At 65.7% G+C, this 56,957-nt stretch carries 59 protein-coding genes (1 of these 59 running past the window's edge); 31 read left to right on the top strand and 28 right to left on the bottom strand.

Going from position 1 to position 56,957, the window contains the following annotated elements:
• Positions 1–1,489: HNH endonuclease signature motif containing protein (locus BH683_RS02900; protein ID WP_084834774.1), on the top strand; the 1,489-nt coding region annotated here is incomplete at its 5' end.
• Between the two features lie 3 nt (positions 1,490–1,492).
• Here the strand turns inward: BH683_RS02900 and BH683_RS02905 are convergent.
• Both BH683_RS02905 and BH683_RS02910 read right to left on the bottom strand, forming a co-directional pair.
• Positions 1,493–2,434 carry an alpha/beta fold hydrolase gene (locus BH683_RS02905; protein ID WP_246833160.1) on the bottom strand — a complete coding sequence of 314 codons (942 nt, stop codon included), beginning with the start codon at positions 2,432–2,434 and terminating at the stop codon, positions 1,493–1,495.
• 64 nt (positions 2,435–2,498) lie between these two features.
• Positions 2,499–3,113, bottom strand: a complete 615-nt coding sequence (locus BH683_RS02910) for a lysophospholipid acyltransferase family protein (RefSeq protein ID WP_084834776.1) — start codon at positions 3,111–3,113, stop codon at positions 2,499–2,501.
• A gap of 70 nt (positions 3,114–3,183) precedes the next feature.
• Here BH683_RS02910 and BH683_RS02915 point away from each other — a divergent pair, with 70 nt between their 5' ends.
• A complete protein-coding gene (locus BH683_RS02915; RefSeq protein WP_246833161.1) occupies positions 3,184–3,747 on the top strand; it encodes a TetR/AcrR family transcriptional regulator in 564 nt (187 codons plus the stop codon).
• A 24-nt stretch (positions 3,748–3,771) separates the two neighbouring features.
• Here the strand turns inward: BH683_RS02915 and BH683_RS02920 are convergent, their stop codons facing one another.
• Positions 3,772–4,374 carry a TetR/AcrR family transcriptional regulator gene (locus BH683_RS02920; protein ID WP_168186950.1) on the bottom strand — a complete coding sequence of 201 codons (603 nt, stop codon included), beginning with the start codon at positions 4,372–4,374 and terminating at the stop codon, positions 3,772–3,774.
• Positions 4,375–4,535: 161 nt separating this feature from the next.
• Here BH683_RS02920 and BH683_RS02925 point away from each other — a divergent pair, with 161 nt between their 5' ends.
• Positions 4,536–5,192 carry a response regulator transcription factor gene (locus tag BH683_RS02925; protein WP_084834779.1) on the top strand — a complete coding sequence of 219 codons (657 nt, stop codon included), beginning with the start codon at positions 4,536–4,538 and terminating at the stop codon, positions 5,190–5,192.
• Positions 5,193–5,202: 10 nt separating this feature from the next.
• On the opposite strand, the gene BH683_RS02930 is transcribed toward BH683_RS02925, so the two are convergent.
• Positions 5,203–5,583 carry a response regulator transcription factor gene (locus tag BH683_RS02930; RefSeq protein ID WP_348639207.1) on the bottom strand — a complete coding sequence of 127 codons (381 nt, stop codon included), beginning with the start codon at positions 5,581–5,583 and terminating at the stop codon, positions 5,203–5,205.
• Positions 5,584–5,671: 88 nt separating this feature from the next.
• On the opposite strand from BH683_RS02930, the gene BH683_RS02935 reads away from it, so the two are divergent.
• The 5 genes from BH683_RS02935 to BH683_RS02955 all read left to right on the top strand — a co-directional run bounded on the left by BH683_RS02935 (position 5,672) and on the right by BH683_RS02955 (position 11,428).
• A complete protein-coding gene (locus BH683_RS02935) occupies positions 5,672–7,504 on the top strand; it encodes an ATP-binding protein (RefSeq protein WP_348639208.1) in 1,833 nt (610 codons plus the stop codon).
• 152 nt (positions 7,505–7,656) lie between these two features.
• Positions 7,657–8,478, top strand: a complete 822-nt coding sequence (locus BH683_RS02940; RefSeq protein ID WP_084834781.1) for an alpha/beta hydrolase — start codon at positions 7,657–7,659, stop codon at positions 8,476–8,478.
• Positions 8,479–8,615: 137 nt separating this feature from the next.
• Positions 8,616–9,368 (top strand): alpha/beta hydrolase, encoded by a 753-nt coding sequence (locus BH683_RS02945; protein WP_084834782.1) that lies wholly within the window; start codon positions 8,616–8,618, stop codon positions 9,366–9,368.
• A gap of 39 nt (positions 9,369–9,407) precedes the next feature.
• Positions 9,408–9,806 (top strand): VOC family protein, encoded by a 399-nt coding sequence (locus BH683_RS02950; RefSeq protein WP_084834783.1) that lies wholly within the window; start codon positions 9,408–9,410, stop codon positions 9,804–9,806.
• Positions 9,803–11,428 (top strand): MFS transporter, encoded by a 1,626-nt coding sequence (locus tag BH683_RS02955; protein ID WP_084834784.1) that lies wholly within the window; start codon positions 9,803–9,805, stop codon positions 11,426–11,428. Before BH683_RS02950 ends, BH683_RS02955 begins: the two co-directional genes overlap by 4 nt.
• A 17-nt stretch (positions 11,429–11,445) precedes the next feature.
• Here the strand turns inward: BH683_RS02955 and BH683_RS02960 are convergent, their stop codons facing one another.
• Both BH683_RS02960 and BH683_RS02965 read right to left on the bottom strand, forming a co-directional pair.
• Positions 11,446–11,691: a DUF1272 domain-containing protein gene (locus BH683_RS02960; RefSeq protein ID WP_084834785.1), complete on the bottom strand. Its 246-nt coding sequence runs from the start codon at positions 11,689–11,691 to the stop codon at positions 11,446–11,448.
• 30 nt (positions 11,692–11,721) lie between these two features.
• Positions 11,722–12,687, bottom strand: a complete 966-nt coding sequence (locus BH683_RS02965; RefSeq protein ID WP_084834786.1) for an EamA family transporter — start codon at positions 12,685–12,687, stop codon at positions 11,722–11,724.
• A gap of 69 nt (positions 12,688–12,756) precedes the next feature.
• On the opposite strand from BH683_RS02965, the gene BH683_RS02970 reads away from it, so the two are divergent.
• Positions 12,757–13,605 (top strand): LysR family transcriptional regulator, encoded by an 849-nt coding sequence (locus BH683_RS02970; RefSeq protein ID WP_084834787.1) that lies wholly within the window; start codon positions 12,757–12,759, stop codon positions 13,603–13,605.
• Between the two features lie 2 nt (positions 13,606–13,607).
• Here the strand turns inward: BH683_RS02970 and BH683_RS02975 are convergent, their stop codons facing one another.
• The 4 genes from BH683_RS02975 to BH683_RS02990 all read right to left on the bottom strand — a co-directional run bounded on the left by BH683_RS02975 (position 13,608) and on the right by BH683_RS02990 (position 15,993).
• Positions 13,608–14,024, bottom strand: coding sequence for a PPOX class F420-dependent oxidoreductase (locus BH683_RS02975; RefSeq protein WP_084834831.1), 417 nt, complete (start codon positions 14,022–14,024; stop codon positions 13,608–13,610).
• Positions 14,025–14,139: 115 nt separating this feature from the next.
• Positions 14,140–14,622: a hypothetical protein gene (locus BH683_RS02980; protein ID WP_084834788.1), complete on the bottom strand. Its 483-nt coding sequence runs from the start codon at positions 14,620–14,622 to the stop codon at positions 14,140–14,142.
• Positions 14,623–14,776: 154 nt separating this feature from the next.
• The gene (locus tag BH683_RS02985; protein ID WP_143695960.1) at positions 14,777–15,196 is read right to left on the bottom strand and encodes a hypothetical protein; all 420 of its coding nucleotides are present in this window, start codon (positions 15,194–15,196) and stop codon (positions 14,777–14,779) included.
• A 23-nt stretch (positions 15,197–15,219) separates the two neighbouring features.
• Positions 15,220–15,993 carry an ABC transporter permease gene (locus tag BH683_RS02990; RefSeq protein WP_084834790.1) on the bottom strand — a complete coding sequence of 258 codons (774 nt, stop codon included), beginning with the start codon at positions 15,991–15,993 and terminating at the stop codon, positions 15,220–15,222.
• A gap of 218 nt (positions 15,994–16,211) precedes the next feature.
• On the opposite strand from BH683_RS02990, the gene BH683_RS02995 reads away from it, so the two are divergent.
• The 11 genes from BH683_RS02995 (at position 16,212) to BH683_RS28570 (ending at position 29,900) form a co-directional block, all read left to right on the top strand.
• Entirely contained in the window at positions 16,212–17,369 is a 1,158-nt protein-coding gene (locus tag BH683_RS02995; RefSeq protein ID WP_084834791.1) for an HNH endonuclease signature motif containing protein, read from the top strand.
• A gap of 211 nt (positions 17,370–17,580) precedes the next feature.
• Entirely contained in the window at positions 17,581–18,513 is a 933-nt protein-coding gene (locus BH683_RS03000; RefSeq protein WP_084834792.1) for an ABC transporter ATP-binding protein, read from the top strand.
• Positions 18,510–19,313 carry an ABC transporter permease gene (locus BH683_RS03005; protein WP_084834793.1) on the top strand — a complete coding sequence of 268 codons (804 nt, stop codon included), beginning with the start codon at positions 18,510–18,512 and terminating at the stop codon, positions 19,311–19,313. Before BH683_RS03000 ends, BH683_RS03005 begins: the two co-directional genes overlap by 4 nt.
• A 49-nt stretch (positions 19,314–19,362) precedes the next feature.
• The gene (locus tag BH683_RS03010) at positions 19,363–19,659 is read left to right on the top strand and encodes an antibiotic biosynthesis monooxygenase (protein WP_084834794.1); all 297 of its coding nucleotides are present in this window, start codon (positions 19,363–19,365) and stop codon (positions 19,657–19,659) included.
• 54 nt (positions 19,660–19,713) lie between these two features.
• Positions 19,714–20,364 carry a PaaI family thioesterase gene (locus BH683_RS03015; RefSeq protein ID WP_084834795.1) on the top strand — a complete coding sequence of 217 codons (651 nt, stop codon included), beginning with the start codon at positions 19,714–19,716 and terminating at the stop codon, positions 20,362–20,364.
• Between the two features lie 22 nt (positions 20,365–20,386).
• Positions 20,387–21,466, top strand: a complete 1,080-nt coding sequence (locus BH683_RS03020; protein ID WP_246833162.1) for a sensor histidine kinase — start codon at positions 20,387–20,389, stop codon at positions 21,464–21,466.
• The gene (locus tag BH683_RS03025) at positions 21,463–22,074 is read left to right on the top strand and encodes a response regulator transcription factor (protein WP_084834797.1); all 612 of its coding nucleotides are present in this window, start codon (positions 21,463–21,465) and stop codon (positions 22,072–22,074) included. Before BH683_RS03020 ends, BH683_RS03025 begins: the two co-directional genes overlap by 4 nt.
• A gap of 337 nt (positions 22,075–22,411) precedes the next feature.
• Positions 22,412–26,995 carry a glutamate synthase large subunit gene (gene gltB / locus BH683_RS03030; protein WP_084834798.1) on the top strand — a complete coding sequence of 1,528 codons (4,584 nt, stop codon included), beginning with the start codon at positions 22,412–22,414 and terminating at the stop codon, positions 26,993–26,995.
• On the top strand, positions 26,988–28,454 hold the full coding sequence (locus BH683_RS03035) for a glutamate synthase subunit beta (protein WP_084834799.1): 1,467 nt from the start codon (positions 26,988–26,990) through the stop codon (positions 28,452–28,454). The genes gltB and BH683_RS03035 overlap by 8 nt, the downstream gene beginning before the upstream one ends.
• A 111-nt stretch (positions 28,455–28,565) precedes the next feature.
• Positions 28,566–29,474 (top strand): cutinase family protein, encoded by a 909-nt coding sequence (locus BH683_RS03040; protein ID WP_084834832.1) that lies wholly within the window; start codon positions 28,566–28,568, stop codon positions 29,472–29,474.
• A gap of 258 nt (positions 29,475–29,732) precedes the next feature.
• Positions 29,733–29,900 (top strand): hypothetical protein, encoded by a 168-nt coding sequence (locus BH683_RS28570; protein ID WP_168176599.1) that lies wholly within the window; start codon positions 29,733–29,735, stop codon positions 29,898–29,900.
• Here BH683_RS28570 and BH683_RS03045 read toward each other — a convergent pair.
• The 3 genes from BH683_RS03045 to lysX are packed head-to-tail and all read right to left on the bottom strand — an operon-like array spanning position 29,890 to position 34,863.
• A complete protein-coding gene (locus BH683_RS03045) occupies positions 29,890–30,762 on the bottom strand; it encodes an alpha/beta hydrolase (RefSeq protein WP_246833163.1) in 873 nt (290 codons plus the stop codon). The genes BH683_RS28570 and BH683_RS03045 overlap by 11 nt on opposite strands.
• 25 nt (positions 30,763–30,787) lie before the next feature.
• A complete protein-coding gene (locus BH683_RS03050) occupies positions 30,788–31,528 on the bottom strand; it encodes a hypothetical protein (RefSeq protein WP_094647206.1) in 741 nt (246 codons plus the stop codon).
• A gap of 41 nt (positions 31,529–31,569) precedes the next feature.
• Positions 31,570–34,863: a bifunctional lysylphosphatidylglycerol synthetase/lysine--tRNA ligase LysX gene (lysX, locus tag BH683_RS03055; RefSeq protein ID WP_246833164.1), complete on the bottom strand. Its 3,294-nt coding sequence runs from the start codon at positions 34,861–34,863 to the stop codon at positions 31,570–31,572.
• A 119-nt stretch (positions 34,864–34,982) separates the two neighbouring features.
• Here lysX and BH683_RS03060 point away from each other — a divergent pair, with 119 nt between their 5' ends.
• Genes BH683_RS03060 through BH683_RS03070 form a run of 3 tightly spaced genes read left to right on the top strand, consistent with a single transcriptional unit; the run spans position 34,983 to position 37,333 of the window.
• Complete coding sequence (locus tag BH683_RS03060; protein ID WP_084834801.1) at positions 34,983–35,228, top strand: RNA-binding S4 domain-containing protein; 246 nt, start codon at positions 34,983–34,985, stop codon at positions 35,226–35,228.
• 54 nt (positions 35,229–35,282) lie between these two features.
• Positions 35,283–35,768 (top strand): ribonuclease E activity regulator RraA, encoded by a 486-nt coding sequence (gene rraA, locus BH683_RS03065; RefSeq protein ID WP_084834802.1) that lies wholly within the window; start codon positions 35,283–35,285, stop codon positions 35,766–35,768.
• 11 nt (positions 35,769–35,779) lie between these two features.
• Complete coding sequence (locus tag BH683_RS03070) at positions 35,780–37,333, top strand: succinic semialdehyde dehydrogenase (protein WP_084834803.1); 1,554 nt, start codon at positions 35,780–35,782, stop codon at positions 37,331–37,333.
• 33 nt (positions 37,334–37,366) lie between these two features.
• On the opposite strand, the gene BH683_RS28815 is transcribed toward BH683_RS03070, so the two are convergent.
• The 6 genes from BH683_RS28815 to BH683_RS03100 all read right to left on the bottom strand — a co-directional run bounded on the left by BH683_RS28815 (position 37,367) and on the right by BH683_RS03100 (position 41,431).
• A complete protein-coding gene (locus BH683_RS28815) occupies positions 37,367–37,981 on the bottom strand; it encodes a hypothetical protein (RefSeq protein WP_246833166.1) in 615 nt (204 codons plus the stop codon).
• Positions 37,982–38,048: 67 nt separating this feature from the next.
• Positions 38,049–38,975: a CopD family protein gene (locus BH683_RS03080; RefSeq protein ID WP_084834804.1), complete on the bottom strand. Its 927-nt coding sequence runs from the start codon at positions 38,973–38,975 to the stop codon at positions 38,049–38,051.
• A 3-nt stretch (positions 38,976–38,978) separates the two neighbouring features.
• A complete protein-coding gene (locus tag BH683_RS03085) occupies positions 38,979–39,491 on the bottom strand; it encodes a copper resistance CopC family protein (protein ID WP_084834805.1) in 513 nt (170 codons plus the stop codon).
• On the bottom strand, positions 39,488–40,186 hold the full coding sequence (locus BH683_RS03090; protein ID WP_084834806.1) for a YcnI family protein: 699 nt from the start codon (positions 40,184–40,186) through the stop codon (positions 39,488–39,490). Before BH683_RS03090 ends, BH683_RS03085 begins: the two co-directional genes overlap by 4 nt.
• 73 nt (positions 40,187–40,259) lie before the next feature.
• A complete protein-coding gene (locus BH683_RS03095; RefSeq protein WP_094647208.1) occupies positions 40,260–40,706 on the bottom strand; it encodes a hypothetical protein in 447 nt (148 codons plus the stop codon).
• Between the two features lie 32 nt (positions 40,707–40,738).
• The gene (locus BH683_RS03100) at positions 40,739–41,431 is read right to left on the bottom strand and encodes a DUF6474 family protein (RefSeq protein ID WP_084834808.1); all 693 of its coding nucleotides are present in this window, start codon (positions 41,429–41,431) and stop codon (positions 40,739–40,741) included.
• 139 nt (positions 41,432–41,570) lie between these two features.
• On the opposite strand from BH683_RS03100, the gene BH683_RS03105 reads away from it, so the two are divergent.
• Positions 41,571–43,247: a TM0106 family RecB-like putative nuclease gene (locus tag BH683_RS03105; RefSeq protein ID WP_084834835.1), complete on the top strand. Its 1,677-nt coding sequence runs from the start codon at positions 41,571–41,573 to the stop codon at positions 43,245–43,247.
• An 82-nt stretch (positions 43,248–43,329) separates the two neighbouring features.
• Here BH683_RS03105 and BH683_RS28310 read toward each other — a convergent pair whose 3' ends face one another.
• Positions 43,330–44,160 (bottom strand): hypothetical protein, encoded by an 831-nt coding sequence (locus BH683_RS28310; RefSeq protein ID WP_143695961.1) that lies wholly within the window; start codon positions 44,158–44,160, stop codon positions 43,330–43,332.
• A 269-nt stretch (positions 44,161–44,429) separates the two neighbouring features.
• On the opposite strand from BH683_RS28310, the gene BH683_RS03120 reads away from it, so the two are divergent.
• From BH683_RS03120 to BH683_RS03130, 3 genes are read left to right on the top strand one after another with little or no spacing between them, the layout of a single operon-like run.
• Positions 44,430–44,960, top strand: a complete 531-nt coding sequence (locus BH683_RS03120) for a helix-turn-helix transcriptional regulator (protein ID WP_084834811.1) — start codon at positions 44,430–44,432, stop codon at positions 44,958–44,960.
• A gap of 26 nt (positions 44,961–44,986) precedes the next feature.
• Positions 44,987–45,499 (top strand): hypothetical protein, encoded by a 513-nt coding sequence (locus BH683_RS03125; RefSeq protein WP_210405150.1) that lies wholly within the window; start codon positions 44,987–44,989, stop codon positions 45,497–45,499.
• A gap of 7 nt (positions 45,500–45,506) precedes the next feature.
• Positions 45,507–46,637, top strand: a complete 1,131-nt coding sequence (locus BH683_RS03130) for an MAB_1171c family putative transporter (protein WP_084834813.1) — start codon at positions 45,507–45,509, stop codon at positions 46,635–46,637.
• A 7-nt stretch (positions 46,638–46,644) separates the two neighbouring features.
• Here the strand turns inward: BH683_RS03130 and BH683_RS03135 are convergent, their stop codons facing one another.
• Positions 46,645–48,225 (bottom strand): FAD-dependent oxidoreductase, encoded by a 1,581-nt coding sequence (locus tag BH683_RS03135; protein ID WP_084834814.1) that lies wholly within the window; start codon positions 48,223–48,225, stop codon positions 46,645–46,647.
• Positions 48,225–49,169: a diiron oxygenase gene (locus BH683_RS03140; protein WP_084834815.1), complete on the bottom strand. Its 945-nt coding sequence runs from the start codon at positions 49,167–49,169 to the stop codon at positions 48,225–48,227. The genes BH683_RS03135 and BH683_RS03140 overlap by 1 nt, the downstream gene beginning before the upstream one ends.
• A gap of 149 nt (positions 49,170–49,318) precedes the next feature.
• Between BH683_RS03140 and BH683_RS03145 the strand changes: the two genes are divergently transcribed.
• A complete protein-coding gene (locus tag BH683_RS03145; protein WP_143695962.1) occupies positions 49,319–49,888 on the top strand; it encodes a hypothetical protein in 570 nt (189 codons plus the stop codon).
• A 30-nt stretch (positions 49,889–49,918) separates the two neighbouring features.
• Here BH683_RS03145 and BH683_RS03150 read toward each other — a convergent pair whose 3' ends face one another.
• The 6 genes from BH683_RS03150 to BH683_RS28575 all read right to left on the bottom strand — a co-directional run bounded on the left by BH683_RS03150 (position 49,919) and on the right by BH683_RS28575 (position 53,896).
• Positions 49,919–50,269, bottom strand: coding sequence for a DoxX family protein (locus BH683_RS03150; protein WP_084834817.1), 351 nt, complete (start codon positions 50,267–50,269; stop codon positions 49,919–49,921).
• An 80-nt stretch (positions 50,270–50,349) separates the two neighbouring features.
• Complete coding sequence (locus tag BH683_RS03155) at positions 50,350–51,111, bottom strand: SDR family oxidoreductase (protein WP_084834818.1); 762 nt, start codon at positions 51,109–51,111, stop codon at positions 50,350–50,352.
• Positions 51,112–51,168: 57 nt separating this feature from the next.
• Positions 51,169–51,921, bottom strand: a complete 753-nt coding sequence (locus BH683_RS03160; RefSeq protein WP_084834819.1) for a TMEM165/GDT1 family protein — start codon at positions 51,919–51,921, stop codon at positions 51,169–51,171.
• Between the two features lie 203 nt (positions 51,922–52,124).
• A complete protein-coding gene (locus BH683_RS03165) occupies positions 52,125–52,682 on the bottom strand; it encodes a peptidase (protein ID WP_084834820.1) in 558 nt (185 codons plus the stop codon).
• A gap of 226 nt (positions 52,683–52,908) precedes the next feature.
• On the bottom strand, positions 52,909–53,538 hold the full coding sequence (locus BH683_RS03170) for a superoxide dismutase (RefSeq protein WP_084834821.1): 630 nt from the start codon (positions 53,536–53,538) through the stop codon (positions 52,909–52,911).
• A 193-nt stretch (positions 53,539–53,731) separates the two neighbouring features.
• Positions 53,732–53,896 carry a hypothetical protein gene (locus tag BH683_RS28575; protein WP_168186951.1) on the bottom strand — a complete coding sequence of 55 codons (165 nt, stop codon included), beginning with the start codon at positions 53,894–53,896 and terminating at the stop codon, positions 53,732–53,734.
• Between the two features lie 220 nt (positions 53,897–54,116).
• On the opposite strand from BH683_RS28575, the gene BH683_RS03175 reads away from it, so the two are divergent.
• The 3 genes in view from BH683_RS03175 to BH683_RS03185 are tightly spaced (each overlapping or abutting the next) and all read left to right on the top strand, a layout consistent with a single transcriptional unit that may run on beyond the window.
• The gene (locus BH683_RS03175; protein WP_084834836.1) at positions 54,117–55,643 is read left to right on the top strand and encodes a DUF3375 domain-containing protein; all 1,527 of its coding nucleotides are present in this window, start codon (positions 54,117–54,119) and stop codon (positions 55,641–55,643) included.
• Positions 55,640–56,437: a DUF4194 domain-containing protein gene (locus tag BH683_RS03180; protein WP_246833165.1), complete on the top strand. Its 798-nt coding sequence runs from the start codon at positions 55,640–55,642 to the stop codon at positions 56,435–56,437. Before BH683_RS03175 ends, BH683_RS03180 begins: the two co-directional genes overlap by 4 nt.
• On the top strand, positions 56,434–56,957 hold the 5' end (the start) of the coding sequence (locus tag BH683_RS03185; protein WP_084834822.1) for an SbcC/MukB-like Walker B domain-containing protein. Its footprint extends 2,878 nt past the window's final position; the window shows 524 of its 3,402 coding nt (coding positions 1–524); its start codon is at positions 56,434–56,436; its stop codon lies off the right edge, out of view. Before BH683_RS03180 ends, BH683_RS03185 begins: the two co-directional genes overlap by 4 nt.

Consider the following 56,957-nt stretch of genomic DNA (forward strand, 5'->3'; position numbering starts at 1 on the left):
GATGACGCGGATGCGCCCGGGTGCTGCGAAGGCGCGGGTGGAGGCGATGGATGCGTTGACGCCGTCGGTGACTCCGAGTGGTGAGGTGATCGGTCCGCGGTTCCCGGAAACAGCGCAGTTGTTGGCCGCGGGTGTGATCGACCTCGATCATGTCGGGGTGGTGATCGAGGTGATGGCGGATATCCCGCACAAGATCGATGCCGAGCAGCGCGCGAACACCGAGGTCGCGTTGGCCGATCTGTGCCGCAAGTATCCGCCGGGGCAGGTCAAGACGATCGGTGAGCGGATCGTCGACTACTTGGATCCCGACGGCAAACTCGCTGACGATGTTGATCGCGCGAAGAAGCGGGGTGTCGATCTGGGTAAGCCGGCGACGGATTTCATGGCGAAGGTGGCCGGTCATCTGGATCCGACGACGACGGCGTTGATGGAAGTGATGTTGGGGGTGTGGGCGGCGCCGGGGATGAACAATCCCGATGATGAGTTGTCCCCGTCGGGGGCTGCCGATGACCCGGCACTGGATCCTGCGGTTCTGCAGGCCGCGGCGGACAATGATCTTCGTACGCAGTCGCAGCGTAATCATGACGCTCTCAAGGCGATGCTCATGTATCTGCTCGAGTCCGGACAGCTCGGCAAGACTCATCGCGGGTTGCCGGTGCAGTTGATCATCACCATGACCAAAGACCAACTCGACGAAGCACTTCGGGAGCAAGAAGCCGCCGCCGCCGAGGACGACGTACACGAGCCCGAACCAACGCCAGAGCCCGAACCCGAGCCTGAGCCAGCGCCTGAGCCCGAACCGGAATCTGAGCCGCAGCCTGAACCTGAGTCATCGCCGGAGCGTGCGTATCCGGATCCGCGGACGCAGTGGGAGGACCCGACGTGGTTGCCCTCGTTGACCGGTGGCCCGATGCGTCCGTACGGGAGGGGTGTTGTCTATACCGCGACGGGCACTGTGTTGCCGATCAGCGATGCCATCAAGCTGCTCGCGCGAAGCGACAAGACATTGGCGGTGTTCGCCAACCACAGCAACGAAGTGCTGTACCTCGGGCGGGCGAAACGGTTGGCCAGCGAAGCGCAACGCATTGCAATGTTCGCTGCGCACCGGGGTTGCTCGTTCGGTGGGTGTACGAACCCGGCGATGTGGGCTGAAGCTCATCACACCGCGGAGTGGATGCTGGGTGGGCTCACCGACATCACGCATTTGGCTCCGGCGTGCCCGCAGCACCACAAGCTGGTGGGGCCGGGCGAGCATCAGTGGCAGACGGTCATGATCACCGAAGGCCCCGACGCCGGACGCTGCGCGTGGATACCACCGGCGTTCCTGGATCCGGACCGAAAGCCCCGGGTCAACCGGGCCCACCACCCCGACGAGGCCTTGATCGAGGCCCGCCAGGCTATGCTCGCACGCCGCAAAGCCGAACTGGAACAACGTATTCGAGAACACGGCGGGCAACCGCCCGACCCACCTGACCCGCCCGGCGAATAGGCGTCAGTTGTCGTCGTAAAGATCGTCCAGTTCGTCGATGGTCTTGCCGGACGCGTCTGTGATGATGTCGAGGATCTTGCCGTAGACGGGCCGATCTGAGCTGACTATCGAGACGTGGTCCTCGTCCTGTGCGAGAACCAGATCACCGATTCCGTTCTGGCGCTCGACCTCGTCGATGTACCGCTCCGACAGAATCGGCGGCACAAGGGTGTCTGCGGTGCCGTGGATGGCGACGACCGGCATGGTCGGGTCGATGTTCTGCACCGGGTCCACCGACGCGTACCGGCCGGGGACCTGCTCAGGTGTGCCACCGAGAGCCGTGACGATCCTGTCGTTGCCGTGGTGCGCGGCGTAGACCATGTCGAGCGGACCTGCCAGGGACACCACCCGGGTGGGGCGGAACTTCGGATCGTGCCCGATCTCACTCTTGGACAGCTTGTTCCGCGTACCGGCCCACATGGCCAACTGCGCGCCCGCACTGTGCCCGACGACGAGCTCGTCGTCCGTGGTGATCTGCGGGTACTGCTTGTCCAGCTCCACCACGTAGTCGAGAGCATTGCCGACGTCGGTGAAGGTGTTAGGCCAGCCGCCGCCGGACCCGACCCGCCGGTATTCGACGTTGTAGACGGCCATCCCGCGCTTGGCCAGGTCGATCGCGTAGGGACGCATGGTCTGTGCGTCGAGCTGCGACTTCCACGATCCGCCATGGATCAGCACGACGAGGGGGACGGTGTCGACGGCTTGCTCGCCCGCAGGCAGATACAGGTCGCCCCAGTTCTGGGTGGAATCGCTGCCCTCGGACGTGTCGTAGGCGACGCGATGAACGGTGACTTCGCCCAGAGGTTGCGCCGAGGATGACGTCGTACTGGGTGTCTCGCTGCTCGTGCAGGCACACGCCGCCGCGATCACTCCGAGGAAAGCCACGGTGGTAGACACCGCTCTCATGGTCAGCATGGTCAATAGTCGATCCTGTCCGGGGCGCGGCAATGGACGTTTCACCGGGATGACGCTACCGGCGTGCGTAGGTATCGACATACCGTTGCCCGGACATCTCGCGGATCTCCATCATGAGCTGGTCGGTGCATATGCGAATGTTGCTGCTGCGTAGATCGGATGGCGGACCGATCGTAATTCGGGCACGTCGCCACGGGCGTAGTCGCGCGCTGTGCTGCAGGGCGATGGGGATCACCGGTGCGCCGGTCGCAGCAGCAACCCTGGCGACACCGGTCCGGCCACGATGTAGGTGCCCGTCTGGCGACCGCGTGCCTTCGGGGTGGATCGCCCAGACATCGCCCGACTCCAAGATCGCCGTCGCGGCGTCCAAGGCCGCGGCCGCAGCGTCGCCACCCGCGCGATCGACGGGCACCTGACCTGCGGCTGTGAAGAACCAACGCTGCAACGCACCGCGCACGCCGGGTCGGATGAAGTAATCGTGCTTGGCCAGGAAGGTCAGGCGTCTGTCGATCACGAGGCACAACAGGAACGAGTCGATGACGGCCAGGTGATTGGCGGCGATGATGACCGGACCCGACCGAGGAACGTGATGGAGACCGGAGACGAGCGGGCGGGCGATCAGTCGCAGCACGGGCCCCACCAGCAAGTACTTGAGTATTCGGTACCACATGGTCGGCAGGTCCCTTCGTCGATGACGGCAGTAGACAATGTCTACGAATGCGATGGTAGACAATGTCTACATGACCCAAGACGGTGGAACTCGAGCGCGGCTGGTTCAGGCAGGCGTGGACCTACTCGAAGACGGGGGACTGCCGGCTGTGGGGCTCAGGGCGATCACCCGGGCCGCGGGCGTCTCTCACGGCGCACCGAGGCGGTATTTTCCTACCCATCGCGCGCTGCTGGCTGCGATCGCAGAAGCAGGCTTTGCAGATTTGCGAGCCGAACTCGAACCGGCGCTGTCTGGTTCGGGGCCGGCTGATTCCACAGGGGCGCGCGCACGACTGCTCGAGATGGCGCGCCTCTACGTGGATTTCGCGCGCCGTCGCCCGGACATGTTCGCGCTGATCTTCCGGCACGATCTGCTCGAGGGCGCAGGAGAGAACCTCCGTGAAAAGACCGTTCCGGTTGTCGACGCACTGGCACGCCTGATCGGTGGACAGGAAGAGATGCACCGCGCGCTGGGGTTCTGGACGTCTGTGCACGGCATTGCGATGCTCACCTCGACCCGGGCTCTTGAGCTGTTCGATGCCGACGTGGATGCGCTGGTCGCCGCAGAGGTCGATTCGGTGGATGCCGCAACGTGATTGACGCCCGGACGCCGCGCAAACCTACATCGGGGAGGCGATTTTCTGGCCGAGCTCGGCGAGCACGCCGACGAACTCGTCCGCGGTGAACACGAGCGTTCCCCGGAGCCACCGGTCGAGCAGTTCGGTCGTTCCGGCCACCATGAGGATGGTCGAGGCACGGTCCCGCGGGTTGTCCGGGTCGGTGCCGAGCACCTCGGTCATGAGCAGCGGTGTCAGCTCATCGACGATCAGTCGTCGGCGTGCCTCCAGGGTGATGTTCCCCGACGCCGAGGTATAGAGATAGGCCGCGCGGGGATCGGCAGTCAGGGCTTTGACCAGTGACGATGCGACGTGTTCTATCCGCTGGTCGGTGGACAGGTCGGGCGGGAGTTGCTCTACGAGTGCGGTACCCAACGGCCGGAGAACGCCGTCGATGGCCTCGACAAGAATGGCATCCCGGTCGCGAAAGCTCTCGTAGAAGTACCGCTTCGACAGGCCCGCCCTGGCGCTGATCGAGTCGACGGTGATCGCGGTGGCACCCGATTCGGCAACCAGGTCGAGACAAGACTGGAGCAACTGCTCGCGGCGCCGGTCTCGACGCGTTTGCGCGGCGACACCCCGGTAGGGACGTACGACGGCGGCCATGAGGCCATATTGGCACGTAAAGGTTCTCAGTTGCATCTCTTGGCAAGGACGCGAGCGTTCGGTTCTGGGGACATCAGACTCGGGCTCGCTTCAGCGTCAGGCGGTTGTCGGGCCGAGCGCATTAGGATCAACCGAGCGCAGTGCCGACGGAAGGACATGTGGTGGACGGACTCCAGGTGGTGGTGGCGGACGATGATCTGCTGCTGCGGGAAGGCCTGGCGAGTCTGCTGAGCCAGTCGGGGCTCGACGTGATCGGACAAGCCGGCGATGGCGATGAGCTCATCGCGCTGGTCCGCAAGGCACCTCCGCAGCTGGCCGTCATCGACATCCGGATGCCCCCGACGCACAGCGCCGAGGGTCTGGACGCGGCAAAACTGATTCGGCGGGAGTTCCCCGATGTCGCAATGCTGCTGCTGTCCGCGCACGTCGAGGTCGACCACGCGCTGGAATTGCTCGACAGCGGCAAAGGCATCGGCTACCTCCTCAAGAGTCGGGTCACCGACATCGCCGACTTCGTCGACACCCTCTCTCGAGTGGCGAACGGTGCGTCGGTCATCGACCCGGCGCTCGTCCAGGAGCTGATCGCCGCAAAAAGGCGTGACGATCCACTGGCGGTGCTGAGTGCACGCGAGCGCGATGTGTTGACGCTGATGGCCGAAGGATTGTCGAACTCCGGTATCGCCAAGCGGCTCTGGATCACCGAGGGCACGGTCGAGAAGCATGTCCGCAGCATCCTCAACAAGCTGGACCTCAGTGAGACCTCCGAAGATCATCGGCGAGTGCGCGCGGTGATCCTGTATCTCGATGCGATGAGCTGACTCAGGGAGTTCAGGCGCCGTCCCCGTTTCGGGACATGATCTGCAAAATACGATCGGCTGAGAGCTCGAACTTCGGCAGGAACCCGATCGCTGAACTCGCCTCGACCATGTCCGCGAAATCCTCTTCGTCGTGCGTCGACACCAGGACCATCGTGAGCCGGGGATCGTCCTCGTGAAGTGCTTCCACCACGTCGAAACCGCTTTCGCCGCCGAGGTCGATGTCGACCAAGATCAGATCCGGGTGCGAGGAACGTGCTGCCTGCACCGCGGTGGCAAGCGTCGACGCCGTCCCCACCACCGTCATCCCGGCAGACTCCAGCACACTGCGTGCCGCGAGGCAGAATGCGCTGCTGTCGTCCACTATCAGACAGCGATGGTCGGGGGGCTTCACTCTTTCGAGAGTGTCAGAGAACGACCGGCGGGGCATGCCCGCTAGCGGTACTTCCGCCCGCCGACCGCATACGGATTACGATCGCCATGTGCCTGATCACGACGGTGGGACCTGGCGAGATCGGCTCGTCACCAGTGTATTGCGACCCAGCACCCCGCCCGTGGCGTGGGGAATCGCGGTGGGGGCCGCACTGATCGCGGTCGAGATGCTGATCGTGTTCATGCTGGAGAAGATCGCCCCGGACAGTGCGTTCGGTGCGGTGTTCCTGTTCGGTGTGTTGGTGGTGTCGGCAGGGTGGGGCTTCGGTATCGCCATCGCAACCTCCGTCGCGAGTGCTGCCGCCTATGCGTATGTACACGTCGCAGAGAACACCCAGAGTCTGCTGCCCGCCGTCATCGTGTTCACGAGTGTGGCTCTGCTCACCAATGTGCTCGTCGGCCAATCTCGGCTGCGCGCAGCGGAATCCGATCAGCGCCGGCGGGAAGCGGACATGATGGCCGCGTTTGCGCGATCCATGTTGCGTGAGCCGATGTCCACGGAGATGTTCAGCGGCGCGAGTGCTCGCCTGACCGAGGTGCTGGATCTCCCCGCTCCCTATGCGGTCCTCGGCCCTGCGGATGCTCCGGTGACACCGGAACAGCAGCGGATCAACCTGTTCGACGACGGCGTCGCCGCAGGGTCGCTGCTGGTGCCGGCAGTGCTGTCGGCCTCGGACACGCGGCGGGTGCGGAGAATCGTGCCCGCGCTGGAAGCGCTACTCGCGGCGGCGCGAGACCGGCACGAGTTGGGGGAGCAGACCGAATCCCTGGCACGCCAGCAGGCAGCGCTGCGCCGGGTCGCGACACTGGTCGCCCAGCGGGGTGAGCCCGACGTCGTCTATCCGGTCGCAGCTGCAGAGCTCGCCGATGGCCTCGGTGTCGAACATGTGTCGCTGGTACGTTTCGACGGAGACGATTCCTGCCTCGTACTCGCTGCTTGGGACGGTGATCCCGGGGGACATCACCTCACGGTAGGTGAGCGGCTACCCCTCGGCGGATACAACGCCAGCACCCTCGTTCACGCCACGGGGGAGAGCGTTGCCGTCGACTATTCGAACGCGACGGGTCCCATCGCCGAGCGGCTACGACGACGTGGTTTCGTCTCGGGTCTCGGTGTGCCGATCAAACTCGACGACTCCATCTGGGGGGCCGTGATCGTCGGCTCCTCCGATCGCCGCCCGGCCCACGACATCGAGGCGCGGGTGCTGGACTTCGCCGATCTCGTGGCAACCGCCGTGTACAACAGTGAAACCCGAGGTCAGCTGACCCGATCTCGGGCGCGCGTGGTCGCGGCGGCCGATCAGGCGCGCCGGATGATCGAACGTGACCTGCACGACGGGGCGCAGCAACGCATCGTCTCGCTGGGTATGGAACTGCGGGCCGCCCAGATGACTGTGCCACCCGGTGAGGAGGACCTCCGCGAACGGTTGGATCGCAGCGTCGAAACGCTGTCGCAGGTGCACACCGATCTCCAGGAACTGTCGCGCGGCATCCACCCCGCGATCCTGTCCCGCGGAGGCCTCGGCCCCGCGCTGAAGACCCTGGCCCGCCGCTCGCCGGTACCGGTGTCGCTCACCATCTCGATTCCGACCCGGCTACCCGACACGGTCGAGGTCGCTGCGTACTACGTGGTCGCAGAGGCGCTGACGAACACGGCGAAATACGCCCATGCCACGGAGATCACGATCGTCGCCACATCGGACGACGGCTTCCTGGACCTGACCGTCAGTGACGACGGGAATGGCGGCGCCGACTCCGCAAGCGGGTCGGGGCTCATCGGGCTGCACGATCGAATCGACACTGTCGGTGGCACGTTGACGATCACGAGCCCGCCCGGTGTCGGGACGACCCTGGTGGTCCGCATACCCGCTGCGTCCTCGTGACGCCGGCCCGTCGTGGGTCGTATACCGGCTAGCAGGTATGTCCACCCGCCGAAAGTCCTCCCCTGGTTTGGACGCCAGCAGCGACGACTTACGCCTCCGATAGGACGAATGTTGTTCTCACAAGAGCGAGACAACAACCGCAGGAGGACACCATGCCGTACATCACCACCACCGACGGAACCGAGATCTACTACACCGAGCAGGGCACCGGACAGCCTGTGCTGCTGAGCCACGGCTGGCCGCTCTCATCCGATGCCTGGCAGATCGAGCTCAAGTTGCTCGCCGACGCCGGCTACCGGGCGATCGCCCACGACCGTCGCGGACACGGCCGGTCGTCGAAGACCTACCAGGGCAACGACATGGACACCTACGCCAAGGATCTCGCGGAGCTGGTCGAAGCACTCGATCTGAACGACCTGGTCCTCATCGGGCATTCGACCGGTGGCGGCGAAGTGGTTCGCTATGCAGCACAGTACGGAAAGGGCCGCGTCGTCAAGGTGATCACCGCCGGCGCCGTTCCTCCGATCATGGTCAAGTCCGACACCAATCCCGAGGGCACGCCCATCGAGGTGTTCGACGGTATCCGCGAGGGCGTCCTCAATGATCGCTCGCAGTTCTACAAGGACCTGTCCGAATCCTTCTTCGGCGCGAACCGTGAGGGTTCGAACGTGTCGCAGGGAGCCAAGGACGACTTCTGGCGGCAGGGCATGCTCGTCAACCTCGCAGCAGCCTACGACTGCGTGAAGGCGTTCTCCGAGACCGACTTCACCGAAGACCTGAAGGCACTCGACGTCCCGATCTTCATCGCCCAGGGTGACGACGATCAGATCGTGCCCATCGTCGCGGCCGCGAAGAAGTCCATCGAGCTCGTCAAGAACGGCCGCCTCGAGGTCTACCCGGGCGCCCCGCACGGCATCTACGGCGACTACCAGAAGGCTCTGGACACAGACATTCTCAAGTTCATCGCCGAATAAGACACCGCACTCGAATCTCAGTCCCCACCGCCCACCCGTTTTCGCACCCTCCACCCGCAGTAACTGCCGGATCGTGCGAAAACGGGTGGGCGGTCGGGCACCAAACCCCGTTCATCACCCTGCACAAGGAGCTCGCCATGACCACCACACCCACCATCGTTCTCATCCACGGCGCATTCGCGGACGGCGCCAGCTGGGCGCCGGTCACCCGACGCCTGCTCGACAAAGGCCACACCGTGCTCGTCCCGCCGGTGCCGAACCGCAGCCTGATCGGTGATTCGGCCTACATCCGCTCGTTCGTCGAGCAGATCGAGGGCCCTGTACTCCTGGCCGGACATTCTTACGGCGGAGCAGTCATCACCGTCGCCGGGGTGGCAGAGAACGTCGTCGGACTCGTCTACGTTGCCGGTTACGCGCTGGAAGAAGGCGAGAGCCTCGGCGAATTGCAGGGTCGATTCCCCGACTCCGATCTCGCAGCCAATCTGGTCTACTCGCCGTTCCCGATCGAGGGAGCAGAACCCGGCACCGACGTATCGGTGAACATCAAGACCTTCCACGAGATCTTCGCCGCCGGAATCACCCAGGAAGAGGCAGAGGTGCTCGCAGTATCTCAGCGCCCCTTGGCCGCAGCCGCTTTCGGCGAGGCTGCGCCGGTCGCCGCATGGAAGACCAAGCCCGGCTGGGGCATCGTCAGCCGCGACGACCACACCATCAACCCGGATGTAGAGCGCTTCGGATACGAGCGTGCCGGCCTGCGCAAGGTCGTCGAGATCGACGCTCCGCACCTGGCGATGATCGCCAAGCCGGCCGAGGTCGTCGCGGTGATCGAAGAAGCCCTGTCCGAAGTGACCTCGCCTCAGGAAGCCCCGTCAGCGGGCGCCCAGTCCTGAAATACTGGACCTCGACAGCGGAACGGAAGGCTCGAAGCCATGACCGGAGCACTCGCCCTGGGGCCGATCGGCAACATCTTCTACTTCGTCGACCAGTTCGATGAAGCGGTCGACTGGTACACCACCCGCCTCGGGCGCGAGCCGGTGGTGCGGGGTGGTGCCCTGGTCGCCTTCGACATCGACGGCGTCAGGCTGACCATCCACAAGTCCGACGAGTTCAACTCACCGGGGCCGACGGGCGTTTCCGCGTACTGGACGGTCTCGGACGTCGACGCGATCGTTGCCGACTGGACCGCCCATGGCGCGGTGGCCCACCGGGGACCGAAAACCGTCTTCACCGGCGAGAGACTGTGCCAGCTGCTCGATCCGTTCGGTAATCTCTTTGCGATCCGGGAAGCGCCGAGGTCTGCGGCCCTCGAGTCAGGTGCGGCGTCATGACCACCGTCGCGTCGACCGGGAATCCGGCGTGGGCGCCACTGCGAAGCCGGATCTACCGGATGCTCTTCATCGCCCAGCTGGTGTCGAACATCGGCCTGTGGATGCAAACCGTCGGCGCGCAGTGGTTCCTGGTGGAGCACCACAGCAGTGCGGTCATCATCGCGCTCGTACAGACGGCGAGTCTGCTCCCCACTCTGTTCCTGGCGCTTCCGGCGGGCGGCCTGGCCGACCTGCTCGACCGGCGCCGGCTACTCATCGCGGTGAGCGTGTACACCGCGCTCGCAGCGGGTCTGCTGACGTTCCTGGCCTGGACAGACATCTTGACCCCGGTGATGCTGCTCGCGATGACCTTTCTCCTCGGATGCGGATCGGCGTTGTCCGCACCTGCCTGGCAGGCGATCCAGCCCGAATTGGTTCCGAAAGAACAGATCCCGGCCGCATCTGCCCTGGGCAGCGTGACGGTCAACGGCGCTCGCGCCGTCGGCCCGGCGATCGGTGGCGTACTGGTGGCAGCGGCGGGACCGGCTGCGGTCTTCGCAATCAATGCACTGACGTTCCTTGCGATCATTGGCGCATTGATCTGGTGGCGGCGACCAGCAGACAACAAGGCGGTCGACCGCGAACGGTTCGGGCGGTCGATGGTCACCGGAATGCACTACATCCAGTCAGCGCCGGTCGTTCGCCGGATCATGTTGCGCTCAGCGTTGTTCGCTTTCCCGGCCTCCGCGCTGTGGGCGCTGCTACCCCTGGCGTCGTCGGAGAACCTGCACTTCGGGGCGTCGGGTTACGGCCTGGTGCTCGGGCTACTCGGGGCCGGCGCGCTCATCGGGGTCGTCGTGTACCCCCGGGTGCGTAAGAAGTTGTCGGCGAACGGTGTTCTGGTCGGATCGGCCGTCGCCTATGCGGTCGGGGTCGTGGCGGTGGCCTACCTCCCGATCTGGGCGGTGTTGCCCCTGTTACTGGTTGCCGGAGCGGCTTGGATCGGAACCCTGACCACGCTGAATGCCTCCATCCAGCTGTCGCTCGCCCCGTGGGTCCGGGCTCGGGGTATGTCGATCTACCTGCTCGTGTTCATGGGTAGTCAGGCACTGGGATCGTTCATCTGGGGTGTGGTCGCCTCACACACCGGATTTGCTGTTGCACTGCTGATCTCGGCAGTGCTCTTGGCCCTGGCTGCGGCAAGTGTCAAGGTTCTACCGCTGCGGCCCGAGACCGGGACGCTGCCGCGTGGGGTGTCGACTGCCTGGCCGACGCCGATGGTCGTCTTCGGGCCCGAACCCGACGATGGCCCCGTCATCATCTCCAACACGTACCGCGTGCGGTCCGGCGAACTCGAACAATTCGAGCAGGACATGATGGCGGTGGGTAGAGCTCGACGCCGGACCGGCGCTTATTCATGGGGCCTGTACTGCCACGGCGGCGATCCGGATGTGCGGGTCGAGCAGTTCACGGTGCCGTCGTGGGGGGAATTCGAACACCAGCATCGCGAGAGGTGGACCGACTCCGACCACGATCTCATCACGGCCGCGCTCGCTCACACGGCCACCGGCGCCACCGAGGACGAGCAACAGTTGTTCGCCCTGCGGGCAAAGGTGCGCTCATCGTCGGACTCGACGAGGTAGGTTCGGCGAGGCCCGGATCAGCCCGACTGTTGACGGCAACTGGCGCTCGTCACCCGTGTCGTCGAAGCTGGGTTCCTTACCAGTAGAGCTGCGGGGCGGATCGGTCGAACGGACAGGTTGCCGCCGCAGTTGGGGCAGCGACGATCGGGGAATCCCGAGGCGCACGCCGGACACCACGTGCACTCGAAGGTGCAGATCCAGGCTTCGTCCTCTGGCCGCAGGTCGCGGTCGCAGCATTCGCAGTTCGGTCGGATCTCGAGCATCGGATTGCCTCCTCCGGTGTCCCGCCGAGTCTAACGGGTTGTCACGGCCGGGCGGGTCATCGACGAATCAGGTTGCGAGAGTGCAGCATCCGAGGGCAGCCGACGACCTCGCGATCTGGCGATGATCGCGATGTTGGTGCCCGAGATGAGCGCGATGCCGAGCCACTCGTGAAGGCCGAGGAACTGGCCGAGCACCACCATTCCCGCGATGGCGGCCCACACCGGGTTGAAGCTGGTGAAGATCGCGAACAGCCCGGTGGGCACCCGTCGAAGCGCCAGCAGGTCGACGGCATAGGGCACCGCTGATGCGAGCACGCCGGCGCCGATCGTGAACCAGAGCGTCGACCCCGTCAGCTTTCCGGCCGAGATGGTGAGTACGAGCACAGGAAGGTAGATCAGGGTGGCACCGGTGGTGGCCAAGGCGGCCCCGTCCAGACCCGGTAACCGCGTGCCGACGACACGGTTGAGCACGATGTACGACGCCCACCCCGCCGCCGCGATGAGGCCCAGCCCGACGCCGAGGTAGTCCGTGGACGGGCTGGGCCAGACGAGGATGTAGACCCCGGCGCCCGCGATCACCACGAAGATCAGATCGGCTCGCCGCCGCGAGGCGAACGTGGCCACCAGCAGCGGGCCGAGGAACTCCAGCGACACCGCCAGGCCCAGCCCGATGCGGTCGATGGCGAGGTAGAGGGTCAGATTCATGGTCGAGACGGTGATGGCGAGCAGCAGCACCGGCCACCACTGGGGCCACCGGACTGCTCGCACGTGAGGCCGGGCGATGGCGAGCAACACTGCTGCGGCCACGACCTGCCGCACTGCGACCACGGCCGCCGGACCGACCGCCGCGAAGGCATGTGCGCCGAGACCGGCCCCGATCTGATTGCTGAGTCCACCGGTCAGCATCAGCGCGACACCGCCCGCGGTGGCACGGGTATCGGACGGCGCTACGGCGGCGGCCCCCGAGACTGCGACCGCACCTGGATCGGTGCTCATGTCGCCCAGTCTTGCCTGCGTAGACCCACAGCAAAAATGCCTGACGCGCATGCGTTATACGCTTGGCGTATGGCAACGGATCTGCATCAGCTCCGAGCTTTCGTCGCGGTGGTCGACGAAGGCACCTTCACCGACGCGGCCATCACCCTGCAGCTCTCGCAGGCCGCGGTGTCGCGTGCTGTCGCGGGGTTCGAGTCATCGATCGGCGCGCGGCTCCTCCACCGAGGTCCGCGGGAGGCGACGCTCACCACTGCGGGTTCCAGAGTGCTCGTACACGCCCGGCGGGTGCTGGACGAGGTCGCGCGACTGGAGGAGTCGTTGTCGCGGCCCGCCGGAGAGTTCCGGATCGGCTATCACTTCGCCGTGCTCGGCGCTCACACCGTTGCCGTGCAACGGGATTGGTCGGCCCGACATCCCGGCAACCCGCTGGTGTTCGTGCAGTCCACGAGCGCGAGCGCCGGTCTCCACGAGGGGCTGGTGGAAGCGGCGGTGCTGCGGCGGGTGCCTTCGGTGCGCAGGATCGCCACCGAACTGATCGGCACCGAGAATCGCTATGCCGCGATCGCTGCAACGGACCCACTGGCTCGACGCCGGCGGCTGACCCTGAGAGATCTGGAAGACAGGATCATTGCGGTGGATCCGCTCGTGGGGACCACCTCGGGCGACTTGTTCGCAGGCAGGCCGGTAGAGGTTCGGACGACCCACAACATCGACGAGTGGATGACGGCGATCGCCGCGGGTCAGGCCATCGGTATGACGCCCGAGTCCACAGTGCACCAGTACCGTAGGCCCGGCATGGTGTACCGACGCGTCGTCGATGTAGAGCCGGTGTCGGTGTGGCTTGCCTGGCAGCGCGACGCGCCGCCGGACCGCATCGACGATCTGCTGGCGATGATGCGCAAGGCCTACGCGAGTTGAACCTACTGAAGGGTCCGCTTGTGGGGCGTGATCTGGTGGGGCTCGACGTCCATGTCGCCGGCGGCAAGGCCGAACGAGATGATCTTGGTCGGATGGATCCGGATCAGCGGCCCCTGATTGCCTCGCTCTGACCCGGACTCGACCTGCTCGCCCCTGCCGCGGATCTCCAGGCAGCGCACTCGCCAGGGATCTCTGGTGGCGATGTCGTCGACGACGAAGGCAACCGTCGGATTGGTCGCCAGATTCTTGTACTTCTGGCTGGCTGCCATGTTGAAGCCACCGATGTCGATGGTGCCGAGATCAATGTTGCACGTGAAACCAACCGGACTTGCCTGCAAGGTCCCGTTCGGCTGCATGGTTGCCAATCTGCCGAGATCTTGGCTGGTCAGGTACTCGATCTCGGCGTTCGTGAAAGTCATCGTGATCCTCATGTCGTCGGTCGGCTGCTGCGCCCAGTCTGCGACTTCACGTCGGCTTGAAGTCAACACCGCGGCCGGGAGCGCACAACGGGTGCACTCCCGGCCAGGCCTGGTGTCACTTGAGCGTGAAGGTGGCGTTGGCGTTGGGGAACGCCGACTGGATGCCGGGGATCAGGACATAGTTCGTCGATCCGTCGCCGTTGATACCCGAGCCGAAGGTGCTCGCCCCGTCCATCTGCGAATCGACGACCCGGTACGTCGCGATCGGACCGGTGGCCCCGATCTGGTATTCGACGTCCGTCTCGAGGATGTTCTGATTTCCGGCAACGGCCACAACGGTTTCACTCTCGCCAGGCGCCAAGGTGTCCTTCGGGGCATTCACCCAGCCGCCCGAAGAGGACTCATTCCCGGCGAGATACTGGGTCTGGTCGGTGTTGTTCGTGATCGTCATGGCGATGGACGGCTCACCCGGGTGGGTGACGGGGACTGTGCCGGCGTTGGCCGCGCCTGCTACTCCGAAGCCGATGGCGGCCGTCGCTGCGATACCCAGGCAGCCGGCGCCGATGCGGTTCAGGGTGCGTCGTGTGGTGGTGGTCATGTCATTCTCCCTGTCTGGCTGTTCTTTTCGTGATTCTCTCCGGCTTGTTGTCGGCGATGAATCAACTATGTGCCCTCGGGAGACGACGCGGTGTCGGGCCAACGGACCGTTGAGGGGATGAAACGGTTGTCCACCGATAGGTGGACGTGGCGCCTCACTCAGGACGGGATCCAGCGTGGGTTCGGCGAGCACGCACCACGGTCAGGGCGATCACCCCGAGACCCACGAGCAGCACGAAGGCATTGGCGGACGTCAGGGCGACGGTCTCGGTGGTCGTCGCCCCGTGGGTGTGGCCGAGGTGGAACAAGAAGTGCGGCAGGGAGAAGACCGTGTAGGCGGCGGCCGCCGGGATGACGAACGCAGCGCGCGGTCTGATCAGGGCGATGAGAAGCAGCAACGCGATGCCCAGGGTGGCACCGCCGAAGTCGCGGGCGTAGTGCTCGCTGTACGGCGGCGTGAGGTCGACGGTGGGGAAGTGCTCGTAGAAGGACGCCGGGAACACCTGATTCCAGACTCCGACGACGAACTCCACCACAAAGAGGATCAGCAGGCCGAGGCGGATGAGAAGGCTCATACCGGACAGACCGGCGACGAACCTCAAACGTGACGTACTCCGACAGAACTCGAAAGTCGCCCTCGCGCGACCAGCTCCGTGATAATCACCAGCGCGCAGGAGCTCACCGCGAGGATCGAGATCAGCACGAACAGCTGCATGACAGCGGCATCCGCCGGCGATGCACCACCGAGGACCATTCCGACGAACGCGCCGGGAATCGTCACCAGTCCTACCGTGCGGGTCTGGTCGAGCGCGGGTACGAGTGCGGTGGCGGCGGCGCCCCGGCAGACCTCCATCCGCGAGTGGTAGTCAGAGATGCCCAGTGACATCGCCGCCTCGACCTCTCCGCGGCGAGCCGAGAGTTCGTCGAAGGCGCGACGTCCCGCGAGCGATGTCGTGTTCATGGCGCCGCCGATCATGATTCCCGCACTGGGGATCACGGCGAGGCCGGTGGGCGGAAGTACTCCCGACGCAACCAGAACGGTGACGACGACGACCGACGCGAGAGCCACCGGAAGGAGAAGGGTCGCGGCTTCCCCCACCGTGGGGCGCCGGTTCACCACCCGGCCGGCAGAGGTCCACGCCGCGACAACAGACATGACGGCGACGAATCCCGCGGATGCCCACAGGTGTTCGACCAGCACGCCGAGGACGAGGGCAAGCAATCCGAGTTGGACGGCCGCTCGGACGGATGCCCACGCCACGGCCCGCTCATGACCTGTTCGGCCCAGGTAGGCGATGCCGGTGGCGGCAACGGCCAGCAACGCAACAGCGATGGCCAAAGCCGGACCGATCCGGATCACCGTGTCCGACAATTGCCCTCCCGACTCTGATCTCACTGATGGTGTCAGACTGCCTCGTAGAGGGTTGACTGACCACCGAGCGTGTCTGTCTCCGTTCGTCACAGTGGATGTCAGACCGCCTTGCTACACTGCCGCCAATAGTGCTTTGCATGGCGAAAGATGTTGCAGCACAGTGAAATAGATCTTGTCGAACACTTGTGCGAACGGGAAGATCGCGGTAGATTTTAGTCATGAACTTCCGGGGGCTGTTCGAACACCTATCAACGATGGCGGCGGATCCATTGTTGGTCGCACCGCTCGACGACTTGGCTTTGTCAAAGGAGACGGTATTCGCACTGCGGGCGAAAAACGTGTCGGACCAGCTTCTGTTCCGGTTCACCGGCGACCTCGACAAGCGTGGTGTGGCAAAGACATTGGGGGTGGACGCGACCGCTGAACTACTGCAGTCCGCCGGAGTGCCACCCGCAGTCGCCGGCCGCTACGTGCGAGTGGGTCGCGCCCTGGGATCCATCCCTTCGGTCGCCACCTACGCCATCGACGGGACACTGTCCGCTGAACACACGGACGCCATCGTCAAAGGCCTGGGTCACATCGACCGGCGCGACCCCGACCTCTCAGAATCTGATCGTTCTGACTGCGTACGCGGATTGCTCACAGAAGCCTGCGTGTCGACACCGGCGGCAGTGAGCAGGCGAGCCCACGAGATGGCCCTTGCCGATGAGGTGTCGTTCGGGACCGGCGACGACGGCCGTACCCACGTCACCCTCGACCTCGACAAAACCCTCGGCGAGAAACTGGCGACCGCGTTGCGTCCCCTGGCCAAGCCGGTCCCGGAACCCGACGGGTCACCCGACCCCCGCAGTACACCGAAACCGCGGGTGACGATGACCGTCTCCGCCGAGCAGCTCCTGGCCTTCCAGATGAACGGCATCGTGGGTGCGAAAGCCCCCACCGCGGCCGCGACGTTCGAGTGGACCGGGCCGGTGTCGTTGCCCACCGCCCAAATGACGGTGTGCGATTCGGTGATCACCAAGATCCTGCTCGACAACAATGCCGTACCGCTGGATGTCGGACGCGAATTCCGTACCGTCACACCATCAATCCGCAAAGCACTCACTGTGCGAGACCGCGGATGTGCCTTCCCGGGTTGCGGCTGCCCCGCCGGTTGGACGGACGCGCATCACATCAAGTTCTGGAGTCAAGGCGGCGAGACGAGCCTGACCAACACAGTCCTGCTGTGCCGACGGCACCACAACTACATCCACCACAAAGGCTGGACAGTGTTCATCGGACACGACGGACACCCCTGGTTCGTCGCGCCTGGCAAGACCGAACCAATCCGATCCCACGCCCGGCGCACCCTGACCAACGAACCACTCGCCGCCTGACAGGCCCACAAGTTCACGAGAAACTCCAGACGACGACGCAGTCCGAAGTTACTACCGCAGCACCGGATGACACCGGTGCGGCTGGAACATTGACAACTCAATAGTGTGATCCGTCCGTCGACGGGAGACAGCAGCGGCATGACATCTGTCATGCGGTTCTCGTGACATCGGCAGTGGGTGCGACAGCGCCGGTTGCAGCAGTGTTTCTCTCATGAACACAACCGCAATCGAATTGAGCGGACTGACCAAGACGTTCGCTTCGTCCAACGGGCCCGTCAGGGCCGTCGACGGCATCGACCTGCGCATCGGTGCCGGAGAAGTCGTCGCGTTCCTCGGCCCGAACGGCGCAGGCAAGACGAGCACGATCGACATGATGCTGGGCCTGTCCACACCCGATTCAGGGACGGTCCGGGTATTCGGCGCCGACCCCGTGACAGCCGCGGGGAACGGCCGGATCGCCGCGGTGATGCAGACCGGGGGACTGTTGCCCGACTTCACCGTTGCTGAGACCGTGCGCATCGTTGCCGGCACGTTCGGAGCCGCCGCTGCTGTCGACGGGGTCGTCGAGCGAGCCCGGCTGACGGACATTGCCGACCGCAAGGTCTCCAAATGCTCCGGCGGTGAACAACAACGACTCAAGTTCGCGTTGGCGCTCCTGCCCGATCCCGACCTCATCGTGCTCGACGAACCGACAGCGGGCATGGACGTCGAGTCGCGTCGGTCGTTCTGGGCGACGATGCGCGCCGACGCACAGAGCGGCCGAACGGTGGTGTTCGCAACCCACTACCTCGAGGAGGCGGACGCTTTCGCGGATCGGATAGTCATGGTCGCGAAAGGACGGATCGTCGCGGATGGTTCGACAGCGAGCATCCGGGCGCAGGCGAGCGGCCGTACGGTCTCGGCCATTCTCGATCGCGACGATCTCGCGGCGGTCCGCGCAGCGTTTCCGGCGTTGACCGACGTCACCGAGCGCGGTGGTCGCCACCATCTGCGTACGCCCGACTCCGATGCGCTCGCCCGCCACCTGCTCACCGCAACCGGGGCTCGTGACGTCGAGATCACCTCCCACAACCTGGAAGACGCCTTCGTCGCGCTGACCAGTGATCACCCGCAGCCCGCCACACCCGAGAGGATCAGCCGATGACCACCCTGACCACCACCCCGACCGCGCGTTCGAGGACCCGTGTGCTGCGCGGCTTCTCCACCACCTATGTCCGCCTCGACCTCCGGCGGGTGATGCGGAATCGGCGCGCGATGATCTTCACCCTGGCCGTGCCCACGCTGATGTACCTGATCTTCGGGGCCACCGCCGACTACGGCAGCGACAAGATCGGCAGCGCGAACACCGCGGCCTACGTGATGATCCACATGGCGATCTACGGCGCGATCCTCGCCACCACGACCACCGCCGCGTCGGTGGCCCTCGAACAGCAGGCCGGGTGGACGAGGACACTTCGGATGACCCCGATGACACCGGCGGCCTACGTGGTCTCCAAGGTGCTCGTCGCACTCACCGTCGCCGCGCTGCCGCTGATCCTGCTGTCGGCGGTCGGTGCCGCGACGGGAGCGAGCGCGCCCGTCGGTGACTGGGTCGCCGCGGTCCTGCTCGGGTGGCTCGGTTCGGCACTGTTCGCCGCATTCGGCCTTGCGGTCGGCAGTGCCCTGAGGTCTGACGCCGCCACCCAGGTACTCGGCGGAGTCCTGACGTTGCTGGCGTTCGCGGGCAACGTGTTCGTCCCGCTCAAGGGTGCGATGCTGACGTTCTCCATGGTCACGCCGATGTTCGGGGTGAGCCAATTGGCGAATTATCCGATCACCGGTGGCGTCACCGCGTACGGCGATCACATCTCGCTGCTGGTCTGCTTCGCCAACATCGCCGTCTGGGCAGCGATATTCGGATATGCGGCAATTCACTACTACCGCAAGAGCACGGCGCGCCAGTAGGTAACTTCGACAGTGACCACACGTCGCGACCACAGACCGGAGATTTCACATGTCCCTCACTGCCCTCCTCGAAGTGAAGTTCAAGCCCGAAGCCCTCGAAGAAGCGACGGCAGTGTTCAAGCGGGCTCTGAACGAGACACGGGCGTTCGACGGATGCGAATCGGTCGAGGTCCTCGTCGACGCGTCTGATCCGACTCGCTGGGTGATCCTCGAGCGGTGGGCGTCGGTGGAGCAGGACGCGAAGTACCGCGAGTTCCGGGCGGGTGAAGGTGCGATCACCGAACTGGGGCCGCTGCTCGCCGGCGCACCCAGCCTCACCTCGTACCACACGGACGACAGCATCTGAGCTCTGAAAGTCTGAGCCTGGACAACCAAAACAGAAACATGTTCTAGTCCTTGCATGTTGCATTTCGCGCAAGAGGATGTCGACGACGCCGAACTCGAACGGCTTCGTGGCCTGTACGGCTCGTTCACCGACGCCGTCCGGGATCTGGTGGACGCGACCATCCGCACGGAGGTCGACGAGGACACGCTCCGCGCCGTGCAAGGCGAGATCGAGGCCGCCACCGCCCGACTGAGGACGAAGCAGCTCGACGGGCCGTACGGGGTGCGGGTGACCCCGACGGGCAAGAGCATGGCGTGGGGCAATGCGGCGGTAGGGCTACGCAACGCCGCGGCCCCGCCGATGGTGATCAATCACGACGGGAAGGGCAGCTCGTGGGCAGAAGTCGACCTGGGTGCCGCCTACGAGGGCCCTCCCGGACTGGTTCATGGAGGGGTGGCTGCGCTGCTCCTCGACCACATCCTCGGAGAGACGGGCAGCTTCGGACGCCGGACCAATCTCACCGGGACGATCGAGATCAAGTTCCTGCGCGCCACCCCGCTCGGACCACTGCGGGTCGAGGCGCGGATCGACCGCGACGAGCAGTACAAGACATTCGTGGTCGGGAGCATCTCTGATGCCGAAGGAGTCACCGTGGAGGCTCGCGGGGTCTTCATCGTCCCGAAGTGGGCCCGCGGCAAAGGGAACCTCTGGGGCTCGGAGCAGTAATCGGCTCGACCCGTGGCGGGACGTGCGGTGGGGCTTTGCTGCAGTCTGGCTGCTGTTCCTGATCTATCCGGTTGCGTCGGTCGTGTCCTCGGACACCCTCAGCACCGCCGAGCGCATCTTTACGTTGACCGTGCTCGGATGTTTTGCGCTCGTCTATGTCCTCGCCTGCGTCTATGTCCTGTTTCGGCGTGGACTCCCCGAAACCGTTCGCACCCGGAACTCGATCGCCGTCTTCCTGCTGCTGATCGCTCTCGCCGGGGCCGCGATGGTGACGCTCGGCGAGAACATCTTCGCCCTCGCGCCGTACTTGATGGCGGTCTCGGCCTTCGCGTTCCCTCTGCCGATCGCGGTCGCAACCTGCGTGGTCCTTCTCGGGGCCGCGATACTCACGCCGGAGATCGTCGATGGCTGGTCCCTCGACACGAGCATCGTGGTGATGCTCCTGGTGGTGGGCCCGACGCTGCTCGCCGTCCGCGTCCTGCGCGCCCGCGAGGAGTTGCGGGAGCAATCGGCCGCCGCGTCGCGGAGACTGGACGAACAACTGGCCGTGGTCGCGGAGCGAGAACGAGTTGCGCGTGACGTCCACGACATCCTCGGCCACTCCCTCACGGTGATGACGGTGAAATCGGAGCTCGCCGGAAGGCTCGTCGATGTCGACCCCACTGCGGCGAAGGCCGAATTGGCTGATCTGCACCGGATCTCACGCGAGGCGCTGGCCGAGATCCGGGCGACGGTGGGAGGGTTGCGTTCCCCGGATCTGGCCACCGAACTGCTCTCGGCCCGCACCGCGCTCGTCGCGGCTCGGATCGAGCCATCACTGCCCTCAGACGTCGAGGTGGTGGATCCGGCCCACCGGATCTTGTTCGCCTGGACCCTGCGCGAGGCCGTCACCAACGTCGTCCGCCATTCGGGCGCGACGCAGGCGCGCGTCACGCTGGGGGAGAATCGGATCGAGGTCGCCGACAACGGCGTCGGTCTGCAGGGGCCGGCCGACGGGAACGGCCTGCGAGGGTTGCGCGAACGCGTTGAGGGTTCCGGTGGCACCCTGCGTATCGCCGGTGACGACGGAACCGGCACGACGATCGAGGTCGAGGTGTCATGAGCGAGATACGGCTACTGCTGGCCGACGATCAGGCGCTCGTTCGCGGAGCGCTGGCGGCGCTGCTGAATCTGGAGCCCGACCTGGCCGTGGTTGCCCAGGTCGGACGAGGCGACGACGTGCTCGAGGCGGCCCGAGCGGCCGCGGTCGACGTCTGCCTGCTCGACATCGAGATGCCCGGTGCCGACGGCATCGAGGTGGCGGCACTCGTGCACGCCGAACTCCCGGAGGTCAGGACCCTGATCGTCACCACGTTCGGCAGGCCTGGATATCTGCGCCGAGCCGTGGAGGCAGGCGCATCGGGCTTCGTCGTCAAGGACACCCCCGCCGCAGAACTCGCCGACGCAGTGCGCCGTGTCCACGCCGGTCTGCGGGTGATCGATCCCACGCTGGCGACCGAAAGTCTCACTGCCGGAAGCAATCCGCTTACCCAACGCGAACGCGACGTGCTCACCATCGCGCTGGCCGGAGCGCCGGTGAGCGAGATCGCGGGGCAGGTCCACCTCTCGGCGGGAACCGTACGCAACTACTTGTCCAGCGCCATCGGCAAGACCGGCGCGGAGACCCGGGCCCAAGCCGCCCGCATCGCCCAGCAGCGGGGCTGGCTCTGACGGCCGGGTCTCACGGGACCCGATCGGCACCCGTAAGTCGAGTTCTGTCGGCTCGCGTGGGAGCGGTGTCGAGGTCGCCGATTTCAATACGGCGAGGGTGGCGTGAGAAAATGAGTCGATGCTCATTGCCGGGGTGATCCTTCGTGCAATGATCTTCCGATCATCTGCGGTCAGCAACGGCGCTGGCCTGGAGTAAGAGGTGCAGCCCACCTGTGGAGTGTCAGCGCTGGTGGACGTGATTTAAGGCTTGCCTAACGGGGTAAGTCCCAGCTCACTTGCCGTATCCTCTGCTGAAACGGTGCGCCCCGCGTGGGCGCGATGTTAAGGGCGAATAAGTATGAAGCACGCTCCCGGCCCTATAGGGCTCTACGATCCGCAGAACGAGCACGACTCGTGCGGTGTTGCCTTTGTCGTCGACATGCATGGTCGACGCAGTCGCGACATCGTCGACAAGGCGATCTCGGCACTGGTGAACCTCGAACATCGAGGTGCTGCCGGAGCCGAGCCGAACACCGGCGACGGCGCCGGCATCATGATCCAGGTCCCGGACGCGTTCTTCCGCGCCGTGGTCGACTTCGATCTGCCCGCCGAGGGTTCGTACGCCACCGGTGTCGCGTTCCTTCCGCAGGGTTCCGGCGACGCCAAGACCGCGTGCGACGGCGTCGAGAAGATCGTGACGTCCGAGGGCCTCACCGTCCTGGGCTGGCGCGATGTCCCCATCGACGAGAGTTCGCTGGGCGCTCTGGCGCGCGACGCGATGCCCACGTTCCGCCAGATCTTCATCGCCGGTGCCGCCGGTGACGACCTCGAGCGTCGCTCGTACGTCGTGCGCAAGCGCGTCGAGACCGAACTCGGCAACAAGGGCGCCGGGCAGGATGGCCCGGGCCGCGAAACGGTCTACTTCCCAAGTCTTTCCGGACGTACCTTCGTCTACAAGGGCATGTTGACCACCCCGCAGCTGCGGGGCTTCTACGTGGACCTGCAGGACGACCGTGTCGAGAGCGCGCTGGGCCTGGTCCACTCGCGCTTCTCCACCAACACCTTCCCGAGCTGGCCGCTGGCCCACCCGTTCCGTCGCGTCGCCCACAACGGTGAGATCAACACCGCGACCGGCAACGAGAACTGGATGCGGGCGCGTGAGGCGCTCATCGACACCAGCGTGTTCGGCGAGGGCACCGGCGAGAAGATCTTCCCCGTCGTCACCCAAGGTGCTTCTGACACCGCACGCTTCGACGAGGTGCTGGAGTTGCTGCACCTCGGTGGACGCTCGCTGCCGCACGCCGTGCTCATGATGATCCCGGAGGCCTGGGAGCGGCACGAGTCGATGAAGCCGGAGCACCGGGCTTTCTACGAGTACCACTCGACGCTCATGGAGGCCTGGGACGGTCCCGCGTCGGTCTGCTTCACCGACGGCACCCTGATCGGCGCCGTCCTCGACCGAAACGGACTGCGCCCGAGCCGCATCTGGGTCACCAAGGACGGATTGGTCGTGATGGCGTCGGAGGTCGGTGTCCTCGACATCGATCACGGTGACGTGGTGCAGAAGTTGCGCTTGCAGCCCGGCCGGATGTTCCTCGTGGACACCGCCGCCGGTCGCATCGTCGACGACAACGAGATCAAGGACGAGCTCGCCGCCGAGCACCCGTATCAGGAGTGGCTCGACGAGGGCATGAAGCACCTCGACGACCTGCCCGGTGAGCCACACAGCCACATGGCGCATGATCGGGTGAAACTGCGTCAGCAGGTCTTCGGCTACACCACCGAGGAGATCAGCCTGCTGGTCGAGCCGATGGCCCGGACCGGCGCAGAGGCGATCGGCTCGATGGGCACCGACACCCCCATCGCGGTGCTCTCACAGCGACCCCGGATGCTGTTCGACTACTTCCAGCAGATGTTTGCCCAGGTCACCAACCCGCCGCTCGACGCCATTCGCGAAGAGGTCGTCACCAGCATCGGCGTCACGATCGGCCGCGAGGCCGACCTGCTGAACCCGGGTCCGGAGTCGTGCAAGCAGATCGTGCTGCCGCAGCCGATCCTCGACAACGACAACCTGGCCAAGCTCGTACGTCTGGGCGAGGACGAGCGTTTCGCCGACTACCGCAGCGTGCAGATCCGTGGCCTGTACCCGGTCGCCGACGGTGGCGCCGGATTGCGCAAGGCCCTCGACGACGTCCGCACGCAGGTCTCCGAAGCCATCGCCGCCGGCGCCCGGCTGGTGGTCCTGTCGGACCGCGAGTCCGACGAGACCCTCGCGCCGATCCCGTCGCTGCTGCTGACCTCGGCCGTTCACCATCACCTCGTCCGCGAGAAGACCCGCACCCAGGTCGGGCTCCTCGTCGAGGCCGGTGACGCCCGCGAGGTGCACCACATGGCCGCGCTCGTCGGTTTCGGCGCCGCCGCGATCAACCCCTACATGGCTCTCGAGACCATCGAGGACATGGCGCTGCGTGACGCCCTGGGCGGACTCGACTACAAGACCGCGCAGAAGAACTACATCAAGGCCGCGGGCAAGGGCGTGCTCAAGGTGATGTCGAAGATGGGCATCTCCACGCTGGCGTCCTACACCGGCGCGCAGCTGTTCCAGGTCATCGGCATCAACCAGGACACCGTCGACGAGTTCTTCACCGGGCTGCGGTCGCATCTCGGTGGCATCGGTCTCGATGAGATCGCCGCCGACGTGGCCGTCCGCCACGCCATGGCCTTCACCGGTCGACCCGAAGAGCGGGCGCATCGCGAGCTCGAGGTCGGCGGTGAATACCAGTGGCGTCGCGAGGGTGAATACCACCTGTTCAACCCGGACACCGTCTTCAAGTTGCAGCACTCCACCCGCACCGGTCAGTACTCGGTGTTCAAGGAGTACACGAAGCTCGTCGACGACCAGTCCAAGCGCATGGCGTCGCTGCGCGGGCTGTTCGACTTCAACTTCGACGACCGCGATCCGATCCCCATCGACAAGGTCGAGTCTGCGCGCGACATCGTCAAGCGGTTCTCCACCGGCGCGATGAGCTTCGGCTCCATCTCGGCGGAGGCTCACGAGACCCTCGCGATCGCGATGAACCGTCTCGGCGGTCGCTCGAACTCCGGTGAGGGCGGCGAGGACGTGCGCCGGTTCGAACACGACGAGAACGGCGACTGGCGGCGCAGTGCCATCAAGCAGGTCGCCTCGGGCCGCTTCGGCGTCAACTCGCACTACCTGACGAACTGCACCGATATCCAGATCAAGATGGCCCAGGGTGCGAAACCCGGTGAAGGCGGACAGCTCCCGCCGCACAAGGTGTACCCGTGGGTTGCCGAGGTCCGTGGTTCGACACCCGGTGTCGGACTGATCTCGCCGCCGCCGCACCACGACATCTACTCGATCGAGGATCTCGCACAGCTGATCCACGACCTGAAGAACGCGAACCCGGCAGCTCGGATTCACGTGAAACTTGTCTCCGAGGTCGGTGTCGGAACGGTTGCTGCCGGCGTCTCGAAGGCTCACGCCGACGTCGTGCTGATCTCCGGTCACGACGGCGGAACCGGTGCGACGCCGCTCACGAGCGAGAAGCATGCCGGCGGACCCTGGGAACTCGGTTTGGCCGAGACCCAGCAGACCCTGCTGCTCAACGGCCTGCGTGACCGGATCGTCGTGCAGGTCGACGGCCAGCTCAAGACCGGCCGCGACGTCGTCGTCGCCGCACTGCTCGGCGGTGAGGAGTTCGGTTTCGCCACCGCACCGCTGGTGGTCTCGGGTTGCATCATGATGCGGGTCTGCCACCTCGACACCTGCCCGGTGGGCGTCGCGACGCAGAACCCGGTGCTGCGTGAGCGGTTCACCGGCAAGCCCGAGTTCGTCGAGAACTTCTTCCTCTTCATCGCCGAAGAGGTCCGGGAGTTGCTGGCGCGACTCGGGTTCCGGACGCTGCAAGAGGCCGTCGGACAGGTGCAGATGCTCGACACCGCCAAGGCGCTGAATCACTGGAAGTCGGCGAAAGCGGGCAAGCTCGACCTGTCGGCCATTCTGACGCAGGCGGATTCGCCGTTCATGAACCAGGATCTGTACTGCTCCGGCAGTCAGGACCACGCCCTGGACAAGGCGCTCGACCAGCAGCTGATCGCCCAGGCGCGCGCCGCCATCGACAAGGGTGAGCGGGTCAGCTTCTCGTCCGACATCGCCAACGTCAACCGCACGGTCGGCACGATGCTCGGCCACGAGATCACCAAGAACTACGGTGCCAACGGCTTGCCGGACGGCACGGTGATCATCGACTTCAAGGGTTCTGCGGGCAACAGCTTCGGGGCGTTCGTTCCGAAGGGTGTGACGCTGCGTCTCAAGGGCGATGCCAACGACTTCGTCGGCAAGGGACTCTCGGGCGGGCGGATCGTGGTCAGCCCGGCCGACAACGCGCCCGCAGACTTTGTGGCAGAAGAGAACATCATCGCCGGCAACGTCATCGGATTCGGTGCCACCGGCGGTGAGATCCTCCTTCGCGGTGTCGTGGGCGAACGCTTCTGCGTGCGTAACTCCGGGGCGACCGCGGTTGTCGAAGGGGTTGGCGACCACGGGTGCGAGTACATGACCGGTGGACGTGTGGTGGTTCTCGGACCGACGGGCCGTAACTTCGCCGCCGGTATGTCCGGTGGCATCGCCTACGTGTACGACCCGGCGAACGTCCTGAAGGACAACCTGAACACGGAACTGGTGCAACCCGAAGAGCTGGAAGCAGAGGATCTCGAGTTCCTCGAAGCCATCGTCGGCAAGCACCGCAACGAGACCGGATCGCCGGTCGCAGAGAACATTCTGAGCGACTGGGACAGCAACTCCCAGAAGTTCGTCAAAGTGATGCCCCAGGACTACAAGCGGGTGTTGCAGGCTATCGCCTCGGCCGAGAACGACGGGCGCGATGTCGACGAGGCAGTGATGGAGGCCGCACGTGGCTGATCAAAGAGGCTTTATCAAGCACACCGAGCGGGAATTGCCCCAGCGGCGGCCGGTGCCCCTGCGGTTGATGGACTGGAAAGAGGTGTACGAGGATTTCGACCACGACACCCTCAAGACCCAGGCCAGTCGCTGCATGGACTGCGGAATCCCGTTCTGCCACAACGGTTGCCCGCTCGGCAACCTCATTCCCGAGTGGAATGACCTGGTGTACAAGGACCGCTGGGCCGACGGCATCGAACGCCTGCACGCGACCAACAACTTCCCGGAGTTCACCGGCCGCTTGTGCCCGGCGCCCTGCGAGGCGTCGTGCGTGCTCGGTATCAATCAGCCGGCGGTCACCATCAAGCAGGTCGAGGTCGAACTCATCGACAACGCCTTCGACGAGGGCTGGGTCAAGCCGGTGCTGCCGTCGGTCAAGACCGGCAAGTCGGTAGCCGTCATCGGTTCCGGGCCCGCGGGTCTGGCTGCGGCGCAACAGCTCACCCGGGCCGGCCACGACGTGACGGTCTTCGAGCGGGCCGACCGCATCGGTGGACTGCTGCGTTACGGGATTCCCGAGTTCAAGATGGAGAAGCGGCACATCGATCGCCGGCTCGAGCAGATGGAGGCCGAAGGCACGCAGTTCCGCCCCGGCGTCAATGTCGGTGTCGATCTCACGGTCGAGCGGTTGCGGGCCGACTTCGATTCGGTGATCCTCGCCAACGGGTCGACCCAGGGTCGCGACCTGCCCATCCCCGGGCGTGATCTCGACGGCATCCACCAGGCGATGGAGTTCTTGCCGTGGGCCAACCGCGTACAGCAGGGCGACGACATCCTCGACGCCGATGGCCAGCCGCCGATCAACGCCAAGGGCAAGCGGGTGATCATCATCGGCGGCGGCGACACCGGCGCCGACTGCCTCGGCACCTCGCTGCGGCAGGGCGCCGAGATCGTGCACCAGTTCGAGATCATGCCCAGGCCGCCGGACGAGCGCGCCGAGTCGACCCCGTGGCCGACGTACCCGCTGATGTTCCGGGTCTCCTCGGCCCACGAAGAGGGCGGCGAGCGGGTGTTCTCCGTGAACACTGAGGAATTTGTCGGCAACGACGGCAAGGTCACCGGGTTGCGCGCGCACGAGGTCAAGATGAACAACGGCCGGCCGGAGAAGATGGAGGGCAGCGACTTCGAACTCGAGGCCGACCTCGTCCTGCTCGCCATGGGCTTCATCGGACCCGAGCGTGCCGACTTCCTCGACAAGCTCGGCGTCGACTACAACGAGCGTGGAAACGTCAAGCGCAACGACAATTTCGAGACGACCGTGCCCGGCGTCTTCGTGGCCGGGGACGCCGGCCGTGGGCAGTCGCTGATCGTCTGGGCGATTGCTGAGGGAAGGGCGGCCGCCGCCGCTGCGGACCGCTTTCTCGCCGGTGAGACCTTGCTGCCCGCACCTATCGTCCCGACGCAGGCGCCGCAGCGGTAGGACTCGCGAAACCGAGTCCGAACTGCAATGATGAGTCCGGGTTCGGGGAGCTTACGAGTCAGATGACGGGTGGGGAACTGCCCGGCGCGATCTATGAACGAGGGAAAGTACATGCGCGTGCGGCGGTGGGTCAGTGCTCTGGCGGCAGGAATCTTGACGGCGGGTACCGTCAGCGTTCTCTCCGCACCGACGGCGGTTGCCGACCCGGCGGACTGCCCTGAGCTCTACGTTCTGGCCATCCCGGGAACCTGGGAGAACTCGGCCGACGGGCAGGTGCCCGGCATGTTGTCGTACCCGACCTCGGGGCTCGGATCGGAGACCAGGGTCCAACTGGTCGGTTACAACGCCACCGCGTTCCCGTGGGAGACCGGCGGCAGCATCTACGGCAAGTCGAAGGCCCAGGCCGTCGCCAACGCCGAGGGCTTGGCCATCACCATGACCAAACGGTGCCCCGCCACCAAGATCGCCGTGATCGGCTACAGCCAGGGCGCCGACGCAGCCGGCGACTTCGCCGCCGAAGTCGGTACCCGCCGCGGTGTCATCAAACCGAGCCAGTTCGCGGGCGCCGTGTTGATCTCGGATCCGCGCCGCACCAAACGGGACGCGCTCATCGGTCCGAAGCTCTCCGGTGAAGGCAACGGCGGACCTCGTCAGGGCGGGTTCGGCTGGGTCAGCGACCGCACGTTCACGATCTGCGAGCCCGGTGACCAGTACTGCAACATCCCGCGCGACTATTACGTCTCGCGGATCGCCGGGTACTTGGCGGAGACCAGTGACCCCAATCCCGATCAGCTCGGTCAGTACCAGGCCGAGGCCTGGGCGATCGTCAGCGAATTGGTGACCAGGGGTGGGCCCGGCGCGCTTGTCGACGAATTGAGCAACGAGAAGGCTCGCGCACAGATCGTTGCGTTCAACCGCTTCCTGCAATCCGGTTCGCATGGGGATTACGCCAACTTCCAGGTGGAGCCGGGCGTCACCGCGTTGCAGTGGGCACAGAACTATCTCGCAGGCCTCGCCTGACGCTCGCCCTGTGTGATTCCTGGGGCAGATGGGGTTTCCCCGCGTGTGCTCCCCGGGAAGATGCCAAGCCCGGCGTAACGTGGCTCACGTCACAGCGTTTGGAGACCAATATCGCGATGACCTGCGAAGAGTAACAACGCTTTTGGTCGTCACGACACACAGGGCGAGAGATGCTGATGTCTTGACTGGCGATGGACTGGCCGACGACATACAGTATCGACAAGAGTATCCACTGCATTAAACAGGATGTGATCCGTCGTGAAGCTGGCGAACCCCCGCACCCGCCGCCGAACCCAACTGCTCGGAATGACCCCACATATCTTCGGGTCCGATGGTTATATCGCGCACCGGCGTCTCGCTCGGCGGTTGCCCGAGAACGGCGAACGACTCGTCACCACGGCCGAACTCCGCAGCTTCAACCTCTGACCGCGAGGTAGGCACCGAAGTCGTCGATCAACTCGGCGGCGAGAGTCGGCTGCTGCACCACGAAGAAGTGGCGCGCAGGGCTCAACGGCCGGTACTCGGCCCCCAACAAGCGCGCGAACCGCTGCTGCTTCCAGTTCCAGAACACATGCACCGGTGTTCGTCGAGCGGGCAGCGCCGACACCACCAGTGCGGGAGTCGACAGCGGATGAGTGCGTCGCAGCCCGATCAGCTGTGAGTTCAGCACACCAAAGGCTGCCTGTTCGACCAGCAGCGCCCGGGGATAGCGGGATCCACCGTAGACTTCGGCGATCCAGAGCCGCTGCGTCTTCGTGAATCCACCCGGCGGACCGGGTCTGGTGGCGATGGCATGCCCGCGGACCCCGGCAGAGCGTGGCAGTCGCAAAGCCTTGATGAAACGTGCCGCAAGGTGGGCGAGGCCGTTGCTCCAACTCGGCGGAACAAGCTGCAACGGCAGCATCACGTACGAGCCGTCGAGCATGATCACGCCCGCGACCCGGTCCGGCCTACTCCTCGCGTAGGCCTCGGCGTAGAGCGAGGCCAGCGAATGTCCGGCCAGCAGGACGGGTTCGGTGATCCCGAGGGCATCGAGGACCGCATCGATTCGGTCGACCTCATCGGCGATCGACGGGATCTGGCCGGCCGGCAACGAATCGGACAGGCCGTATCCCGGCCGGTCGTACCGGATGACCGTCCAGCGATCGGACAGGATCTCGGTGACCTGATCGAAATCGAACCAGTTGCCGCCCAATGCCGCGAGAAACAGCAGCGGCGGCCCCTCCCCGTCGACCACGACATGGGTTCGGAGCCCCGCAATCGTGTGAAAGGTCCCGGGTGGCTGCACCTGCGCCAGTTTAGGCCGGGTGGCTCTACTCGCGCCCACCGACGAGGTCGCGCATCCGTTCGCGGCGGTTCACGTACTTCTCGTAGCGCTTCTCCGCACGTGCGATCTTCTTCGGCGAGTAGAAGCGCTTGGCCCAGAACGAGGTCGGATGGGCCAAGCGACACGCTCCGACGAATCCGAGCAGCGGCACCGGCAGCCCGATCAATCCGGTGGCCAGCTTGCCCTTGAGCAGGGTGATGACGGAATAGGTGATGTGGATGACGACGCTGCCGGCGGCCGCCAGGATGCCGAGTGCGTTCGATCCGGGCTCGTCGACGCCGATCGGTGAGGTTCCCACCAGCAGGGCCAGACCCACCACGGCCGCGATCATGACGGCGTCGATCGACTTACGGCCCTCCTCGGACCAATAGACGTCTTCGAGGTGGAGCCACAAGGCGAACTCGTCGAGGGCCAGCGCCGCGCCGATCCCGAACATGGCGGCGAGGACCTCGCGCCATGGTGAGTCGGGCTGGAAGCGGAACTCGAGCAGACCGGCCACCAGGATGAGCAAGATGCCCCACACCTGGTGGTGGATGTGCACGCCACCGATGTAGATGTCGTTGACGGCGCCACCCGCATCGGCGTCCTCGGTCGGCGGTGCTGCGCTGCGGGCCTTGATCTTCCGGGTGATCGCGCGGGTGATCCCGTAGGTGACGACGAACCCGATCAAGGCCACCAGCGCGGCGGACCGCCCCGTGTCGACGACGTGTTTGATGTACCAGTCCACCGACTAACCCGCCGGACCTGTCGGCGGGGGAAGCAGCGGGGTCACTTCGGCTTGGCGAGCGGGAACGCGAGGGTTTCCCGGATCGACTGCCCGGTGAGGAGCATGACGATCCGGTCGACACCGATACCCAGACCGCCGGTCGGGAACATCCCGTGCTCGAGGGCCTGCAGGAAGTCCTCGTCGAGCTCCATCGCCTCGGGATCGCCGCCTGCCGCCAGCAGTGACTGCTCGGTGAGGCGCTTGCGCTGCTCCACCGGGTCGGTCAACTCGGTGTATGCGGTACCCAGCTCGACTCCCCACGCCACCAGGTCCCAGCGCTCGGTGACTCCGGGTATGGTCCGGTGCTGCCGGGTCAACGGCGACACCGACGTCGGGAAGTCCTTGTAGAACGTCGGGAACGTCGTCTGGTCCTCGACGAGATGTTCGTACATCTCGAGCGCCACCTGGCCGGCGTCCCAGTCGTTGCGGTAGGGGATCTCATGCTTGTCGCAGAGCGCTTTGAGCGTATCGACGTCGGTGTACGGGGTGACGTCTTCGTCGATCGCCTCCGACACCGCGCCGTGCAGCGTCTTCACCGGCCATTCGCCGGAGATGTCGACCTTCTCGATCACCCCGTCCTTGCCCTCGATGTAGACCACCTGCTCGCCGTGTGCCGCGACGGCGGCGTTCTGGATCATCTCTCGGGTCAGATGCAGCATCCGGTCGTAATCGCTGTGCGCCTCATAGGCTTCCAGGCTGGTGAACTCCGGGTTGTGCTTGAAGTCCACGCCCTCGTTGCGGAAGTTGCGACCCATCTCGAAGACGCGCTCCAGGCCGCCGACGCACAGTCGCTTAAGGTAGAGCTCCGGCGCGATGCGGAGATAGAGGTCGAGGTCGTAGGCGTTGATGTGGGTGCGGAACGGCGCGGCGTTGGCCCCGCCGTGGATCTGCTGGAGGATCGGGGTCTCGACCTCCATGTAGTCGCGGCCGCCCAGGTAGTCCCGCATCGACTTCACGATCGCGCTGTGCACGCGCATCAGCTCGCGCGCCTTGGGGTTGATGGTCAGGTCCACGTACCGCTGGCGGACGCGGGCCTCGGGATCGGTGAGGCCACTCCACTTGTCGGGCAACGGATGTAGACACTTGCCGAGCATCCGCCAGTCCTTGGCCAGCAGCGACAGCTCACCTTTGCGGCTGCGGCCGACGACACCGCTGACCTCGATGAGATCGCCGAGGTCGACGGTGCTCGCGAGGTCCAGGGTCTCCGGCCTCAGTGCGCTCGCGTCGACGAGTACCTGCATGTCGCCACTCCAGTCGCGGACGTCGCAGAAGACGACCTTGCCGAAGTCGCGCATGCGGATGACACGGCCGGCGATCCGGCCGGTCGTGCCCTCAGGGGCGGCCACGGCCTCGGCGATGGTGTGGGTGGGCGGGTAGGCGGGCGGATAGGGGTCGACGCCTGCGGCGGTGAGCTGTTCGAGTTTCGCCAGCCGGACGCGTACCTGTTCGGGGCGCCGCGGACCACGGTGTTCGGCCTTCTCCATACCCGCGATCTCGGCGGCCACGGCATCGACGTCGACGCCCTCGGGGATCGACGACGCCTGACCCGTGAAGTCCCGGCCCTTGCCGAACTTGGGGAGTTTGACGAACCCCTCGTTGACGACTGCCGCCAGGCCGACACGAGGCACCGTCCGGGCATCCTCGAAGCAGAGGAAGCGCGGCACCCACTCGGGCTGATACTTGGCGTTCGATTTGTACAGCGACTCCATCTGCACGTACTTGGACGCGAAGGTCAGCGCGCCGTACATCGTGCGCATGATCGGGCCAGCGCCGATCTGGCCGCCCTCTTCGAACACGGCGCGGAAGGCGGCGAAGTTCATCGAGATGTACAGGATCCCGAACGCCTCGGCGTTCTCGGCGAACTCCGTCACCATGGTCTCGGTGAGCCCGTTGATCGAGTTGTGGTCGCGGCGCATCACGTCGAGCGAGGCCCCGGTGGTGCCCCACGGCACGAAGGAGAGCATGCCGACGACCTTCTCGTCGTCGGTACCGGCGTTCTGCACCGCTTCGACGAGGATCGACCGGCCGTCCTGCGGATCGCCGAGGCGACCGAGCGCCATGGAGAAGCCGCGCTCTTCGTCGGTGTCACGCCAGGCGTCGGCACGGCCGATCATCGCGGCCATCTGCTCTTCGCTCAGGTCTTCGTGACGGGCGATGCGCACGGTGATCCCGGCGCGCTTGGTACGGGCGACCGACTGCCGCACGGCTTTCATGTCCGGACCGTTGAGGTTGTATCCGCGGGTGTGGACGATCGCCTCGTCGCCGATGTTCAGCGTGGTGAATCCGGCCGCTTCCCAGACCTCGGCCCCGTGGATGCTGACGCCGATCGCACCCGGATGCCATCCGTATTGATCACAGACCTTGATGAACTCGGCAACCGCGTCGGGCCAGTACTTCTTGTCGCCGACGGGGTCTCCGCCGGCCATGGCGGTGCCGACCTCGACGCGATAGGTGATCGCCGCCATGCCGTTCGGCGCGAAGACGACCGCCTTGTCGTGCCGGGTGGAGAAGAAGGCCAGCGAATCGTCGCCGCTGTACCCCTCGATCAGCAAGCGGATGAGGCGTTCGTCCGCAGGCGTCATCGAGTTGCTGGAGCGCTGCGACCGGAACAGGATCAGCGCGGCCGCGATGAGCGCCAGGGCGCCGAGCAGGCCGAGGAAGGTCTCCAGCGCGGCGTAGGTGTGGTGGTTGTCGAAGTCGGTGGAGACGTCGATCGAGCCGAAGGTCACGACGTGGTTGATCGCGTAGGGCAACCGCTCGGACTGCTTCAGGTCGCGCGGCCAGATCTCGACCAGGCCCCAGCCGATCAGGGATGCCGCGACCAGGCCGGCGACGAGAACTCCGAGCGCACGCCAGATCGCGCCTCGGCGGACCTTCGTATAGAACTGCCGGTAGCTGGCGATGAGGTAGCCAAGGGCGAGCAACTGGATCGCGAGGCCGATGAAGATGTTGACCCGGACCACCGTGTCGACACCGTTCTCGGAGGCGAAGGGCTCGAAGAGATAGATGACGTTGGCCGTGCCGAACAGCAGGATGTAGACGACGGTGAGCCACCAGGCGATCCGCTTACGCGAGGCGAGCGCAAACGCCAACAGCGCCAGCACGAATGCCCACGCGAAACTGGTGTCGGGGGCGACGACAATGTAATTGTCGACGTACGTGCGAGGCACTTCGGTGAGCCGGCGGAATTGCACCGAGAGACTGCTGATGAGGGAAATGGCGGCGAGGACGCCGACCACCCAGCTCGTGTGCCGGGGTGCGTTCTTGAAAAATCCCGACGGGGCAGTTCTCCGCACCATGTGATGCTCGGTTGGCCTTGCCAGTTCCTGGCTTTCAGGTAAATCCACGCTCACAGGTGTTGCCTTTCCACGGCTGGTCCGACGTAACGTTAGCGTGGCGATGCGATGATTGAACGGTGAGCCGAGAAACAATTCCGATCCGCGACAACACCATCCGTCTGGGCCAGTTCTTGAAACTCGCAAATTTGATCGAATCCGGGTCGGAAGCCAAAGAAGTGATCGCCGACGGACTGGTGAGCGTCAACGGCGACACCGAGACCCGGCGGGGCCGGCAACTGGTGGTCGGGGACGTGGTGGAGATCGGTGGCACCGAGGCGGTCGTCGGGTCCGGAGACGAGCCGGAGCCGGACATCACCTGGTGACCGACACGAAGCCTTGTTACCGGCGGGTAAGTACGAGTCGTTAGGCTGTTGTCCATGACTGAGACGACCTTTGTCGCGACGGCCGATCTGGTGGATGAGATCGGCCCGGACGTACGCAGCTGCGATCTTCAATTCACCCAATACGGGGGCAGGCGTGAGTTCGCGGGCCGGGTCACGACCGTGCGCTGTCTGCAGGACAATGCCCTGCTCAAGGAGATTCTCGGCGAACCGGGCAACGGTGGGGTGCTGGTGATCGACGGCTCGGGATCGCTGCACACCGCCCTCGTCGGCGACGTGATCGCGGAGCTGGGCCGCTCCAACGGCTGGGCCGGGATCATCGTCAACGGCGCGATCCGCGACGCCAAGATCATCGGGACCCTCGACATCGGCGTGAAAGCGCTGGGTACCAATCCTCGCAAGTCCACCAAGTCCGGCGCAGGGGAGCGCGATGTGCCGGTCGAGCTCGGCGGCATCACCTTCACTCCCGGCGACCTGGCGTACAGCGACGACGACGGCATCGTCCTCGTCGCGTCTGAATAGGGGAAGAAACAATGGCGAAACCAGATGCAGCGACATTTGACCGGTTGCGCGAACTGATCGCAATCGACGACCTCGGATCCCGGCCGACGCGACCGGTGCTCGAGGCGTTCAGCGGCACCGAGATGACGACGGTTCCGGTGGGAACCGCCGACGACGTCGATGCCGCCTTCGAGATCGCACGTGCCGCACAGCGCACGTGGGCCCAGGTGTGGCCCCGTGAGCGGTCAGCGGTGCTCATCGAGTTCGCCGCCCTGGTGATGAAGAACCTCGACGCGCTGGCCGACATGGCGCAGGCCGAGACGGGCAAGGCACGAAGCTATGCCCAAGAAGAGGTGCTCGACGTCGCGATGACCGCGCGGCACTACGCCAAGACCGGACCGAAGCTGCTGGCGGCGGGCAAGGTCAAAGGCATGTTGCCGCTCGCGACCGATGCCCGGGTGCGTTACCAGCCCAAGGGTGTCGTCGGCGTGATCTCGCCGTGGAACTACCCGATGACCCTCGCGGTGTCGGATGGCCTGGCCGCCTTGATGGCCGGCAACGCCGTGGTCCTCAAGCCGGACAGCCAGACACCGTATTGCGCGCTGGCGATGGTGGAGCTGCTCTACAAAGCCGGTCTGCCCAGGGAACTCTTCGCAGTGGTCCCGGGTCCGGGCTCAGTGGTGGGACAAGCGATCGTTGCCAAAGCGGACTACCTGATGTTCACCGGCTCGTCGGCGACGGGAGCGCAGCTCGCCGAGCAGTGCGGTCGCAGGCTGATCGGTTTCTCCGCCGAACTCGGGGGCAAGAACCCGATGATCATCACCAAGACCGCCGACATCGACAACGCGGTCGAGGGGGCGGTGCGCGCCTGCTACTCCAACTCCGGGCAGCTGTGCATCTCCATCGAACGCATCTACGTGGAGAACCCCGTCGCCGAGGAGTTCTCGGCAAAGTTCGCCAAACGGGTTGCCTCGATGAAACTCGGCAGCGCGTACGACTTCACCACAGAAATGGGATCTCTCGCGTCGGCGGCCCAGGTCGACACCGTCGCCGCCCACGTCGCGGATGCCAAAGACAAAGGCGCGGTGGTGCTGGCGGGCGGTAACCGCCGGGATGACCTCGGCCCGTTCTTCTTCGAGCCGACCGTCCTCACCGGGGTCGCCGAGGGCATGGAGTGCTTCGCGGCCGAGACCTTCGGGCCGCTCGTAGCGATCTATCCGGTGGACACCGTGGCCGAAGCGGTGAAACGGGCCAACGACACCGAATACGGATTGAACGCCAGCGTCTTCGCGGGGTCGTCGGACGAGGGACGCAAGATCGCTGCGGAACTGCGGGCGGGCACGGTGAACCTGAACGAGGGATACGCCGCCGCGTGGGGTTCCACTGCCGCTCCGATGGGCGGGATGGGCATTTCCGGGGTCGGGCGCCGCCACGGCGCCGAGGGGTTGCTGAAGTACACCGAGCCGCAGACCGTCGCCGAACAGCGGGTCATCGGTCTCGGCGGCATCAAGGGTGTGCCGCGCGGGTTGTTCCTGCGCATCGTGCCGACCTTCATCAAATCGCTGAAGTTCCTGCCCGGGCGGTAGCGGCTACTCCAGGGTCCGGGCCTACCCCGAGGGTCAGCGCCTACCCCGGTGGCTCCGCCGGCGCACCAGATAGATCACCACAGCACAGATCAGCACCAGTCCGACGCTGAGAATCGGTATCTGCCGCGACGGCTCGGGTACCGGCGTGGGTGCGGTGCGCTTGAGGGCGGTGAACCGTGCAGCGTGCTCCTCGGCGCCTGTGGGGGTGGGGGTGACGGACCCGGGTGTCGAAGAGGTGGCCGGCGGCGGGGGCGCGGGCGCCACTGTCTGGGCGGGCGTCGACTTGGGCGGTGCGGTGTTACCCGGTTTGGCGGGGCCCTTCTTCGCCGGCGGCTTCCGTGGCGCGGATTTCGCGGCGGCAGACCGGGCGGCAGGCACCGAGTCGGTGGTGGGTCCGGACGCCTTCTTGGGTGGGGCCTTCTTCGCCGGAACTTTCTTGGCAGCAGCCTTTTTCGCGGGTGCCTTCTTTGCCGGTGCCTTCTTTGCGGGGGTCTCTTTGGCCGGCGCCTTCTTCGCGGCAGTGGCCTTCTTCACCGGCGCAGTCTTCTTGGCGGCCGCCTTTTTTGCGGGTGCCTTTTTCGCCGGTGGGGTCCCGGGCCTGTCAGAAGAAGGCTGGTCGGCGGAGGAATTCGGATCCAGGTCGGCCATGGAAGATTGCGCTCCTTCGCTCTCGGCTGCGTCCCTGTCAATCATGCCCGGTACCGACCGTGTCGGCTCAGTTGGGTGCGGTGGTTCCCAGGCCGGCGGCAAGGCCGATCACCACAGCCATCAGCGTCACTTCGACGAGCGCGCGCTGCAGGGACACCTCTTCGCCGATGCGGTGCGCGCGCGCCGCGGGCAACCAGGTGGTGCGCTGACGGAAGGCAACGACGATCAGGATCGCGAGGCCTGCGGATTTGGCCAACAGGACGCGGCCGTAGCCGGTGCCCGTCAGCTCACCGAGCGAGTCGAGTTCGAGAAACGCCGCCACGACGCCGGTGACGAACAGGACGAGGACGCACCACTGGGCGTATCCGGAGAACAGCGGCAAGCTCGTCGCCCAGCCCTTCCGGCCGCGCACGGTCAGGGCCAGCGCCGCCAACGCGCCGCACCACCACCCGGCCGCAAGAACGTGGACGGCGACGAGCACCGGACCGCCGGTCTGCTGACCGAGATGACCGGTGACGGGTCCGATCAGCAGTCCGAGGGCGGTCACCGCAGCGGCGGCCTCGGGAACCGCCATCGCCGGCCGGAACATCCAGACCACCGCGAACATTGCCACCAGCAGGGCGCATCCGGTGCCGATCAGGGCCGGTGTCGCCCCGCTCACCCGCACGAAGTCCGACAATCCGACCGCTCCGGGCGAGCGCCCGGTCCGCTCGGCGACCCCGAGCCAGGCGGCGACCAGCGCGGCCACGAACCAGACGCCGGCCACGATGGCGATCAACTGCAGCGCCCGCGGTTCGGTGGGTTCTCCGCCGAGCACCCGCAGGCTGGTCAGTCCCAGCACGGTGATGGCAGCGCAGATGGCCACCGCGCCGGCCGCGGCATCCATCTCGGGGCCGCCCGGGCGGGCGATCACCCAGCACAATGCGACTCCGAGCCAGGCCGCGGGCACGGCACCGATCAACCATCCACGATGCGTCGTGCCCGCAGCCCGCACGACCTACTTCCTGCGCTGCAGACGGAGAGCAACAGCCAGGCCGCCTCCGAACAAGATCACGGCGACGACGATGAACGGCCACACCGGGATGCCCGACGACGAGGATTCGTCGTCGTCGACGGAGGCGCCGGGAGTGCCTTGCCCGGCAGTCGTGAGGGTGAACGTGAGCTGACCCTCCACCGGATGTCCGTCCGCCGAGGTCACCCGATAGTTGATCAGGTACTCGCCCGCAGGCCCGAGCTCGCGCAACTGAGTGCTGACGGTGCGGCCCGTGACCGTGGGTTGGCCGTCCTGCCAATAGTTTCGATCCGGCCCCACCACGGTCAACGCCGGGAAGCTCTCTTGCAGCGGTTCGTTGAACGTGAGCGTCACCGTCGGAGGTCCCACGCTGACAGACGCCCCGTCGGCGGGGTCGGAGCCGACCAGCGCCGAGTGGGCCGACGCCGTCGGAGCGAACGCGAACGTCGTCAGCAATGCCAGTGCGATCGCGCCGATGGTCAGCGCCAACCGCCTCACGAGCGCTTGCGGGCCAGCGCGCCGACCGCCACGCCGATGCCCAAGGCGCCCAATACGATTCCGGTACCGGCGAGCCAGCGCGCGGTGTTGTCCGTGCCCGACTCCGACGACTCGGACGCGGTCTGGGTGTCCTCCTCATGGGTTGCGGTGTCGGCACCGTGTCCGTGTCCGTCGGCGGTCTTCGCGCCCAGTGTCACGGTCGGGGCAGGCTTGTCCGGCTCCGGTTGGCCTTCGACCGTCGGCTGGTCCCACGCCACCACTTCACCATCGGAATAGGTCTGCACGGCAGGCAATGTCATTGTTTCCTGCTCGGGCAGCGGTCCGCCGGAGAGCCGGAACTGAACGAACTCTCCCGGGTTGATGCCCGGGTTACCGGGTGCGGCCGTCCACGTCACGGAGGTGGCCTCCTCGGTGGCCGGATCCTTGGCGATCTCGGCGGTCCAGCCCGGCATCGGTTCGGTGCGTGCGGATTTGAGATTCGGCAAGGTCACCGCCACCTTCGTGGTGCTCGCGGTGTCCGACTCGTTGGGGACCCGGAAGGTGATGACGCCGTAGCCGCCCTGGGTGAGGTCGTCGCCGACCGCGGTGACATGTGCCGCTGCGACGCCGGCGCCGAGCAGGCTCAGACCACCGACCACGGTGGCGGCAGCGAGTGACGCGCCGAGGACGCGGGCGCGTCGTGAAAATGAAGACATGATTGTTCCTGACTTGATATCGCAATGATTCCACCGCGCACGAGAGGCGGGTGGTGTGGGGAGGATGAGGCGGTCAGGCCGCCGGCGGACCGCGGAGTCCGACTCCGCCGGGTGCGAAGACACCGACGAGGGGTCGCCGTTGCGGAGCTGTCGCCGCCACGAATCGGGTGAGGTCGGGGATCGGGCCGGCGACCGAGAAGTGCAGGGTCCGGATGACCGAGGTGATCACGGAGTGCAGCCTGCTCGACCCCGCGATCAATGCTGCACAGACGGGGATGGCGACGAGGTGCGTCGCAGCCATGGCCGCCGTCGACGAATGCCCGTGGGCCATCGGGTCCGCGGTCAGGGACAGGACGGTATGACCCGCCAACTGGGCGCCGGTGAGCAAGGCGCCGAATGCCACGATCGAACCGAGCCGGCGGGAGAGGGCACCCGCGGCGATGCCGATCACCACGAGCAACACGAGCCCGGCCGAACCGGGCAGATGGCCGGACGCCGCACCGTGGGCGGCGACCGCCAACGCCGGTGCGGTGAGAGTGACGGCCAGAGGGATCAGGGACGGACTCCCAGCCGGGCCAGGAGGTCGGCGTCGATGGCGGCCAGTTCACGGCTGATGGCTGCGTGCGCACTGCGCCGACGCGCCGCGGGCATGTGCTCGGCCGCCGCGACCGCGGTCGACAGATCCGACAACCGCTGCTCCATGATCGTGGTGAACGTTTTCGTCTCGGCGTCCGAATGCTTGGCGGTGAGGGTGTGCAGCGACTCGCTCGCGCCCGAGATTCGCGCGGACAGGGCCGCGCCGTGTCCGCTGTACCGGTTCAGTTCCGCGATGGGAACCCCGGCGCGGTCGGCCTGGACGCGGCTGATCTGTTCGCGGGCAGCCGTGCTCGCGCGGTAGGCGATGGGGACGAGAACCGGGGACAGCACTTTCGCGACCTGCAGGTATCGCTTGACGCGGGCGGTGGAGAGCACCTTGCCGTCGGCAACGGCCTTGGCGTTGGCCTGCGCGATCTTCAAGTTCGTCTCGTTGGTCTTCGACAGGACCTTCGCGGCGTTCTTGTCCAGTTGGGCCTGAGCCTTGAACGACTTCTTCGCGAGCTTGCGCTGCTGCTTGCGCTCGGCTTTGGCGTCCTTGCGGCCGGACTTGTCCTCGAGCCGGGCCTCCAGTTTGGCCTTGGCCTTGAGAGCTTTCGCCTGCGCCTTGCGCTGGGCTCGGCTTGTGCGACCGGAACTGAACAGACCCATGCGGTGCGACCCTCTCGCTTGTTTCGACCAAGCCCCGCCTGCGGCGGTGTGCGAATTGTCGTGCAGTTGCGGTACAAGCATTACATAGCGTGCTCACCGGAGTTGTAGGCCCGAGCGCACAAGACGGAGGATGGTGTCGATGGCAACACGATCATCGGTGCCATCTGGCCCGACACACACAACTCTGCTGACGCCTCGTGACCTGAGCGGTTGCGAACATCGTCTTGCCCTGGACTCCAGGTTTCCCGCCACGGTTGCCGTCCCCGACGACGCCGGGGTGGCCATGCGCAAAGAAGCGGCGGCCGACCACCGCAGCCGGGTCCGGGACATGCTCCACGCGCTGCACTCCGACGAACTCGCGGGGTGGGCCGACGCGTCCGCCGGCGGGCGGGCCTACCGGGTGCAGCAGACGATGGCGGCCATCTCCGCCGGTGCGCGCTGGATCTGGGGCGCCACCCTGCCCGACGACGTCGAGGGTGGTCGCCGCGGGTGGGCGGAGTTGCTGATCCGGGTGGACGACACCCGGGGTGCCGAGGCCCACGAGGGCGCGGCGTACGTCCCGGTGAGCGTCGTCAACCACAAGGCGTCCGATCCGGGCTCGGGCGCCATCACCAGTCCGGTGTGGGCCTGGCAGCCGATGATCGACGAGACGCGAAAGGTGCGCGGCAATTCCAGGGACACCACGCGGCTGGCCCAGCTCTACCGGATGTTGCAGTCGCTCGGTGTCGCCGGAGTCGGGTTGCTGCCCGCCGGGCCGGCGGGCGGCGTCATCGGCCTCGACATCGACTGCATGGTGGTCCTCGACCTCACCGATGCCCTGATCCGCTACGACGCCTTGCTGGTCAGACGGCAGGGGATCGCAAACGGCGAGGTGCCGACGGCGCCGTCGCGGATCGGCGAGTGCCGCAGCTGCGCCTGGTGGACGAAGTGCGGACCGGAACTCGAGGCGGCCAGGGACGTCAGCCTCGTCGTCAACGGAAATCTGACCCAGCTGCTCGCGACCGTCGACGTACGGACCATCGACGAGCTGGCCGGCTACGAAGGGCCTGCACCCGAAGGGTGGCCGGGCAAGCTCGACGACGCGATCCTCATGGCGCGTGCCCGCCTGGCAGACGTGTCGCTGATCCGCCGGATGCCCGAGGTCGACGTCGTGCGCGCCGACGTGGAGGTCGATGTCGACATGGAGAGCTACCAGGACGACGGGGCGTATCTGTGGGGCACCCTGCTCACCGACAACACCGACCCGTCGCGACCGGTGATCTATCGCCCGTTCGTCACGTGGACGCCGTTGCCGACCCGCGACGAGGCCCGCTCGTTCGCCGAGTTCTGGACGTGGCTGATCGGTGAACGGGACCGCAGTCTTGCGGAAGGCAAGACGTTTGCGGCCTACTGCTATTCACAACAGGCCGAGAACCGGTGGTTGCTCGGCTCGGCGGACCGGTTCGTCGGTGAGCCGGGGGTCCCGACCCGCGACGAGGTGCTCGCGTTCATCAATTCACCCCAGTGGGTGGACATCTACGAGGCCGTCAACCGCAACTTCCTCAGCCCGCAGGGCAAAGGCCTCAAGAAGGTCGCTCCCCACGCCGGTTTTCACTGGCGCGACGACGAGGCCGGGGGCGAGGCGTCGATGCAGTGGTACCGCCGTGCGGTGGGCCTGGACGGTGATCAGATCGATCACACCCAGCGAGCTCGATTGCTCGAGTACAACGAAGACGACGTCCAGGCCACGAAGGCCTTGCGTGAGTGGATGAGCGCAGGCGCCGCCGAACAGGTCCCGTTGGGCACCGATCTGCCCGGTCCCACTGTGCGGCCGTAGACCGGGCCCGCCGCAAACCCACGTTTTCCAGGCAAAAATCAGGTGCCGCAACACCGGGGTCTGCCTGGAGTCAGTGGGTTTGTCAGCCGCGGAGGGATCCGCGCAGGGATTCGAGGAACGAGCCGCTGCCGAGCAACGCCAGGGCGCCGAGGGCGAGCAACCCGGCAGGGGCCAGGTCGCGTGCGGTGTCCGCGCCGGAACATCCGCCCGCCGAGTCCGTTCCGAGTAGACAACTGGCCGAGGCGGGGACCAGGGCTCCCGCGTCTGTGGCGACAGGCGGCTGAGCCGGACTCGCAGGCGTCGCGGCGGGATTCTGTGGAGCCTGGGGCGCCGGCGGCAGTGCGGGCGACGCGGTGACCTCGGGGACCTCGACAGTCGGCACCGGGATGATGGCGCCGCCGCTTCCGCCGGAACCCGTCCCCCCTCCACCACCCCCTGCGAGGCCGGGGGCCCGCTCGGGAGCGGATTGCGCGGGGGACTGTGGCTGCGGCTTCCCGTTCGAAGGCTTCTTGGTCGACACGGTGCCGGGTAAACGTGTGCCGGTGGATCTGGCCGTCGGGGTCGGCGCGGTGGATTTCTGGTGGGTGCCGTCCGAGCCACCACCGATGATCGGCGGGACGTTGGCCGAGGTTGTCGACGTCGTGGTGGTCGAGTCGCCCGTGGTCGACGTGCTCGTGGTGGTTGTCGTCGACTCGGTTGTTGTCGTTGTTGTTGTTGTCGTCGTCGTCGTTTCTGTTGCGGTCTCACTGGGGCCGTCACAGTGGTGATGGTGGTAATTGCCGGGATGACAGTGCGCCTGCGCAGGAGACGAGGTGGTCAGGACCAGTGCGATGCCCCCGGTCACCAGGGCGGCTGCGGCCGCGGCTGCCGACCATCGCAGGACACGGCCCCGCGGCGCACGGTGCTTCGACATCGAACCTCCATGGGGTGAACAGCGCGTGACTCTTGAAATTTCGTGCTGTTCACGGTTTATTCAGGTGGGCCCGGTCAGCGTCGACCTGGAGTCCGAGAGCATTTGCATGCCATTGCGGGCAGCCTGCACCGCCTTGGCAGCAATATTTCGATAAGCTACCATATGGCAAACACGACGTGCGGAGTAGTGAATTTCTTACTTCTAGCCGGTCGCTGCGCAGCGACCGGCCCTCACTGGGAGGCACACCTGAGATGCGCGTGGAGCGTTGAATGTCTGACAATGTGAACCCGGTGGATCCCGACACCACCTTCGATCCGGGCCTGTTCGCACGGCGACTGGAAGAGCTGTTCCGCACCGTCCCCGGCCCGAATGGACGGGCATACAGCGCCAAAGCGATCGCGAATCGGTCTACCGAGCTCGGATTCCGTCTCGGTGAGTCGTACTTGAGTCAGCTCCGGTCGGGCAAGGCGAAGTCACCGTCGTTCCGGACTGTCGAAGGCATTTCCGCAGCGTTCGGCGTCGACGTGCATTACTTTCTCGAGGACCGGGCGGCGCAGCGCACCCGCGATCAGATCGATCTGATGCGCTTGCAGGCCGACACCAGCGTGCAGCTGGCCGCCTTCCGGCTGGCCGGATTGTCCAGCGACTCGGTCACCGTCGTCAACGAGCTGATCAAGGTGCTCCGGGTGCAGCAAGGCCTACCCGCGGATCCCCCAGACCTCCTCAAGTCGTCAGAGCCAGAACTCGGTCACGGCCATTCCGGGCTGCGAGTGGTGGAGAGGCGAGAAGCAGCCGACTAGCACGTCAGGAACCGAAGGATGGTTTGATGCGATCCGAACGAATCCTGCGGGCCCTGTGTCGTCGCGAACTCGCCGACCTGGACCTCGATCTACCTCTCGATGCCGAGCAGTTGTGCGCCCGCTACGGGGACAAGCGTGGCCGGGCGATCAAGATCCTGGCGCATCCGCTGCCGGCAGGTACCCCCAACGGCGTCTGGCTGATGGCCGACGACGCCGACTACTTCTTCTACCAGGCGAACACCACAAAACTGCATCGCGATCAGATCGTCATCCACGAGTTCGGGCACCTCATCGCCGGTCACCAGATCCTGGGCACCCCGGGGTCGTTGCTGATCGCCGGTGCGCCGGACGAGGCCGGTACATCTGAGGCTCTGAGCCGGACGTGTTATTCGGATGAGCGGGAGTGGGAGGCCGAGATGTTGGCGACGATCATTCGCGAATGGGCGGCCACGGCGGCACAGGGCGTCGGCCAATCGGCCAAACACGATGGGTTGCGGGGCATCCAGAGCATTCTTGGAGGACATTCCGGATGGTTGTAGGCCACCGATGGTGATAGCAACCGTCAACGCAGTTGCGCTCGCGTTGTTCGCGATCGCGCTGTGCTGGCGGATAGATCGGATACGACGAGAGGGCGCGGGACTCCAGCCGACGGCCATGACCGTCGCCATCTCCGCGATGACCCTTGCCTTCGTGAGTATCAACCCGCATGTGCGGGAATGGCTGGATTCGACCCTGTTCACCGGCGCGGCACGGGTGATCTTCTACTGTCTGCTGGCATTCGGGGTGGCGGCACTGGTCATCGTGTTCTTCTTCGGGTCCGCCGAGGAGCAACGGCAGAGGCGAGCGGGCATGGAAGCGGTCCCGCTGGTCATCGCGATGATCGGGCTGAACGTGGCGATGTTGGTCACCCCGACCCCGGTGCGCACCGAGAATGTCTCCGAATGGACGGTGCAGCACTTCGGATTTGCGCTCTTCTTCGTGATCGCCGGATGCTATCTCGTCTACGGTCTCGGCGCGTGCGTACTCTCCATCCGGCGATATGTCGGATTGGCAGACGGCTATCTCCGGCATTCCCTGATGGTCCTGCTGATCGGTCTCTCACTCGTCGGGCTGGGTTCGCTGGTGCAAACCGCATTCGTGGTGCTGTCGGGGCTGAGTCTGGCAACAGTCCCTGTGCTGCTGAAGATCTCGGCGGTGATCTCGTCCATCGGTGCGGTTCTCTTCCTGGCAGGGATCTGCTACCCGATGCTGCGGGCCCGCTGGATCAAGGTGCGCTACAACCTGCGCCACCGCCGAGACCACTCGGAGCTCGAACCACTGTGGTCTCTGACCACGTCGGCACTGCCTGAGGTGGTATTGCCTCTTCGGTCGGTTGACGAGGCCGACGGATCGATCAATCTGCTCTATCAGCGTCGGGTCATCGAGATCCGGGATGCGCTGTTACAGCTCAGTCCGTTGCTGCCGGACGACTTCGACCATCTGACCGAGCGGGATCAGGTCTTCTACCTGCGTGACGCCGTCGAGGTGTATCGCGAGGCCGGCGGCTCGTCCGGTCCTGTCCGGCAGGTGCTCGGCGGCGCAGGTGATGATCTGGACGCCGAAGCCGCACCCCTACTACGTATTTCGCGGGCGTTGGCCGACCAGCCGGTCAGCCAGGGGCGCAACCGAACTGGGTGACCGCGAACTATCGGGCGCGACGGCCGGCTGCGCGGACCATGTCGCCGACCGTGGTGAACTTGACCCGCGGGCGCTCGAGTTCGGCCCCGGCCCGCCGTTCGGCGCGATCGATGGCTCGTACGCCCCGATAGCCGATGACGGTGCGCTTCCGCTTGCGCAGCAGGCTCTCGAAGTCGGACGGGGAGCGCTGTGATCGTGAGATCGAGCCGTCGGCAGCATCTTTCAGGAAGAGCTCGACCGTGCTTTCGGCGCACACCTTGTTGGCGCCGATACCTCCGCGTGGTCCACGCCGGGCCCAGCCCGCCACGTACGCGCCCGGTACAACCGCGCCGTCAGAGCCTACGAGTCGGCCGTCCACGTTGGGGAACACCCCGCGGCCATCGTCGAACGGAAGGCCGGCGATCGGGGTCGACCGGTAGCCGATCGACCGGACGACGAGGTCGGCGGCGATCTCGTGCCGACGCTCACCCGTGGTGACCCGGAGGCCCTCGACATGGTCGTCGCCGACGATGGCCTCGGGCGTGGTGTGGAAGAGGAAGACGATGCGGCGGCGCGTGGGATCCGCGGGGGTCCCGAGGTCGACAGCGGCGTCCGGGTCGTCGTGGACGATCACCTCGACGCCGGGGATCGACGACAGCGCACGATATTCCGCCGAAGAGTACGCGGCACCGGCCTGATCCTTGCGACCGACCACGATCACCTCGCGGACGTTCTGTTCCCGCAAGACGTCCAACGCGCGGTCGGCGATGTCCGTGGTTGCGAGTATCTCCGGCGGCGACACCAGGATCCGCGCGACATCGAGTGCCACGTTTCCGGTGCCGATGACCACCACCCGGCCGGACCGGTCGGTGGCGGCTACCGGGATCTCGCCGGAGTCGGGTGCCGAGTTGTACCAGGCCACAAGATCGGTTGCCGACGTCGAGCCCGGGAGATCTTCACCCGGAATACCCAGGCGGCGTGAATCACTGGCGCCCACAGCGTAGATGACACCATCGAAGTGTTCGCCGAGTTCGGCGGGTGTGATCTGGCCGGCGGCCACGTCGTCGCCGATCTCGACGTTGGTCGCCATCGTGACCCGGGGGTCCCGGTAGAGCAGATCGAAACCTTGGAGCACCTTCTTGGTGCCGGGGTGATCGGGCGCCACACCGGCCCGCACCAGGCCGCCGGGGGTGGGGAGTTTGTCGATCACGGTCACCTGCGCGGAGCTGCGATCGAGCAGGGTCCGCAGGGCATATCCACCCGAGGGCCCGGTGCCCACCAGTGCAACCCGCAGCCCTGCAGGGACTTTCGGGATGACCGGGTAGGAGATCGGGGTCCAGCCGGATGTGACGTCGGTGTTGTCTCGGTAGTACGAGGCGTTGATCTCGATGAAGACCTTGTCCCGGGTGCCGAGCTTGTCCGCGGGATAAATGGCGTCCACGGGACAGGCGTCGGCGCAGGCGCCGCAGTCGATGCAGGCCTCGGGGTCGATGTGCAGGATGTCGGAGCTGCCGAATCCGCGCTCCTCCGGTGTCGGGTGGATGCAGTTGACCGGGCAGACCGAGACGCATGCTGCGTCGCTGCAGCAGGTTTGGGTGATGACGAACATCAGAGCATGTTGACTTTCCGGTAGACCCGCGCCGCGGGCTCGGTGAGGAGTCCGACTTCGTCGAGGAAGCTCATCAGGTGCGCGCAGCTGCTCCGGACCATCGACTTGAAGTGCTCGTTCTCCCGGCGGGCGGCGACTGCCCTCTCGGCGTCCAGTCCGGCGTCGGTGTAGGCCTGCGGCCGGATCATGCTCGTGAAGATGAAGGCTGCGCCCACGGCGATGACGAAGGCGCTCCACTGGCGTCGCGCCCACCCGACACCCTTCATCGAGTCCCGGACCTCTTCCCGGGCGAACTTCATGTGGCGCGATTCTTCGAGGACGTGGATCTCGTTGACCGTGCGGATGAAGGGGAGGACCTGTTCGTCGCGCATGCAGCCGCGCTGGAAGACATCCAGGATCTCTTCGGCGACCAGGATGCCGCTGTAGGCGACCTCGGCACGCGCGGTACGCATGAAGACCTTGCCGAGGCGGCCGACGAACTTCGAAGGGTGGTAGGACTTTCCGACCATCTTCTGCGATGCTTTGGCGAACATGATCGAGTGCCGGCATTCGTCGGCGACCTCGGTGAGAGCGAACTGGAACTCGGGGCTGTGGTAATCACCGAGGTACTGGTCGCGGATGACCATCTCCTGCAGGATCATCTCGAACCAGATGCCGATGTTCATGATGGATGCGAACTCGTGACGGGTCAGCGAGACCCGCTGCTCCTCGGTCATCTCGTCCCAGTAATCCGTGCCGTACAGCGACGACCATTCCGGGCTGCACCCGTACTTGGCGGGGTCCATCGGCTGATCCCAGTCGATCTCGGTCATGGCGTTGCGCGACAACCGCGCCGACGACGCCAGCAGACGCTGGGACACCTCGTCGGCACCCTGATCGCGCAGGCTGACGACGTTGTCTCCGTGATCGCGTATGGACGATGTGTTCGCAGCTGTGGCCACCATGGGGAGTCCCTTTCACCCGAGTCCGACAATGCTCATTGATATAACAACAGATGTTGTCACGATAGGACGTGAGCGGTCAAGGGTTGGCGCAAGACACGGCAGAACCAGACGCTTCGGCGCCGGTGCGGTCCCGGGTTATCGTCGCAGGCATGCCCGCCTACGAACTGTGGGACGCCCGCTACGGAAAGGTGGCCGTCGATCTGCGAGTCGACGAGCGCCGCGTCACGGTGAGCGGTGAGTCCATTCCCATCGCGACGCTCGAACGCGCCGGTACTGCCGGTCTCGATCCGGACGGACTCCGGAAGGATGTTCCGATCGGCACGCGGCACGGTCGTGAACTCCGCCTGACGCTCGACGGCGATCGGTATGAACTCCACCCGGGACGGGGGAGGTTCTCACGACGGTCGTATCGGATCGGTGTCACCGGCCACGGCCACGAGTGGCTGTTCACCCCGGCGACGCCGGACAGCCACCGGCTCGTCAGGGGTTCGCGATACCGCGGCGACAACGAAGTGGCCATGTTCACCACCGACGAATCCGGCATCACCGCCGAGTGGTCGACCGAGATCCGGGTCGCCGGTGTGGTCGCAGCTGCCGCTGATCCGACGCCGGCGGACTGCGCTCTCGGGTATGCGCTCGCCGCCGCATTCGGGACCGGTGCCCGACTCATGGTTGTCGCCATCGCCGCGGCGGCGTCGGATGCCTTCTTTCCGGGCTGAACGCGGTGGTCCGCTGTCAGCCCGGCGTCATCAGACGGTGAGCAGGCGAAGGACCAGCGCCGCAATTGCCAGGACGGCGAGGAACGCCGCCGGGCCGACACCCGCCACGTCCTTGACGCGCAGGTGCGCGATGACCGCCCCGACGAAGTACGCGATCACGCCGATTGCTGCCGCGACGCCGATCGGCCACCAGAACAGGCCGATCACCAGGCCGATCGCGCCCGCGATCTCGAGATAGGCGAGGACCGGAATCCGCTGCGCCGGAACTCCCACGGTGCTCATCGATTCGATGACAGCGGGCATCTTGGTCAGTTTGCCGACGGCGGAGACCGTCAGCGCTACAGCAAGAAAGATCGAAACGATGAGTGTCGCGATGAACATGGTGTTGTGTCTCGTTTTCGTAGGTGTACGAACAAGGCCGGACTCGAACGAGTCCGGCCTTGTCGTGGGGTGGGGAGAGCTTAACGCGGCGCCATGCGCAGTGCGCCGTCCATGCGGATGGTCTCGCCGTTGATGTAGTCGTGATCGACGAGGAACGCGGCCAGCTTCGCGTAGTCGTCAGGCTCGCCGAGACGCTGCGGGAACGGGATCCCGGCCTCGAGGGTCTTCTTGAACTCCGGGGTGATGCCGTCGAGCATCGGGGTGTTGATGGTGCCCGGCGCGATGGTGTTGACGCGGACGCCGACCTGCGCGAGGTCGCGGGCGGCGGTGATGGTCATGGCGTGCACGCCGCCTTTGGAGGCGGTGTAGGCGATCTGACCGATCTGGCCTTCGAAGGCGGCGACCGACGCGGTGTTGATGACGATCCCGCGCTGGTTGTTCTCGTCGACAGCGTCCTGCTTCTGCATGCGGTTGGCGGCCAGGCGCATCACGTTGAAGGTGCCGACCAGGTTGATCTCGATGATCTTCTTGAACAGGTCGAGCTCGTGGGGACCCTTCTTGGTGAGGATCCGGCTCGCCCAGCCCACGCCGGCGCAGTTGACCGCGACGCGCAACGGGGCGCCGGATTCGGCGATGGTGTCCAGTGCTGCCTCGACGTCGGCCTCGCTGGTCACGTCGGCGGCGATCAAGGTGACGCCCTCTGTAGCGCCGGCCTTGTCGATCGACGGCTGCAGATCCAGCCCGAAGACGACCGCGCCCGCGTCGGCGAACCGCTTGGCGGTGGCCGCTCCGAGGCCTGATGCGCCGCCTGTGACCAATACTGCTGAACCTGAGATCTCCACTGGTGTTGCCGTCCCTTCTACAAGTGTCCGCGGGTTGTCGACCCCGCTGGGAACACCCTAGTCAGCGGCCGCGGTGAGCGATCGCTCGGCTGGTGCTTGCTCGTCGGCGATGTGCTCGCCCTCCGCACGTTCGGCGTGCAGGCGAGCGTGCTCGCGGTGACTGCGGACGTACCAGGTACCCCCGCTGACGATCATCGCGACCGCGGTGATGGTGAACACGGTGACGACGAAGTTGTCGGCAGTGACGAGCCCTTCGGCGGTCAGCCAGACGGCGAAGACGAAGAACAGCACGGCTGCTCCGTACGCGATGGCCTTCTCCGGGAGACGGCGACCCAGCAGGGCGCCCACGGCAATGGCGAGACCATCTGCGGCCACCATGCCGATGGTGGACCCGATCCACACGCCTGCCCAGTTGTGGTCCGTGGCCAGGGTGATGGTCGCGAGCATGGTCTTGTCGCCGAGTTCGGCGAGGAAGAACGATCCGACCACCGCGAGCAGGATCGACTTGCTGACCCGTTCGGCCTTTGCCGATTCGTCGTCGTCGAGAGAATCGCCGCGCAGTGTCCAGAATCCGAAGATCAACATCGCGAGCCCGCCGACGATGGACATCACGTCACCGGGGATCGACAGGCCGAGGAAATGGCCTAGGCCGACGGAGACCGCATGCACCGCAGTCGTGGCGATGGTGATCCCGAGGACGACTACCCACCACCGGTAGCGGAGGGCGAACGTCATGGCCATCAGCTGGGACTTGTCGCCGAGTTCGGCTACGAAGATCACGCCGAAGCTGACCAGGAATGCGGTAATCACCCGACCAACGTAAGCCTGTCCCATGAGTTGCTGCAACAGCTTGCGCACCCGTATTTGCGCAGGTGGGAGGCCCTTTCTTAAAAGTTTGGGGACCCGAAACTTAGGTTTCCCTTACCCGGTGAATCCGGGCCGGTGAACCGCGCTGCCCTGACCTGCGTCATCAGTGGTCGAGAGGACACAAAAACGGTGCCGGTCGGGGGGATCTAAGCAGCGAGGAGCATCGCCAGGACGGCGGTGTCGGGGTCGTTGCCGAGATCGACACCCACCTGATTGCGCATCATCACGACGGTGCCGTCGGCCTCGGCCTCGGCCCACCCCGCGCGATGCTCGAGCCCGAGCTCGGGCAGACCGGGCAGGAGCACACACCCGGAGGCGACATCGGAGCACTCGGGAAGCGACGGACGCGTCTCTGACGGCGGATGCAGCATCAACAGAGCAGGTGGCGGCGTATGGAACGGGCCGGCGTCCGCGAAGTCGTTGTCGATGACACTGCCCACCGCGAGCATCAGACCGACGGTATCGGGGTCGCACACCTCGGGGCGGTCCTCGATCACGCTGAACACCGTCGTCGTGCGCAGGAAGCCGGGGCGGCAGGCGATCCGCACCGATGCAACGAGGGTCTGTGTCCATTCGAGCGTGGTGTCCGGCCAGCGACCGGAGATCAGGATCCCGCGTAGTTCGCCGTCTCGATGGAAGGGAGTGAGCCCGATCGGAATGGATCCGGACCGCGACTTCTCGTGACCGGTGGCGTCCTCGCTCATGGTGACCTCCTGTTGCCGGAAGTGCAGATACCTATATGTGATCGCCCTTGATCTCTGTTTCTACTCTCCTCGCAGCATGCCCGGTAACTGATTGGCACACAAGCCGACTCGAGTGCCAAACCGGCGGTTTAACACGGAGTTTCTTTTCCCGCGCGAAGGCGGGCAAAAAAGCACGGCGGCCGCCCCGAAGGGCGACCGCCGTGTCACGTGCGTGGAGCGGGTGCGATCAGGCAGGCACGATCAGGCCGGAACCCTGCGCCTGAGCCTTGGCGAAACGCTCGGAGGCGTCGGCCCAGTTGACCACGTTCCACCAAGCCTTGACGTAGTCCGGCTTGACGTTCTGGTAGTCGAGGTAGAAGGCGTGCTCCCACATGTCCAGCATGACGATGGGGATGAAACCAACGGAAGTATTTCCGTGCTGATCGGTCAGCTGCTCGATGAGGAGCTTGCCCTCGATGGTGTCGTAGCCCAGGATCGCCCAGCCACTGCCCTGCAGCGTGGTGGCCGCGGCGGTGAAGTGCGCCTGGAACTTGTCGAAGCCGCCGAACTGATCGTCGATGGCTGCAGCGAGGTCGCCTTCCGGCTTGTCGCCACCGTTGGGCGACAGGTTCTTCCAGAAGATCGAGTGGTTGGTGTGCCCGCCGAGGTGAAAGGCGAGGTTGGCCGACAGCTGAAAGACCTTGTCAGCGATGGTGCCGTCTTCACGAGCAGCCGCGAGCTTCTCAACGGCAGTGTTCACGCCCTTGACGTAGGTGGCGTGGTGCTTGCTGTGGTGCAGCTCCATGATCCTGCCGGAGATGTGCGGCTCGAGAGCTGCGTAGTCGTAGTCCAGGTCCGGCAAGGTGTATTCAGACACGATGTTCCTCTCACTATGCGGGGACGTTAGGTCCCCAGTTTGTCGTCCTCTAAATGGGCTCTACCCGTTCGAGTGCACTTCCTACCCTTACGCAGGATATGGGGATGTGCAATAGCGTGCGCCAGATGCACCTCAAGCCTGGTTGAGGTTTGGCGGCACCGCTCGGCCGTGGATCCGGCGCTCGTTGTCCGCGCTAGGAGGCGAAGATCAAGATGGCGAGAACCAGGAGAAGTGCGACGACGCTGATGCCGGTGGTGAGGCAGCGCGCCCCGACATTGATGGGTTCGGCACCCGGCCACGTACGGGGACGACGCTCGAACAACGGAGCGTCGTTTCCGGAACTGGTCGAGGCTGCCACCCGTTCTCCTGCCGTCCGTTTCCGTCGGTGATGTGCGAACTCGTGAGTGATAACCGTCACAAATGCACGTGTGTCGGCAAGCTAAGCATGTCTTCGCCCAGTACTCAAGCCGCGATCGCAGGATGGGACCTGCCGCCGGTCCAACTATCATCTTCCGCGGGGCACGCAACGGCGTTGCTGTGCGTCCAAACGCCAGGAAGATCGAGCGGAGGTGGATCGATTGGCACGCCCGACTGCAGCGCAGCTCTACGCCGCATACGGTGACAACGCAGACAGCGACGTCACCCTTCGCCTCCTACGCTCGCGAAACGCGGTTCCCTACCTAGCGATCATGGCCGCCCGGCTGGCCGACGGTCAGGTCGATGGTGACCATCTCGGCGCGGGCGTGGAGAAAGACCTCGCAGACCTGGCCGACCATTGGCTTCAGCGCGGGTGGGAGCTGCCCACCGCGGACGACCTGCTCGACCGTTGGGTGCGCGCGGGGTATCTGGCCCGCACCCTGGTGGCCGACACCCAGATCGAGCGGTACCAGCTCACGCGCGGTGCCACCCAGGCCATCGCCCAGGTGCAGGCTGTGCGACAGAACCGGACGGTCGCCACCGAGACGGTGCTTGAGTTGGTGATGTCGCGATTGTCGAACATCGCGGTGTCGATCAATCCCGATCCCGGTGAGCACATCCGTGACATCGATCAGAAGATCGCCGAATTGACTGCGCGCAGAGCAGAACTCGCAGCCGGAGCGATTCCGGCGGTCGATACCCGCCGGGTTCTGGACGACATCAGGATGGTCAGTTCGCTCGCCGAACGGATGCCGGCGGACATCATCGGGTACGGGGAGAAGATGCGGGAGAACTCGCGTGCCTTGCTCACCAGTGGGCTCGACGCCGAGCAGGGGTCGCACGCGGACGTGCTCAACCGGATGTTCGACGGCCACGATGCGCTCGCCGACTCGGACGAGGGCAAGGCGTTCGACACGTTCTACACGCTGATCGCCGACCACCGGCTCCGCGAGGATCTCGAGGCGAGTATCGCGGCGATCGCGTCAGGGTTACCGAACCTGCCCCACGACCTGCTCGACACCCTCACCGGGTTCATCGACCGGATGTGGGACGAGGTGCAGTCGGTCGACGAGGTGCGGGGGCAGGTCTACCGCCGGATCAACACGTTCGTGAAGGACGGCGACTTCCTGCATTACCGGGCCCTGCGTAGCCAGATCTCCGACGCCCAGCGCGCCGCCGCCGCCGCATTTGTCCATGCGGGTCCGGGCAAGGACATGGGTATCGCCGTACCGATGAGCGCCGCAAGCTCCAATTCCGTTGGAGCACTGGTCTTTCACGACGGGATCATCGATTCACCCGGTGCGGTTGCCGACACCGCGGGTGAGATCAGGATCGACCCGGCCGACCTGGTCGGTGTGGAGTCGATCGATTGGCATGCCCTGACCGACGCGGTGAACGATGCGATCGCATCCGGGCCTGCCGGGATCGATGAGGTCCTGGCGTTGCTGCCGACCGCGCGGACCGGTGACGTGATCGGGATCTGGTCGCTGGCGCAGCGGCACGGTGCCACCGACGACTCCGGCGCCGAGATCACCGTCCTTGCTCACACGGCCCGTGGCCTGCGTGAGATCAACATGCCTGCCGTGCTTTTCACGCATTCGCTGCCCGACCCCATAACCGCGCAGCCACATGAGGTGATGCACTTGCTGGACGAGCCAGACGTAGCGGGACAGAAGGTGGTCAGGTGAGTACCCCAGAGGAACCGATGGTAGAGCCGACAGGCGAGCAGAACCTCGGGCAGCAGGAAGGCGAAGACCTGTTCGTCGACGATCCGGGTGCATTGACCGAACCATCGGTCGACCTGTCGCACTTCGCCTTCGACGGCTCGGAGCCCGTCGGGACGATCAGCGACCCGCAGGTGGACGCGCGATTCGATGGTGACACCTCCGCGTTACCCGCCCCGGTCTGTTACGCGCTGCAGGAGCTGGTCGCCGCCGCGCATGTCTCGGTGCGCTCGCGCAACTGGAAGACCATCGAGGTGCACGAAGAGGTCATCAGATCCAGGCTCTCCGAGCTGAACCTGCAGCTCGAGATCAACCGTGAGCACAAGTACGCCTTCACCCGGCAGGTCTCGGAAAATGATCCGAGGCAACGCAATATCCTGCGCGCACAGACCCTCACCCTGGCTGCCTCGGTGCTCGCCCTGTTCCTGCGGCAGAAGTATCTGACGAGTGCAGACGAGTCCGTGGTCGCAGAACGCGGCGAGATCATGGACCACATGCTCACCTACAAGCCGGTGTCGGACACCGACGAGGCCGGGTTCATCAAGCGTATCGATGCCGCGATCAATCAACTCGAGTCGCGCAAGATCATTCGCGCACTGCCGGGCACCGATCGCTACGTGGTGCACGGGGTGATCGCCTCACTGCTCGGGCCGGAGCAGGTCGCTGCATACACCGAGGCCTATCGGCGACTCGCCGGCGAGCATGCCGAAGACGGAACCGACCTGACCGAACTCGACGACCGGGAGCGCACGACATGACCGAGATCCTGGAAACCCCGGTTCGTGCGGGCAAGCGGACCATGAACATCGGCCAGTTTCGTTTGACCCGTATTCAGTTGGTCAACTGGGGCACGTTCGACGGGTACAAGGACTACCCCATCGACGAGCGTGGCGTGATGCTCACCGGACCGTCGGGCTCCGGTAAGTCGTCGATGATGGACGGTCACTCGGTGGTCTTGCTTCCCACCTACGACCAGGTGTTCAACGCGTCCGCCGACCTGTCCGCGAAGGGCGCGAAGAAGGCCGCTCGTTCCATGGCCGATTACGTCCGTGGGGCCTGGGCCGAGAACGATGACCGCTACAACCAGTCGCAGGTGCAGTACCTGCGCGCCGACGGGGCGACCTGGTCGGCGATTGCCGCGACCTACGACAACGGTGCCGGCTCGTCCACCACCGCAGTGGCCATCAAGTGGTTTCCGGGCTCGGGTACCGACGGCAGTTCGCTGCGATCCTGGTATCAGCTGCACACCGGGCATTTCGACCTGCTGTCGCTGAATGT

The organism is Williamsia sp. 1138, from assembly GCF_002095435.2.
Taxonomy (GTDB): domain Bacteria; phylum Actinomycetota; class Actinomycetes; order Mycobacteriales; family Mycobacteriaceae; genus Williamsia.

Coding starts and splice junctions, on each gene's coding strand:
- BH683_RS02970 (WP_084834787.1), top strand. CDS start 12,757: ATGGCAACGGATCTGCATCAGCTCCGAGCTTTCGTCGCGGTGGTCGAC.
- gltB (WP_084834798.1), top strand. CDS start 22,412: ATGAAGCACGCTCCCGGCCCTATAGGGCTCTACGATCCGCAGAACGAG.
- BH683_RS02915 (WP_246833161.1), top strand. CDS start 3,184: ATGACCCAAGACGGTGGAACTCGAGCGCGGCTGGTTCAGGCAGGCGTG.
- BH683_RS03100 (WP_084834808.1), bottom strand. CDS start 41,431: ATGGGTCTGTTCAGTTCCGGTCGCACAAGCCGAGCCCAGCGCAAGGCG.
- BH683_RS03145 (WP_143695962.1), top strand. CDS start 49,319: ATGCCCGCCTACGAACTGTGGGACGCCCGCTACGGAAAGGTGGCCGTC.
- BH683_RS03070 (WP_084834803.1), top strand. CDS start 35,780: ATGGCGAAACCAGATGCAGCGACATTTGACCGGTTGCGCGAACTGATC.
- BH683_RS03005 (WP_084834793.1), top strand. CDS start 18,510: ATGACCACCCTGACCACCACCCCGACCGCGCGTTCGAGGACCCGTGTG.
- BH683_RS02965 (WP_084834786.1), bottom strand. CDS start 12,687: ATGAGCACCGATCCAGGTGCGGTCGCAGTCTCGGGGGCCGCCGCCGTA.
- BH683_RS03015 (WP_084834795.1), top strand. CDS start 19,714: ATGTTGCATTTCGCGCAAGAGGATGTCGACGACGCCGAACTCGAACGG.
- BH683_RS02995 (WP_084834791.1), top strand. CDS start 16,212: ATGAACTTCCGGGGGCTGTTCGAACACCTATCAACGATGGCGGCGGAT.
- BH683_RS02905 (WP_246833160.1), bottom strand. CDS start 2,434: ATGAGAGCGGTGTCTACCACCGTGGCTTTCCTCGGAGTGATCGCGGCG.
- BH683_RS03135 (WP_084834814.1), bottom strand. CDS start 48,225: ATGTTCGTCATCACCCAAACCTGCTGCAGCGACGCAGCATGCGTCTCG.
- BH683_RS03000 (WP_084834792.1), top strand. CDS start 17,581: ATGAACACAACCGCAATCGAATTGAGCGGACTGACCAAGACGTTCGCT.
- BH683_RS02945 (WP_084834782.1), top strand. CDS start 8,616: ATGACCACCACACCCACCATCGTTCTCATCCACGGCGCATTCGCGGAC.
- BH683_RS03025 (WP_084834797.1), top strand. CDS start 21,463: ATGAGCGAGATACGGCTACTGCTGGCCGACGATCAGGCGCTCGTTCGC.
- BH683_RS03130 (WP_084834813.1), top strand. CDS start 45,507: ATGGTGATAGCAACCGTCAACGCAGTTGCGCTCGCGTTGTTCGCGATC.
- BH683_RS28815 (WP_246833166.1), bottom strand. CDS start 37,981: ATGGCCGACCTGGATCCGAATTCCTCCGCCGACCAGCCTTCTTCTGAC.
- BH683_RS03010 (WP_084834794.1), top strand. CDS start 19,363: ATGTCCCTCACTGCCCTCCTCGAAGTGAAGTTCAAGCCCGAAGCCCTC.
- BH683_RS03105 (WP_084834835.1), top strand. CDS start 41,571: ATGGCAACACGATCATCGGTGCCATCTGGCCCGACACACACAACTCTG.
- BH683_RS03165 (WP_084834820.1), bottom strand. CDS start 52,682: ATGAGCGAGGACGCCACCGGTCACGAGAAGTCGCGGTCCGGATCCATT.
- BH683_RS02975 (WP_084834831.1), bottom strand. CDS start 14,024: ATGACTTTCACGAACGCCGAGATCGAGTACCTGACCAGCCAAGATCTC.
- BH683_RS02910 (WP_084834776.1), bottom strand. CDS start 3,113: ATGTGGTACCGAATACTCAAGTACTTGCTGGTGGGGCCCGTGCTGCGA.
- BH683_RS03040 (WP_084834832.1), top strand. CDS start 28,566: ATGCGCGTGCGGCGGTGGGTCAGTGCTCTGGCGGCAGGAATCTTGACG.
- BH683_RS03140 (WP_084834815.1), bottom strand. CDS start 49,169: ATGGTGGCCACAGCTGCGAACACATCGTCCATACGCGATCACGGAGAC.
- BH683_RS02985 (WP_143695960.1), bottom strand. CDS start 15,196: ATGAGCCTTCTCATCCGCCTCGGCCTGCTGATCCTCTTTGTGGTGGAG.
- BH683_RS03090 (WP_084834806.1), bottom strand. CDS start 40,186: ATGTCTTCATTTTCACGACGCGCCCGCGTCCTCGGCGCGTCACTCGCT.
- BH683_RS02960 (WP_084834785.1), bottom strand. CDS start 11,691: ATGCTCGAGATCCGACCGAACTGCGAATGCTGCGACCGCGACCTGCGG.
- BH683_RS28310 (WP_143695961.1), bottom strand. CDS start 44,160: ATGTCGAAGCACCGTGCGCCGCGGGGCCGTGTCCTGCGATGGTCGGCA.
- BH683_RS02950 (WP_084834783.1), top strand. CDS start 9,408: ATGACCGGAGCACTCGCCCTGGGGCCGATCGGCAACATCTTCTACTTC.
- BH683_RS03125 (WP_210405150.1), top strand. CDS start 44,987: ATGCGATCCGAACGAATCCTGCGGGCCCTGTGTCGTCGCGAACTCGCC.
- BH683_RS02980 (WP_084834788.1), bottom strand. CDS start 14,622: ATGACCACCACCACACGACGCACCCTGAACCGCATCGGCGCCGGCTGC.
- BH683_RS03150 (WP_084834817.1), bottom strand. CDS start 50,269: ATGTTCATCGCGACACTCATCGTTTCGATCTTTCTTGCTGTAGCGCTG.
- BH683_RS03120 (WP_084834811.1), top strand. CDS start 44,430: ATGTCTGACAATGTGAACCCGGTGGATCCCGACACCACCTTCGATCCG.
- BH683_RS02955 (WP_084834784.1), top strand. CDS start 9,803: ATGACCACCGTCGCGTCGACCGGGAATCCGGCGTGGGCGCCACTGCGA.
- BH683_RS02940 (WP_084834781.1), top strand. CDS start 7,657: ATGCCGTACATCACCACCACCGACGGAACCGAGATCTACTACACCGAG.
- rraA (WP_084834802.1), top strand. CDS start 35,283: ATGACTGAGACGACCTTTGTCGCGACGGCCGATCTGGTGGATGAGATC.
- BH683_RS02920 (WP_168186950.1), bottom strand. CDS start 4,374: ATGGCCGCCGTCGTACGTCCCTACCGGGGTGTCGCCGCGCAAACGCGT.